The organism is Rhodococcus sp. MT28 (assembly GCF_058792695.1).
Genome location: NZ_JBXAFD010000011.1, coordinates 1 through 56,841, shown reverse-complemented (window position 1 = coordinate 56,841; position 56,841 = coordinate 1). Strand labels below are relative to the sequence as shown.

General features: G+C 60.1%; 55 protein-coding genes and 3 pseudogenes (1 of these 58 only partly in view). 24 read left to right on the top strand and 34 right to left on the bottom strand.

What is annotated here, in order from left to right:
- Window positions 1–1,366: the 5' portion of a SulP family inorganic anion transporter gene (locus AC1Q6C_RS28615; protein WP_011331654.1), read on the bottom strand. It extends 128 nt beyond the left edge of the window; the window shows 1,366 of its 1,494 coding nt (coding positions 1–1,366); its start codon is at window positions 1,364–1,366; its stop codon lies off the left edge, out of view.
- A gap of 351 nt (window positions 1,367–1,717) precedes the next feature.
- Here AC1Q6C_RS28615 and AC1Q6C_RS28610 point away from each other — a divergent pair, with 351 nt between their 5' ends.
- Window positions 1,718–2,128: a pyridoxamine 5'-phosphate oxidase family protein gene (locus AC1Q6C_RS28610; protein WP_492666926.1), complete on the top strand. Its 411-nt coding sequence runs from the start codon at window positions 1,718–1,720 to the stop codon at window positions 2,126–2,128.
- Window positions 2,129–2,278: 150 nt separating this feature from the next.
- On the opposite strand, the gene AC1Q6C_RS28605 is transcribed toward AC1Q6C_RS28610, so the two are convergent.
- Window positions 2,279–2,704 carry a MerR family transcriptional regulator gene (locus tag AC1Q6C_RS28605; protein WP_003944676.1) on the bottom strand — a complete coding sequence of 142 codons (426 nt, stop codon included), beginning with the start codon at window positions 2,702–2,704 and terminating at the stop codon, window positions 2,279–2,281.
- Between the two features lie 253 nt (window positions 2,705–2,957).
- Here AC1Q6C_RS28605 and AC1Q6C_RS28600 point away from each other — a divergent pair, with 253 nt between their 5' ends.
- A complete protein-coding gene (locus AC1Q6C_RS28600; protein ID WP_492666935.1) occupies window positions 2,958–4,139 on the top strand; it encodes a glycosyltransferase 87 family protein in 1,182 nt (393 codons plus the stop codon).
- A 41-nt stretch (window positions 4,140–4,180) separates the two neighbouring features.
- Here AC1Q6C_RS28600 and AC1Q6C_RS28595 read toward each other — a convergent pair whose 3' ends face one another.
- The 4 genes and pseudogenes from AC1Q6C_RS28595 to AC1Q6C_RS28580 form a co-directional block, all read right to left on the bottom strand.
- Window positions 4,181–5,722 (bottom strand): SulP family inorganic anion transporter, encoded by a 1,542-nt coding sequence (locus AC1Q6C_RS28595; protein WP_037131624.1) that lies wholly within the window; start codon window positions 5,720–5,722, stop codon window positions 4,181–4,183.
- A gap of 266 nt (window positions 5,723–5,988) precedes the next feature.
- A complete protein-coding gene (locus AC1Q6C_RS28590; protein WP_492666925.1) occupies window positions 5,989–8,466 on the bottom strand; it encodes a tyrosine-type recombinase/integrase in 2,478 nt (825 codons plus the stop codon).
- Complete coding sequence (locus AC1Q6C_RS28585) at window positions 8,466–9,254, bottom strand: tyrosine-type recombinase/integrase (RefSeq protein ID WP_492666934.1); 789 nt, start codon at window positions 9,252–9,254, stop codon at window positions 8,466–8,468. The genes AC1Q6C_RS28590 and AC1Q6C_RS28585 overlap by 1 nt, the downstream gene beginning before the upstream one ends.
- A gap of 204 nt (window positions 9,255–9,458) precedes the next feature.
- Window positions 9,459–9,737: pseudogene (locus AC1Q6C_RS28580) on the bottom strand (site-specific integrase); the annotation flags it as partial.
- A gap of 217 nt (window positions 9,738–9,954) precedes the next feature.
- Between AC1Q6C_RS28580 and AC1Q6C_RS28575 the strand changes: the two are divergent.
- Entirely contained in the window at window positions 9,955–10,119 is a 165-nt protein-coding gene (locus tag AC1Q6C_RS28575) for a hypothetical protein (protein WP_019749989.1), read from the top strand.
- A 178-nt stretch (window positions 10,120–10,297) separates the two neighbouring features.
- On the opposite strand, the gene AC1Q6C_RS28570 is transcribed toward AC1Q6C_RS28575, so the two are convergent.
- The 5 genes from AC1Q6C_RS28570 to AC1Q6C_RS28550 form a co-directional block, all read right to left on the bottom strand.
- Entirely contained in the window at window positions 10,298–10,525 is a 228-nt protein-coding gene (locus AC1Q6C_RS28570; protein WP_019749988.1) for a DUF2283 domain-containing protein, read from the bottom strand.
- 104 nt (window positions 10,526–10,629) lie between these two features.
- A complete protein-coding gene (locus tag AC1Q6C_RS28565) occupies window positions 10,630–11,364 on the bottom strand; it encodes a hypothetical protein (RefSeq protein ID WP_492666924.1) in 735 nt (244 codons plus the stop codon).
- Window positions 11,365–11,751: 387 nt separating this feature from the next.
- On the bottom strand, window positions 11,752–11,919 hold the full coding sequence (locus AC1Q6C_RS28560; protein WP_019749985.1) for a hypothetical protein: 168 nt from the start codon (window positions 11,917–11,919) through the stop codon (window positions 11,752–11,754).
- Window positions 11,920–12,471: 552 nt separating this feature from the next.
- Window positions 12,472–13,161, bottom strand: coding sequence for an SMI1/KNR4 family protein (locus AC1Q6C_RS28555; RefSeq protein WP_257207368.1), 690 nt, complete (start codon window positions 13,159–13,161; stop codon window positions 12,472–12,474).
- 60 nt (window positions 13,162–13,221) lie between these two features.
- Entirely contained in the window at window positions 13,222–13,743 is a 522-nt protein-coding gene (locus tag AC1Q6C_RS28550) for a hypothetical protein (RefSeq protein WP_125461309.1), read from the bottom strand.
- A gap of 169 nt (window positions 13,744–13,912) precedes the next feature.
- Between AC1Q6C_RS28550 and AC1Q6C_RS28545 the strand changes: the two genes are divergently transcribed.
- On the top strand, window positions 13,913–14,257 hold the full coding sequence (locus AC1Q6C_RS28545) for a histone-like nucleoid-structuring protein Lsr2 (RefSeq protein ID WP_019749981.1): 345 nt from the start codon (window positions 13,913–13,915) through the stop codon (window positions 14,255–14,257).
- Between the two features lie 541 nt (window positions 14,258–14,798).
- Here the strand turns inward: AC1Q6C_RS28545 and AC1Q6C_RS28540 are convergent.
- Entirely contained in the window at window positions 14,799–15,113 is a 315-nt protein-coding gene (locus AC1Q6C_RS28540; RefSeq protein WP_019749980.1) for a hypothetical protein, read from the bottom strand.
- A 103-nt stretch (window positions 15,114–15,216) separates the two neighbouring features.
- Window positions 15,217–15,651: a DUF6188 family protein gene (locus AC1Q6C_RS28535; protein ID WP_080572351.1), complete on the bottom strand. Its 435-nt coding sequence runs from the start codon at window positions 15,649–15,651 to the stop codon at window positions 15,217–15,219.
- On the opposite strand from AC1Q6C_RS28535, the gene AC1Q6C_RS28530 reads away from it, so the two are divergent.
- Window positions 15,562–16,089 (top strand): hypothetical protein, encoded by a 528-nt coding sequence (locus tag AC1Q6C_RS28530; RefSeq protein WP_019749978.1) that lies wholly within the window; start codon window positions 15,562–15,564, stop codon window positions 16,087–16,089. The two genes, AC1Q6C_RS28535 and AC1Q6C_RS28530, sit on opposite strands and share 90 nt — an antisense overlap.
- Here AC1Q6C_RS28530 and AC1Q6C_RS28525 read toward each other — a convergent pair.
- The 5 genes from AC1Q6C_RS28525 to AC1Q6C_RS28505 form a co-directional block, all read right to left on the bottom strand.
- Entirely contained in the window at window positions 16,067–16,504 is a 438-nt protein-coding gene (locus AC1Q6C_RS28525; RefSeq protein ID WP_019749977.1) for a hypothetical protein, read from the bottom strand. The two genes, AC1Q6C_RS28530 and AC1Q6C_RS28525, sit on opposite strands and share 23 nt — an antisense overlap.
- Before the next feature lie 66 nt (window positions 16,505–16,570).
- Complete coding sequence (locus AC1Q6C_RS28520; RefSeq protein ID WP_019749976.1) at window positions 16,571–16,921, bottom strand: hypothetical protein; 351 nt, start codon at window positions 16,919–16,921, stop codon at window positions 16,571–16,573.
- Window positions 16,922–17,037: 116 nt separating this feature from the next.
- Complete coding sequence (locus AC1Q6C_RS28515) at window positions 17,038–17,418, bottom strand: DUF6188 family protein (protein ID WP_256921966.1); 381 nt, start codon at window positions 17,416–17,418, stop codon at window positions 17,038–17,040.
- A 142-nt stretch (window positions 17,419–17,560) separates the two neighbouring features.
- On the bottom strand, window positions 17,561–17,794 hold the full coding sequence (locus AC1Q6C_RS28510) for a hypothetical protein (RefSeq protein ID WP_019749974.1): 234 nt from the start codon (window positions 17,792–17,794) through the stop codon (window positions 17,561–17,563).
- Between the two features lie 415 nt (window positions 17,795–18,209).
- Window positions 18,210–18,707, bottom strand: coding sequence for a hypothetical protein (locus AC1Q6C_RS28505; RefSeq protein ID WP_019749973.1), 498 nt, complete (start codon window positions 18,705–18,707; stop codon window positions 18,210–18,212).
- 180 nt (window positions 18,708–18,887) lie between these two features.
- Here AC1Q6C_RS28505 and AC1Q6C_RS28500 point away from each other — a divergent pair, with 180 nt between their 5' ends.
- Window positions 18,888–19,184 (top strand): hypothetical protein, encoded by a 297-nt coding sequence (locus AC1Q6C_RS28500; protein WP_019749972.1) that lies wholly within the window; start codon window positions 18,888–18,890, stop codon window positions 19,182–19,184.
- A 125-nt stretch (window positions 19,185–19,309) separates the two neighbouring features.
- Here AC1Q6C_RS28500 and AC1Q6C_RS28495 read toward each other — a convergent pair whose 3' ends face one another.
- Window positions 19,310–20,161, bottom strand: a complete 852-nt coding sequence (locus tag AC1Q6C_RS28495) for a TFIIB-type zinc ribbon-containing protein (protein WP_182263448.1) — start codon at window positions 20,159–20,161, stop codon at window positions 19,310–19,312.
- Window positions 20,162–20,315: 154 nt separating this feature from the next.
- The gene (locus AC1Q6C_RS28490; protein ID WP_125461312.1) at window positions 20,316–20,903 is read right to left on the bottom strand and encodes a hypothetical protein; all 588 of its coding nucleotides are present in this window, start codon (window positions 20,901–20,903) and stop codon (window positions 20,316–20,318) included.
- 474 nt (window positions 20,904–21,377) lie between these two features.
- Between AC1Q6C_RS28490 and AC1Q6C_RS28485 the strand changes: the two genes are divergently transcribed.
- Window positions 21,378–21,755: a hypothetical protein gene (locus AC1Q6C_RS28485; RefSeq protein ID WP_019749968.1), complete on the top strand. Its 378-nt coding sequence runs from the start codon at window positions 21,378–21,380 to the stop codon at window positions 21,753–21,755.
- A gap of 70 nt (window positions 21,756–21,825) precedes the next feature.
- On the opposite strand, the gene AC1Q6C_RS28480 is transcribed toward AC1Q6C_RS28485, so the two are convergent.
- Both AC1Q6C_RS28480 and AC1Q6C_RS28475 read right to left on the bottom strand, forming a co-directional pair.
- Window positions 21,826–23,241 (bottom strand): IS30 family transposase, encoded by a 1,416-nt coding sequence (locus AC1Q6C_RS28480; protein WP_492666933.1) that lies wholly within the window; start codon window positions 23,239–23,241, stop codon window positions 21,826–21,828.
- Window positions 23,242–23,256: 15 nt separating this feature from the next.
- Window positions 23,257–23,385: pseudogene (locus tag AC1Q6C_RS28475) on the bottom strand (transposase); the annotation flags it as partial.
- Between the two features lie 47 nt (window positions 23,386–23,432).
- Between AC1Q6C_RS28475 and AC1Q6C_RS28470 the strand changes: the two are divergent.
- Window positions 23,433–23,886 (top strand): annotated as a pseudogene (locus tag AC1Q6C_RS28470) (IS3 family transposase); the annotation flags it as partial.
- Window positions 23,887–24,713: 827 nt separating this feature from the next.
- Here AC1Q6C_RS28470 and AC1Q6C_RS28465 read toward each other — a convergent pair.
- Together AC1Q6C_RS28465 and AC1Q6C_RS28460 are read right to left on the bottom strand one after the other, a co-directional pair.
- Window positions 24,714–25,118 carry a helix-turn-helix domain-containing protein gene (locus tag AC1Q6C_RS28465; RefSeq protein ID WP_108912757.1) on the bottom strand — a complete coding sequence of 135 codons (405 nt, stop codon included), beginning with the start codon at window positions 25,116–25,118 and terminating at the stop codon, window positions 24,714–24,716.
- 160 nt (window positions 25,119–25,278) lie between these two features.
- Window positions 25,279–25,512, bottom strand: coding sequence for a hypothetical protein (locus AC1Q6C_RS28460; RefSeq protein ID WP_125461315.1), 234 nt, complete (start codon window positions 25,510–25,512; stop codon window positions 25,279–25,281).
- 44 nt (window positions 25,513–25,556) lie between these two features.
- Between AC1Q6C_RS28460 and AC1Q6C_RS28455 the strand changes: the two genes are divergently transcribed.
- The 6 genes from AC1Q6C_RS28455 to rffA all read left to right on the top strand — a co-directional run bounded on the left by AC1Q6C_RS28455 (window position 25,557) and on the right by rffA (window position 33,239).
- On the top strand, window positions 25,557–26,381 hold the full coding sequence (locus AC1Q6C_RS28455) for an acyl-[acyl-carrier-protein] thioesterase (protein ID WP_080911166.1): 825 nt from the start codon (window positions 25,557–25,559) through the stop codon (window positions 26,379–26,381).
- A 131-nt stretch (window positions 26,382–26,512) separates the two neighbouring features.
- On the top strand, window positions 26,513–28,600 hold the full coding sequence (locus AC1Q6C_RS28450) for a lipoxygenase family protein (protein ID WP_019749966.1): 2,088 nt from the start codon (window positions 26,513–26,515) through the stop codon (window positions 28,598–28,600).
- Between the two features lie 35 nt (window positions 28,601–28,635).
- The gene (locus tag AC1Q6C_RS28445) at window positions 28,636–29,790 is read left to right on the top strand and encodes a YncE family protein (RefSeq protein WP_080911164.1); all 1,155 of its coding nucleotides are present in this window, start codon (window positions 28,636–28,638) and stop codon (window positions 29,788–29,790) included.
- A 102-nt stretch (window positions 29,791–29,892) separates the two neighbouring features.
- Complete coding sequence (locus AC1Q6C_RS28440; protein ID WP_125461316.1) at window positions 29,893–31,032, top strand: beta-propeller fold lactonase family protein; 1,140 nt, start codon at window positions 29,893–29,895, stop codon at window positions 31,030–31,032.
- A 270-nt stretch (window positions 31,033–31,302) separates the two neighbouring features.
- Window positions 31,303–31,548 (top strand): helix-turn-helix domain-containing protein, encoded by a 246-nt coding sequence (locus AC1Q6C_RS28435; protein WP_051119249.1) that lies wholly within the window; start codon window positions 31,303–31,305, stop codon window positions 31,546–31,548.
- A gap of 548 nt (window positions 31,549–32,096) precedes the next feature.
- Window positions 32,097–33,239, top strand: coding sequence for a dTDP-4-amino-4,6-dideoxygalactose transaminase (gene rffA, locus AC1Q6C_RS28430; RefSeq protein ID WP_492666923.1), 1,143 nt, complete (start codon window positions 32,097–32,099; stop codon window positions 33,237–33,239).
- 375 nt (window positions 33,240–33,614) lie between these two features.
- Here the strand turns inward: rffA and AC1Q6C_RS28425 are convergent, their stop codons facing one another.
- The 3 genes from AC1Q6C_RS28425 to AC1Q6C_RS28415 form a co-directional block, all read right to left on the bottom strand.
- The gene (locus tag AC1Q6C_RS28425; protein ID WP_037134843.1) at window positions 33,615–33,944 is read right to left on the bottom strand and encodes a hypothetical protein; all 330 of its coding nucleotides are present in this window, start codon (window positions 33,942–33,944) and stop codon (window positions 33,615–33,617) included.
- Window positions 33,945–34,686: 742 nt separating this feature from the next.
- Window positions 34,687–35,685, bottom strand: coding sequence for a LysR family transcriptional regulator (locus tag AC1Q6C_RS28420; protein ID WP_019749958.1), 999 nt, complete (start codon window positions 35,683–35,685; stop codon window positions 34,687–34,689).
- A gap of 212 nt (window positions 35,686–35,897) precedes the next feature.
- Window positions 35,898–37,319 (bottom strand): serine hydrolase domain-containing protein, encoded by a 1,422-nt coding sequence (locus AC1Q6C_RS28415; RefSeq protein ID WP_019749957.1) that lies wholly within the window; start codon window positions 37,317–37,319, stop codon window positions 35,898–35,900.
- A gap of 90 nt (window positions 37,320–37,409) precedes the next feature.
- Here AC1Q6C_RS28415 and AC1Q6C_RS28410 point away from each other — a divergent pair, with 90 nt between their 5' ends.
- Complete coding sequence (locus AC1Q6C_RS28410; RefSeq protein ID WP_019749956.1) at window positions 37,410–38,054, top strand: TetR/AcrR family transcriptional regulator; 645 nt, start codon at window positions 37,410–37,412, stop codon at window positions 38,052–38,054.
- 116 nt (window positions 38,055–38,170) lie between these two features.
- Here the strand turns inward: AC1Q6C_RS28410 and AC1Q6C_RS28405 are convergent, their stop codons facing one another.
- Complete coding sequence (locus tag AC1Q6C_RS28405) at window positions 38,171–39,106, bottom strand: LysR family transcriptional regulator (protein ID WP_492666922.1); 936 nt, start codon at window positions 39,104–39,106, stop codon at window positions 38,171–38,173.
- Between the two features lie 275 nt (window positions 39,107–39,381).
- Between AC1Q6C_RS28405 and AC1Q6C_RS28400 the strand changes: the two genes are divergently transcribed.
- The 4 genes from AC1Q6C_RS28400 (at window position 39,382) to AC1Q6C_RS28385 (ending at window position 42,689) form a co-directional block, all read left to right on the top strand.
- On the top strand, window positions 39,382–40,134 hold the full coding sequence (locus AC1Q6C_RS28400; protein WP_019749954.1) for an SDR family oxidoreductase: 753 nt from the start codon (window positions 39,382–39,384) through the stop codon (window positions 40,132–40,134).
- Between the two features lie 54 nt (window positions 40,135–40,188).
- On the top strand, window positions 40,189–40,512 hold the full coding sequence (locus AC1Q6C_RS28395; protein WP_029538874.1) for a nuclear transport factor 2 family protein: 324 nt from the start codon (window positions 40,189–40,191) through the stop codon (window positions 40,510–40,512).
- A 248-nt stretch (window positions 40,513–40,760) separates the two neighbouring features.
- The gene (locus AC1Q6C_RS28390; protein WP_241896172.1) at window positions 40,761–41,003 is read left to right on the top strand and encodes a hypothetical protein; all 243 of its coding nucleotides are present in this window, start codon (window positions 40,761–40,763) and stop codon (window positions 41,001–41,003) included.
- Window positions 41,004–41,402: 399 nt separating this feature from the next.
- Window positions 41,403–42,689 carry a low temperature requirement protein A gene (locus AC1Q6C_RS28385; protein WP_241896171.1) on the top strand — a complete coding sequence of 429 codons (1,287 nt, stop codon included), beginning with the start codon at window positions 41,403–41,405 and terminating at the stop codon, window positions 42,687–42,689.
- Between the two features lie 395 nt (window positions 42,690–43,084).
- On the opposite strand, the gene AC1Q6C_RS28380 is transcribed toward AC1Q6C_RS28385, so the two are convergent.
- From AC1Q6C_RS28380 to AC1Q6C_RS28360, 5 genes are all read right to left on the bottom strand, one after another.
- A complete protein-coding gene (locus tag AC1Q6C_RS28380) occupies window positions 43,085–43,495 on the bottom strand; it encodes a nuclear transport factor 2 family protein (protein ID WP_019749950.1) in 411 nt (136 codons plus the stop codon).
- 126 nt (window positions 43,496–43,621) lie between these two features.
- Window positions 43,622–44,452 (bottom strand): enoyl-CoA hydratase-related protein, encoded by an 831-nt coding sequence (locus AC1Q6C_RS28375; RefSeq protein WP_019749949.1) that lies wholly within the window; start codon window positions 44,450–44,452, stop codon window positions 43,622–43,624.
- Between the two features lie 5 nt (window positions 44,453–44,457).
- The gene (locus tag AC1Q6C_RS28370; RefSeq protein ID WP_080910991.1) at window positions 44,458–46,269 is read right to left on the bottom strand and encodes an acyclic terpene utilization AtuA family protein; all 1,812 of its coding nucleotides are present in this window, start codon (window positions 46,267–46,269) and stop codon (window positions 44,458–44,460) included.
- Window positions 46,266–48,278, bottom strand: coding sequence for an acetyl/propionyl/methylcrotonyl-CoA carboxylase subunit alpha (locus tag AC1Q6C_RS28365; RefSeq protein WP_080910990.1), 2,013 nt, complete (start codon window positions 48,276–48,278; stop codon window positions 46,266–46,268). Before AC1Q6C_RS28365 ends, AC1Q6C_RS28370 begins: the two co-directional genes overlap by 4 nt.
- Window positions 48,279–48,285: 7 nt before the next feature.
- On the bottom strand, window positions 48,286–49,884 hold the full coding sequence (locus AC1Q6C_RS28360; RefSeq protein WP_019749947.1) for an acyl-CoA carboxylase subunit beta: 1,599 nt from the start codon (window positions 49,882–49,884) through the stop codon (window positions 48,286–48,288).
- A gap of 464 nt (window positions 49,885–50,348) precedes the next feature.
- Between AC1Q6C_RS28360 and AC1Q6C_RS28355 the strand changes: the two genes are divergently transcribed.
- From AC1Q6C_RS28355 to AC1Q6C_RS28335, 5 genes are all read left to right on the top strand, one after another.
- A complete protein-coding gene (locus AC1Q6C_RS28355; protein ID WP_019749946.1) occupies window positions 50,349–51,260 on the top strand; it encodes an alpha/beta hydrolase in 912 nt (303 codons plus the stop codon).
- Between the two features lie 71 nt (window positions 51,261–51,331).
- Window positions 51,332–52,984, top strand: coding sequence for a flavin-containing monooxygenase (locus AC1Q6C_RS28350; RefSeq protein WP_037134878.1), 1,653 nt, complete (start codon window positions 51,332–51,334; stop codon window positions 52,982–52,984).
- Between the two features lie 7 nt (window positions 52,985–52,991).
- Window positions 52,992–53,291, top strand: a complete 300-nt coding sequence (locus AC1Q6C_RS28345; protein ID WP_019749944.1) for a YciI family protein — start codon at window positions 52,992–52,994, stop codon at window positions 53,289–53,291.
- Window positions 53,292–53,427: 136 nt separating this feature from the next.
- Entirely contained in the window at window positions 53,428–55,032 is a 1,605-nt protein-coding gene (locus AC1Q6C_RS28340) for a class I adenylate-forming enzyme family protein (protein ID WP_019749943.1), read from the top strand.
- A 60-nt stretch (window positions 55,033–55,092) separates the two neighbouring features.
- On the top strand, window positions 55,093–55,779 hold the full coding sequence (locus AC1Q6C_RS28335) for a TetR/AcrR family transcriptional regulator (protein ID WP_019749942.1): 687 nt from the start codon (window positions 55,093–55,095) through the stop codon (window positions 55,777–55,779).
- A 222-nt stretch (window positions 55,780–56,001) separates the two neighbouring features.
- Here AC1Q6C_RS28335 and AC1Q6C_RS28330 read toward each other — a convergent pair.
- Window positions 56,002–56,841: cation:proton antiporter domain-containing protein (locus tag AC1Q6C_RS28330; RefSeq protein ID WP_492666921.1), on the bottom strand; the 840-nt coding region annotated here is incomplete at its 5' end.

The following is a 56,841-nucleotide window of genomic DNA, read 5'->3' as shown; positions in this document are numbered from 1 at the left end:
CCGTCGAGGCATCCCAGATGTCGGCACCGGTGAGGTCGATGATCACGTTCGCCGGATCGTCGACGTAGTCGAACTGATAGACCAGATCGTTGCTCGAAGCGAAGAACAGCTCCCCGGTCACCCGATAGACGCGGGTATCGACGAGTCCGTCCTCGTTGGTGTCCGCTTCGGACACCTTCTCCACATTCGTCAGATGCGCGACGCGGCGGGCGAACATCACCATCGCCGTCAGCACACCGACGATCACGCCGTAGGCGAGGTTGTGTGTGGTGACGGTGACGATCACGGTGGCGGCCATGACGAGGGTTTCGCTACGCGGCATGCGGCGCAGGGTCTTCGGGTGCACACTGTGCCAGTCCATGGTTCCGACGGAGACCATGATCATCACCGCTGCGAGCGCGGCCATCGGGATCAAGGCGACGACGTCACCGAGTCCGACGACGAGGATCAGCAAGAACACTCCGGCCAGGAACGTCGAGATGCGGGTGCGGGCGCCGGATGCTTTGACGTTGATCATGGTCTGGCCGACCATCGCGCAACCACCCATGCCACCGAAGAATCCGGTCAGGACGTTCGATACTCCCTGCGCCCACCCTTCGCGGGTCTTGTTCGAGTGCGTGTCGGTGATGTCGTCGACCAACTTCGCCGTCATCAGCGATTCGAGGAGGCCGACCAGCGCCATCGCCAGCGCGTAGGGAGCGATGATGGTGAAGGTGTCGACGGTGAGCGGCACATCAGGAAAGAACAGCGACGGCAGGCTCGACGGCAATTCGCCCTCGTCCCCGACGTCGGGGACGTTCAACGCGAAGACCACCGTCGCCGCGGTCAGCAGCACGATCGCCACCAGTGGTGCCGGTACTGCGGTGGTGAGTTTGGGGAGCAGGATCATCACCAGCAATCCGACTCCGACCATCGGATACACCATGGCGGGGACACCGATCAGGTGTGGGAATTGGGAGGTGAAGATCAAGATCGCCAGTGCGTTGACGAAACCGATCATCACGCTGCGCGGGATGAAACGCATCAACTTGGCAACACCGAGGACACCGAAGGCGATCTGAAAGATGCCGGCCAGGATGACGGTGGCGATGAAGTAATCCAGTCCGTATTCACGTGCAACCGGCGCAATGACCAGGGCTATCGCACCGGTAGCGGCGGAGATCATTGCCGGGCGGCCTCCGAGGAATGCGATGGAGACGGCCATGACGAAGGATGCGAACAGCCCCACACGGGGGTCTACGCCGGCGATGATGGAGAACGCGATTGCCTCGGGAATCAAGGCGAGGGCAACGACCAATCCGGCGAGGACCTCGGTTTTGAGTAGTCGCGGTGATCGCAAGGCGCTCATGACCGTCGGTGCGGTCATCTGTGCGTCCCGAATGGTCGAGGGTGGTGAGGCATGTGCTGCCACGATGCTCCGTTCACGTGTGAGCAGGAGAGTTCCTACTCGGCTGGGGTGGCGCGTCGTGCGCCGGGGATGCGTGCGGCAAACCTGGGAATCTCCTGGCCGCGGCCGCCTGGACAGGCGACGGGGTTGACCGAGAACGGCGAACCCTACTCTTACGGAATGGTAGAGTTTGGTTACCGGATAGGCAAAATAGTGTGACGCGCCCCACCGTGCCGTGAAGAAAGATCGGGGCATGTGGGTAACCCGCATCCACGTTCTTGCAGTACTGGGCGCAGCTGCTGCGCATGACCGTGACCGAAGGGGACAACGATGGCGGCGGAGAATGTGGAGAAACTTCACGCACTGTTGCGCACACTGGACACGGTGATGGTCACGACCGTCGACGATCAGAACCGGTTGATCAGCAGGCCGATGGCCTTGCGTATGGGCGATTTCGGCGGAACTTTGTTCTTCCTTGCTCCGACGAACTCGCGCATCATCTCCCACATCGCCGCGAGATCGGCGGTCAACATATCGTTCACATCGGCGAACAGTTCCGTATCCCTCACTGGTACTGCGGATTTCACCACCAACTACAACAGTGTGGCCGAGCACTGGCACAGCAGGCTTGCCCCGTGGCTCCCTCGCGGGACCACCGGGGCGGCGCTGATCGAGGTCACCATCGACGAGGCGAGATTCTGGAGCGTTCCCCACGGTTCGACAGGAGCTACCGGCGCCTAGCGCTCGCCTGTCACCGCAATTCAGCCGTGTCGAATCGCCGGAATATCAAGTGCGCAATAATAGTTCACAGACCGGAGGCCATCCGAATATCTGGACGGAGAGCCTCGACCCGCACTGGTGCGGGGCCTACTCCGCCGGCGCGCTCCCGGATCAGAGAGATGCCGGCGACGATGAACCCGAGGTCGCGCTTCGCGCTGCGAGCAGTTCGGTCAGTTCCTCGGCGTACGCCAATTGCCGCCGCAGCGTGGTGCAGCTCTCCGAGGCCTTGCCGTGGCATTCGTTGATGAAGTCCTCCGCCTCGGAGCGCTCTTTCTCGGTAGCCGAGTCGTCGTTGACGACGTCGAGCGCATCGAGTAGGCCTTTCATTTCGGCGAGGGTGAATCCGAGTGGCTTCATACGCCGAATAACCAGTAGGCGTTCGACATCGGCTTCGGTGTAGAGACGGAAACCGCCGACGCTTCTCTCCGAGGGAACGACCAATCCGACGTCGTCGTAATGCCGCACGGTGCGGATGGACAACTCGGTGCGGTGCGCGACCTGCCCAATCTGCATATGCATGCCGTCGTCGTCACCCATCGGTGCACCTCCACATCCATCTACCCGGCCTTGAATGACGGGCAGATGTTTGCGCCCGCGCTCGGTGACCACTCTAGCGAGCACCCGCATCGGACCAGACCTGCCGGACCGAACGCGAGGTGCGAGCCACCAAACTCTACTGTAACGTACGGGTAGAGTTGCCGTCCTGAGTTGATCGGCGAAAATCCGAGGAGACAGTTCGTTGCCTGTTCCATCGCTGACGTCACCCCGGTGGGCACCTGTCACCATTGCCATGGGTACCGCATTCTCGATTGCGGTGGTCGCCGCGTACTCGATCATCGCAGTCAACGGATATTTGATGGATCTGTCCGTCTTCCGTGACGCAGGACTGGCTTTCACATCAGGGTTGCCGCTGTATTCGGAAGATTTTCCGAGCTCGTCCGGGTTCCGGTTCATCTACTCGCCGTTCGCGGCGATAATTTTCGCGCCGATGGCGTGGAGTGATCCCGTTGTCCTGCAGGTGATATGGACATCGATCAATATCGCGCTGGTGTGGTGGATCCTGAAAGTCGTCCTGCGCCAATTGTCGATACCGCGGCCATCTCTTGTGGCTGCGGCGCTGACTGGTGTGGCGCTGGTCCTCGAGCCGGTGCGCTCGAACCTCGGGTTCGGGCAGGTCAACATCGCGTTGATGGCGTTGGTCGTCGCCGATTGCTGCGGCGCCCTGCCCCGCAGATTCAGAGGAATCGGCATCGGAATTGCCGCGGCCATCAAGATCACTCCCGCTGCCTTCGGGCTCGTCCTGCTCGTGCGGCGAGACCTACCCTCGATCGCCCGCGCCCTCGGCGCATTCTTGGTCACCGTCGGTATCGGTTTCGTATTTCTGCCCAAGGATTCGGTGTGGTTCTGGGCGACGGAATTCTTCCGCAGTGACCGCGGCGGTGCGCACGAGTTCTTCCGCAACCAAGCCGTCACCGGACTGTTGGCCCGACTCGGCGCCCAGGGCATGCTCAAAGATGCGATCTGGCTGCTGATCATCGCCATGATCATCGCCGCCGCAGCCTACGCAGGGCACCGCTTCACGCGCAGCGGGGAACCTGTCCTCGCCCTCGGGGTCGTCGCGCTGGCGTCGCTGCTCGCGGCACCGATCGCGGTCACTCACCACTGGGTGTACGTCATCATGCTGATCCCCCTCGGGGTGGCGCCGCAGTACCGATCGTGGAGGCCCCTCATCGCCGTTGCCGTCACAATTTTCGCCATCGGCCCCTATTTCGTCCTGAGATGGACGTTCCCGGGGGGATGGGCTGGTGAACTTGCGCAGCAGGTGATCGGAAACGCCCAACTCCTGACAGCGCTCGTCCTCTTCGTGTGCGCGGTGCGTGTCGCTGCGACCCGGGACCGCACCAGCTCCGATGCAGCCCCTGCTCCCGCATCCCGTCAGGATGCGGAAGAAGCCGTCCCTTCTCCCGTGTGAGCAGGTGAAGAAACGGCCCCTTCGGTGAGGATGAGCTGGCCTCAGTGACCGCCACCGAGCTTGCCGGAGAGCCGATCCAACCGCTCGAGGCTGGCGCCGTCGAGGCCGATGATCTCGACGTGCTTTCCCTTCGCTTCGTACTTGTGCTGAATGGCATCGAGAGTGGCGACCGTCGAGGCATCCCAGATATCGGCACCGGTGAGATCGATGATCACGTTCGCCGGATCGTCGACGTAATCGAACTGATAGACCAGATCGTTGCTCGAAGCGAAGAACAGCTCCCCGGTCACCCGATAGACGCGGGTATCGACCAGGCCGTCCTCGTTGGTGTCCGCTTCGGACACCTTCTCCACATTCGTCAGATGCGCGACGCGGCGGGCGAACATCACCATCGCCGTCAACACACCCAAGATCACGCCGATCGCCAAATTGTGGGTACCCACCGTCGCAGCGACCGTCACCACCATCACCAGTGTCTCACTCTTGGGCATCAGCTTCAGGGTGCGCGGATCGATACTGTGCCAATCCATGGTTCCGACAGACACCATGATCATCACCGCAACCAGAGCGCCCATCGGGATCAACGCGACGACGTCACCGAGTCCGACGACGAGGATCAGCAAGAACACACCGGCCAGGAATGTCGAGATGCGCGTGCGGGCACCGGAGACCTTCACGTTGATCATCGTCTGCCCGATCATCGCGCATCCGCCCATGCCGCCGAAGAACCCGGTGACCAGGTTCGCCACACCCTGCCCCCACCCTTCGCGGGTCTTGTTCGAGTGCGTGTCGGTGATGTCGTCGACCAACTTCGCCGTCATCAACGATTCGAGGAGGCCGACCAGCGCCATCGCCAGCGCATACGGCGCAATGATCGTCAGCGTCTCCATGTTCCACGGCACATCAGGAAAGAACAACGACGGCAAGCTCGACGGCAATTCGCCCTCGTCCCCGACGTCGGGAACGTTCAACGCGAAGACCACCGTCGCCGCAGTCAGCAGCACGATCGCCACGAGCGGCGCAGGCACCACCGAGGTCAACCGCGGCAGGAAAATCATCACCAACAAACCGACTCCGACCATCGGATACACCAAAGCCGGCACACCGATCAGATGCGGCAGCTGCGAAGTGAAGATCAAGATCGCCAGCGCGTTGACGAACCCGACCATCACGCTGCGCGGGATGAAACGCATCAACTTGGCGACACCGAGAACACTGAGCGCCACCTGGAAAATGCCGGCGAGGATGACAGTGGCGATGAAGTAATCCATCCCGTACTCACGCGCAACCGGCGCAATGACCAGGGCTATCGCACCGGTTGCGGCGGAGATCATCGCCGGGCGGCCCCCGACGATCGAGATGGTGACCGCCATCGTGAACGAGGCGAACAGCCCGATCCGCGGATCGACCCCGGCGATGATGGAAAAAGAAATTGCCTCGGGGATCAAGGCGAGCGCGACGACCAGTCCGGCAAGGACCTCGATCTTGAGCCGGCGAGGTGAACGCAACGCCGCACGCACAGACGTACCCGCCTCCCCCGCCTCTCGCACCTGCGGGGCCGTACCGCCCGTGTTCTGGGCCATCACATTGCTCCATCCGATTCCGCCCACGTTCGAGCGCGGAATCAATACGTAATTTTCGAGGCTGTCAACGCCTACGAATCGGATTTACCTGTGCACGCCACCTCGCTCGGCAGCGCACAAACACAGAGGCACTCTACCCTCACAAGAGAGTAGAGTGCCTACCGGAAATTCTCGGTCGCTACCACCTGCCATCCGTCTACCGGCTGCTGCACCCGGCACGGAAGGTTCCCGATCCGGCACGCTCATCCCAATCAGGTTCATGCTCGTCATGCAGGAGGTTGGACGATGTGCGCGACGATGTCCGGGAAGCTGGGCATGTTGAGTTGAACGGCACGACGGGCCCGTCGATCGATCTGATCGAGCTTTTCCTCGGTAGCCACGAGGCTTACGCGGAGACCTTCTGCTTCACCGATCCAGCCTTCGCTGTCCGCCTCGGCAATTCGGGCAGCAAGGTTGTCGCGTATCTCGACGAGCCGGAAACGTTGTGCGGGATCAACACGCAATACAGGGCACCGGATGCAACTGTGTTCATGCTGGCAGCTGGTGCCGTAGGCGCGGCCGCATTCGCCGAGGGCGAGTTTGCGGCGCTCGAAGTGTCCGAGAAACTCATCCCATTCGGTATCTGTCGGGGTGCGGTACTCCTCGCTCGGGCGGAGGGCACGTCGGCGCGAGATGAAGGCGCGGTGACCGTTGATCGCTTCCTCCGGGTAGATGGCTTTGTATCCCATGGTTGTGTTGATGTCCTTGTGCCCCAACAGAACTTGAGCGATATGCGGAGGCATGCCGTTCATGATGGCGTCGGTAGCGAAGATTCGGCGCAGATCATGGGGCTGGAAGTACAGCGGTTCGCCTGCTGCGTCCTTCACTCCTGCCGCATCGATGAGTTCGGTCAGTGCATTGCGGATCAAACCTGCGGATACCGCGCGGTGGTGACCACCGCATTTCCATTGGAACAAGAGTGGGGCCGGGGCCACCCAGATACGTTCGTTCCGGTCGTAAAGAGGCACAAGGGGTACTCCTCCGTCCGCGCCGCGTATTCGGGACACGATTGTCGACAGCATGTCGGCGAGGTCCGGGCTGACCACAAGTAGGCGTTCCTCGTCTGTCTTCGAGGGTGCTATCTGCAGTAGCGGGATGAGCTCTCCGGTGGCGGGTAATCGATATTGGGTGATGCTGTGATGGCTGATTTCGAGCATCTCTTCGATTCGAACGCCTGTGTGTCGCAGGACTTCCACAGTTGCCAGAGCCCAGAATGCTCGGTTCTCGGCTTCTCGGAGCCGGATGGTTCGTCCCTCGGAGTCGTAGATGACCGGAATGCCGTCAGCGCTTGCTTTCAACCATGGGTCCGACTTGGTGTAGGTCTTGCCGAGGACGGTGAATTTGGAGCCCGGCGATGCTGCAACAGCGGCCTCGAGGAGCATCCTGGCGTCATGGGCTCGTTGTTCTGCGATACGCACCAGTTCTGGCAGTCGAGGTAGTCGCTCTCGTGTGCGCTGATCCATGCGTGCTTTGCGTCGGCGTCCGATTTTCTTCGCGCTCGTCTCTCCTGGGCCGATCGGGCACGGCACTACCCACCTCGCCCACCGTGCGGGGTCGAGTGCTGCCCACGCCGCCAGGTCGAGATAGAACGCGCGCACAGCTGTCAGCATGTCGGTGTAGTTCATTCGTGGACTACGGGTCTCGGCGTACGTTCCGTCGGGGAGTCGGCGGCGGCTGACCTTCCAATGCATGCGTTCTTTCCATGCCTGGGCTACGCCGCGGTCGAGTTGCAGCGAGTTGATTCCGGGATGGGTGGTCTCCAGGTTTTTCCAGAAATGCAGCGCCAAATGTCGTGAGAGATTGTCGAGCGTCGTGTAATCCAGCGAAGGGTGACGTTCGGACAGATAGTCCACGAGGAGATTCCGGACGTCGGCGTTTGCGATGTCGAAGCGATCGACGAGTTCTGCGACGGTGCTCTGTCCTCGATACACCGTGACGAATCGTAAAGTCGGTGGCGCGTCTGGTGGGAAGATCCCGATGTCGTGGAGAAGTTTGTAGAAGAGGTAGCGCGTTTTACCTCTCGAACATACGGCGAGCTCCGCCTGGCGAAGTTCGACGCAGTCACCGACGGTGATGTCGGAGAGGCCGCCGCCTTTGGACAGGATCAACATGGAGATCTGCCATCGTGCAGTTCGACCTTGCATTGCTTGGGCAGTCTCTGCACCTGCCGCGGCCTCCAGTCGCTCGAATCCTCTCGGATCTCGGCTGATTGCCGCCCAGTCGCGCCAGTAGTGCGACCGGTGCAGTTGGACCACGAAACGTAAATCGGGGCGAATCAGATCCGCGACGAACAATCCGATCAGGGCATGCGTCAGGACCGTGGGCCGAACCGATGGCACTCCCTGTTCGTCCAGCCACGTTTCCGGTATCGAAACCCATCCGAGACCGTGTTCGGCGACGCCACTGCCGTTCCAGCGGCCTTGCCAGCTCTTTCCCGGAAACGAATTCAGCCACCGCAGAAGCAGCCCAGCACCTCGGACAGCATCGCGCTGAAAGCTCTCGCTACCCGGAGCCCGGATCATGAGTGCTTCCACCCGCTTCAGGGCGGCCGCTCGGCCGAGTTCAGTCGTCTTCCACGACGATGGCACCACACGCGGTGGATACCGATCGAGGAGTGTGTCGATGACACTGCGATTCGCACCTTCGCGGGCATCGACGTTCAGGCTCCAACTGGCAGGCACTTTGGAGACACGTGCAGAAACCATCAGCGTCGACCTCCGAAAAGTACGTCCAACACTGCCGGGTTGTAGCCCGGCGCTGGCGGTGCGGGCATCGATTGGGTGTTGCCGGTGTATCGAGCATGGTGGGCTCGGACGTGCGCGAAAACTTCGTCGCGGCTCGGGGTCAGATACAGCTGAGTGGTTGTCAGGTGCGCGTGGCCCAGGATCCATTGCACATCGGACAACGGCATGTCAGGATCGCTCGTCATCCGAAAGGCTGCGGTGTGGCGCAGGTCGTGAATGGTCCAATTGGATCCCAACATCGACTGCGCCCGTGAGAACATCGCGCGCGCACCCGAATACGACAGCTGCCGCCACGGCCTTCGCAACGTCATCCACAAGGGATGATCGCAGCCGCGAGGGGCATCCTTTCCCCATGCCTCTTCTTGATAGATCCGCAACCACACGAATGCATCTGGCGACGCCGGCAACTGTTGGACCTCCCGGGTCCCCTTCCTTATTACGGTGATCAATTGCTGGCCCGGATCCGCACACTGCTGGGACATCGACAGGAGCTCGTCGGCGCGGGCACCGGTCGAAACCCAGAAGGCCAACATTGCCCGATCTCGGTTAGACGACAACGCCGCGAATAGTTCGTTGAAACGATCATCGGGAATGCGCTTCGGTATCCGTTTCGGAACCTTGGGTCTGTATCGCCCCTTCCGCTCGTTACGAAACGGATCCTGCGGATCGTGATGCGCGTTCGACCGAAAAGCGCGGGGCGAGCGATCCACCGGGAACGGATTGACGACCGGCCCAGCACCGATGCTCATCTGAAAATCGTAGAACGCCCGCAACACCGTTTCCGCGTGCGCTCGAGTGGCCGGGGAGAATTTCTGTCCCTGCCGCGGCTTGCCGGTGACCTCGTTGACCACCCAATGACCACTCTTGGCCGCATTGCCCCCTACAGGTGTTGTGCCGGAGACTTTTTCGCCCCGCCTCCGCCAATGTTCACGCCTGGGTTTATCCGCAATCTTCATCCAACGCGCAAAATCACGGCCCTCCGCGGGACTGGCTCTCTCCCATCCCACGTCGACCGCTGCGAGAAATCTCCACCACCGCAACAAGTCATGCCCGTACGATCGGATCGTCGCCGACGACCGGTCACACGCGTGAAGTTCCTCGAAAAATAGTGTCGCAGCGTCGATTACCTCACCCGACGCATCGAGTAACCGGTAGGGCTCTGCTTCGGAACCTGTCGAAATCAGCCGCCCCACGTCGGGAACGACCAGCCCTGCAAGATCAGCCCGGCGCATCTCGCTGCACATACTGAGGAAAGTATCAGCACAGCCCCTGACCTGCAATGATGCAATTTTTTAGTTCAGTTAATACGCCAACGCTCCCCTGTCGGGGGCTGCCCGAGCGTGGCGAGCATCGGCGGCACTGGTTTTCCGGTGGTGGCGCTCATACCTTCCACTGTGCGCTGGTTTGTACTGGTTTCGGCCGATTTTCGGAGGTTGAAACAATAGTGAAATGAGCGAGACTACAGAACCGGATGAGACTCGAGGGTGGAGCCCGGCCCCGGACGAGGGCCAGGCCGGCACGGTGCTGACGAAGGACGGCCAGTGGGCGTACCGCTACAAGGACGGCGCGGAGCTGATCATGCTGAAGATGCCGGATCGTCCAGCCGCGAGGTAGCCGGCAGAATTCATAAGATCAGGTCGCCACATGTGACCGACCTGCAAGGATCTTGCAGGTCAGGACCTCAGCTTTCGCTGCGGTCTGGTCAGTGTGGCGACCTGATTCTCGTCGCAGGGTACAGAGTAGTACGCGGGTCCGACATCTTCGATGCAGAGATCTAGGGGCCGGTCTCCGGTTAGTCGATCGGGGAGAGCGCGGACGCGTGCAGGAGGGACAAGGCTCCGAGTAGTTCGATACCGAGAAGCCTGCCGTCTCTGTCGAAGTCGAGGACGATCTGGCCGTCAGAACCATCACAGTCGACGTGCTGCTGGCGCACCGCATCTCCGTTCGCCCGGTCGGAGGCCACATAGATGTATGAAGCGTCGGCGTCAGGGTCGTATGTTGCCGCGAATGTCAGATGCATATCGAGAGAATAGTTCTGGGCGAAGCGTGAGGCGACTTGACGCTGTCGCCGTGCCGATACTTCAACACGTGAAGTACCGGCACATATCCTCGTCGAACGCGGGTTCATCCAAATCCGTTGGGACCGTTGAAGAATTCCTCGGTGAGGATGTCCGCGTCTTTGAGTCCACTATCTCTCAGCTTCTTTTTCATCTTCAAGGATGCATACACGTAGGGCAGGGCGGATCGCGGATCGGTGTCGTAGTCCTCTTCGCTCCCGCCCAAGAACACGAAGACTCGCGGCGTGATGCATTGTCCGACGTCCAAGCTGGACAAACCGGCCCGCTGCAGCCAGAAGGCAAATCGGTCCAGTGCGCAGCCGTTCAAGATGGTTCCATCTGCGATTCTCAGCAGAAGAAGCCCGTACGGTAGCAGTTCCTCTGCGATGCCTCGGGCGGGATCGTAAATGTAAACCATTGTTTCAGGTTCGTTCTGAGTCAGCTTGTCGAGAATGAAGAACTGGATGCCACGCCAGTCCTGAGCGAAGCAGTACATACGAGGGTGATCGAAGTACTGGGATAGAAAGTCAGAAAGCCGATCCGAGATCGACTCGTCGTAGACCTGGAACGCCCCACTTCCCAAAGAGAGAGAAGTTCTTCCGCTGGGATTGCCACCGGAACCCATGGATGAGTCCTCACTGTTGCGGTCCTGTAGGGGCATTTCTTCGGCCTGTGGGGCGCTTGGAAACGCTGGGCCCTGCACCAGAGCTATCCACCTACAGGCCGAACACCACAGCTCATAGCTGATGTCCCCGTCCGCAGTGGAAAGGGGTTCATCGAAGGGAATCCACTCGACCGTCAAATCTCGCTGATTGCAGTTCGGGCACCGAATTCCTTCGAAGGATCCTTCCCGGATTCTGGCCGCAACGAACTCCGGCACCGGCACTGGCGTCGTACGGACCTCATGGCTTGAAGGCGAAGTGGGAAGCTGCGTATCGCCCACATGCGATCGATCGAGAGGCGGCGTGGGCGGGAGGTCGGGCCACCGATCAGGTATCGAGGGGCGATACGTGTCGCGGGAGCCTTTGCGGACGAGGTAGATGAGCAGAGCCACCGTCCCCGCGATGATGATCAGCACGGCTGTTTCTCCGTTCGCTGGGGGACCGGGGGAGGACTCGCTGTCACGGAGTCGTCGGCGGCGCGGCTGTTAGTCAGAGCCGGCACGTTGTTGGGCGCTCTCGCGTAGTGGTCAGATCAGTAAGCCGAGCGTCAGAAGCGTGAACGCGAGCACTGCGGTACTGGTGGCGGCGCCGGTGAGCGTCCGGTGTCCCGTGAAAGCCAGCGACGTGGCCTGCAGCGCCAAAGACACTAATCCGGTGCCGAAGGCGGTAAGCAGGACAAGTTGGGGCACGGCCACAGCGCGGTCCAATCATGTTCATTGTCAACGGAACAACGACCCGATGACACCGCCGATGACGTCGACGACGAAGTCCACGACTGTTTCGAGGACGCGTTCTGCGAAGCGCCGCAGTCGACCGGGTTGCGAGGGAGCCATGTCGTCGGTACCCGTAGGGATTCAGAGGCCGCGGGGGAGTGCGATGGGGGTGCAGCGTTGCCGCGCTCGGCTACGACGACTCGACCGGAATGTCACTCCGCCGGACGTGGCTGTTGCCATGCGGACGTGGGGTTCACACGACATGTGCGCGCTCCTTCTGTCGGCGATCGCCCGGTCAGCCGATTGAGGACCGCGGGGTCTCGTTACCGACAGTCAACGCTCTTGCGTGAATATTCAGCAATCATTTTGCGCGGTTCGAGAGTGAAATCACACAAGACTGAAAGCGTTCTTGTTCTTCAAGAATTTTCCAGCGCGCGACGGCCAGCGTAGGCCGTCGAGGTCAGGTGAGCACCGTCTGGGTTATGCCATGGTTACCCGTCGGGCGTCCCAGATTTGGCGGGGAGGGGTGTGTTTTCATGCGCCGAGTCCGACGTTGGTCCAGATGTCGAGGTAGGTGGAGTAGTCAACGAAGTACGGGGGCTCGTCTGACGACCACACCACCCCTCGGACGGCGTCCCCGTCGATGTACAGGCAGAGGTATCCGCCGCCGCCGGAGTGGAACGTGGCGACGCAGCGGGTGGGGTCGGGGTACTCGTCGGGGGAGAGACCGTCCAGGATTCCCCACTCGAAGGCGTCGATGCGAAACATCTCGCCCAGCGGCAGAGGCCCGACCGTTCTCCCAGCGATGTCGTACCAGCCGTTGTGAAGGTGAGTGTAGAACCGCGTGAGGCTTGCCGGAAAGTGGTGCCACACTGCCGGGACGTCGTCGTTCTCGGTGACCGGGCGCCCACCGAGGTAGTACATGTCGCCCCCGTCGGCCGCCGTCATCCGGTACAGGAGAAACCACTCACCCTGAGATGTCAGCAAGGCGACGTCGGCGAGACTGGCAGTGATCGTCGTGTAGGTGTCGGACATGATCGGTCGCCCGAAGTGGTTCCACCGCTTCAACACTTCCGCTACGCGCCACGTACGGTCCCCGGCGAGTGCGTGCAGCCAGTGCTCCGGTAGGTGTCGACGGCCCGGCATTGTGAGGTCGTCGATCTCGACCAGCTCCGGTGCGGCGACAAACCTCGCAACATGCATCAGATCCACTACGTCTCCCATCAAACCGACTGCAGGACTTGCCTTGCGTTGCACAGTGCGTTCGGTCTCTGACGTTCGGTGCTATCCGATGACCGGGACCGTTTCGCCCGTGCGACCCTTTCTGGACAACCACTCCTCGATGGAGATGACGTCCACCCCAGAGATTGACGCTTCGGCCAGGCATTTCTTCGTCAACTCAGCCGACTTCTCGTCGATCAAGACCCACACCAGGTTGACCGACTCTCGGTTGGTCCTCTCGTCGATCGAGGCAAGTTGGTGTCGTGCGATCCCCGGCCACATCTTCTGCCACACAGGGGTGAACCACTCCATCTCATGGCGTACGCCGGTGTCGAGATCGATCGCGTACTCCCACAATCGCCGGACGTCGACCAAGGTTTTCGTCTCGCGCTCCCATGTATCGAAAGGAAGTCGCAAGTTCGGTGCCGCAGAATAGGGCAACGAATATGCGTACCGGCTATCCACGAGAGTGACGAATTCTTGAAATGAGCGATGGGTGTCCCTTACTCGCACGCGGGCACCGTCCCTGGCGATACGCGCAACTGATTGAGCATGGTCACGATTAGCCGAAGAATCGCTGGGCATGAGAGCACGGTACCAGTTGACGACTCGGCGGCAGAGCCCGCGAGAAGCATCTCTCTGCGCCGAAATACTGTCGCTAGACGTCGTCTCGGTACCGACACAAGGGTTGCTAGGGTTACCCGGTCATTGGAGAGATTCCTATCGAATTGGAGACGATGCTGCATGGCTGAGAGTGATTCGCCAACTTATCGACGATCTCGACGGTAAGCCGATCGACGACGGATTCGGCGAACGCGTCCAATTCTCGTATCAGGGGTCGGACTACATGATCGATCTGCGGCCGACGAACGTCGACAAGTTCAACGCCGCCCTCGAGCCTTTCGTGAAGGTCGCCGAGAAAGTCGGAAAAGCACGCCGCGGCAGAAAAGCTGATGTGACGGCGAAGGATACCGGTTCAGGTCGCTCGAAAGAGCAGTTGCAGGCAGTGCGGGACTGGGCAGTCAAGAACGGCTACGACGTGGCACCGCGGGGACGGGTCAACGCGGAGATCCTCGACGCCTTCGACGCCGCGCACTGAATTCGATCCCTTTAAGGCGACACGACATTCAACACTGATACGAAAGCGGGTGTGAGGGGAAGCGTTTCTCACATACGCCCTTCGGCCTGGCCCTGTGTGGATTCCGCCACCTCTTTCATCGCTGGCGCGAACTGCAGGTGTTTCCAACCGAAAACACCCGAGAACCACGCGCCCTTCCTGAGTCGAAGTGTGTCGCCGTCTGCGCTCGGCCGCCGACTGCCACTGCGAACAGCAGAGATTAGACACAGTCATCTCCGGGTACAGTTCCGCAAGCAGCCTGCGGAGTGCGCGCATACACAATCCAGTCGGTCCACCGTCGACGTCTTGCGCTCATTCTGCAGGCTGCACCCGCAACTGTCAGTGCAGATCATTCCCCGAGTTCCCTTGCACGCGAGTAGGCCCGGCAACGGACGCATCGTCGACGGCAGTCCAAAGGTCACTCCTCGTTGAGTCAGACACCGTCCGTGGCTTGAATCTTGCGGATCATCGATGGGCCTCCGGTCTATCGAACCTGCTGATCGGCAGCACTATCGGCGACGGCTCAGGCGGAATGGAGCGACTGGAATGTAGTCACGAACCCATCGATGGTTTCGTACGCTTCGGCCTCGTCTTGCGGTGCGCGGCTCGGGTCATCGTGTCGTAGAGCGTTCATGATTTCGATCTGCCCCCATGCCCAGCGTAGGTCTTCGTGGCGATCGTGTTGTTCGTGCTCGTACTTGTCGACGATCGATTCGTAGACGGTTACCAAGGCGCGCAGGGAAGTTCGGCCGTGATCGTAGTCGTCGGCTACCTCGAGGATCAGAGGGTGAAGATCTGGTGATTCGGGTGAAGGATCGTGCGGGTTGTCCGAAGTCATGAGTCTTGTCCTCGCGATTGACGGTCAGGAAGTTTCCGGCGGGGATGAAGTGTGCGACAAATTTGTGGTCCCGGGAGTATCGCTCGGGCGTCGGTCCCGGTATTCATGGATAGCCATGTCCGTCGGTGCTGGGCCAGTTCCACGCTGCGATCGTGCCGCCAGGTGTCGAGACGACGAGCACGTTCCCGGGCGCGGAGACGTTCCAACTTTCGAAATCCGGCGACGGTGGCACCGACAGTACAGTCCCGGTGTCGAACAGTACGACGAGTGATCCGTCTGCGGTGCAGGTGCTGAGTTCGATTGTCGCGCCGGTCAGTTCCGCTGCGATGTCTGCCCCGGGTGCAGGTGCCGGAAGGCTGATGGCGACTTCGGTGTCGTCATGAAGGGTGAGGGCGGGGTTCTCCTCGACGAAGTATCGAACGTGCGCGTCAGTTTCGAACTGTAGGGCGTGACCGACCTCGGTACGGACAACCCGCTGTCCGACACCTACAAGACGATCACTGCCAGTCTCGCCGACGTCGCCTTGCTGACATCTCAGGGTGAGTGGTTTCTCCTGTACCGGATGACGGCGGCCGACGGGGGCGACATGTACTACCTCGGTGGGCGCCCGGTCACCGAGAACGACGACGTCCCGGCAGTGTGGCACCACTTTCCGGCAAGCCTCACGCGGTTCTACACTCACCTTCACAACGGCTGGTACGACATCGCTGGGAGAACGGTCGGGCCTCTGCCGCTGGGCGAGATGTTTCGCATCGACGCCTTCGAGTGGGGAATCCTGGACGGTCTCTCCCCCGACGAGTACCCCGACCCCACCCGCTGCGTCGCCACGTTCCACTCCGGCGGCGGCGGATACCTCTGCCTGTACATCGACGGGGACGCCGTCCGAGGGGTGGTGTGGTCGTCAGACGAGCCCCCGTACTTCGTTGACTATTCCACCTACCTCGACATCTGGACTAACGTCGGGCTCGGAGCGTAGTCCCCGCGGCAGCCCTGTCCCTCACGGCAATCAGCTGATGGGTCGCGGCGAGAACCAACGCAAGGAAGGCCGCCGGAACACTCCCCACCATCGCTATCAGAGACGGGTTTGTGGAGCTGAACGCGACGGCGAAGCCCCACACAGCAGTGGAGAGCATCGCACCGGCAACGATCCAAGACACCACAGGCCGCGGGATCACTGCCGGAACGATGCACAGCGCCACAGGAATAGCCAACACCAGGAACAGTTGGCGACCGAAGTACTCGTGAACTGTGCCGAGGCATACCGCCGAACTCAACGAATCGAAACCGATTTCGCAACTGGTGATTTCGTACACCGGCCACTGAGCGCTCGCAGATCCCAATACCCCCACCGCGATTGCCAACGCAAGCCACGCGATCCGAATGCCACTCATGAGGCATGATCATGGCATGTGCCGTCGAGTTGGGGCGCTGTCGTCAGCGCCACCCTCACCGAGCGATCAAACTTGCTGATTGCCAGCATCATCGGTGACGGCTGACGCGGAATAGAGCGACCGGAATGTGGTCACGAACTCATCGATGGTTTCGCACACTTCGGCCTCGTCTTGCGGTGCGCGACTGGGATCATCGTGTCGTAGAGCGTTCATGATTTCGATCTGCAGCCACGCCCAGCGTAGGACTTCATGCCGGTCGCGCTGTTCTTCCTCGTACTTGTCGACGATCGATTCGTAGAAGGTCACCAAGGAGTGCAGAGATCTTCGGCCGTGGACATAGTCGTCGGCTACCTCGAGGACCAGCGGATAGTGATCTGGCGAGTCGGCTGAAGAATCTTGCGGGGGATCGGAAGTCATCGCGATGTGTCCTCATGTTCGACGTTCAGGAAGGTTCGACAAGGCCTAATCATGCGGCCGAAGTGTCGCCGTGCGCGTGACGCCGGGCGGTGATGCTGGTCTCGGGGATGGTCACTTCAGTTGAGGTCCGGCCAGTTCCACGCTGCGATCGTCCCGCCAGGGGCCGAGACGACGAGCACGTTCCCGGGTGCGGAGACGTTCCAGCTTTCGAAGTCCGGCGACGGTGGCACCGACAACACGGCACCGGTGTCGAACAGTACGACGAGTGATCCGTCTGCGGGGCAGGTGCTGAGTTCGATTGTCGCGCCGACCAGTTCTGCCGCAATGTCTACCCCGGATGCAGGCGCGGGAAGGTCGATGGTGATCTCGGTGTCGTCGGGGCGGGTGAGCACGGGATTCTCCTCGACGAAGTATCGAACGCGCTCGTCAGTTTCGAACTGTAGGGCGTGACCGACCTCGGCGCGGGCAACCCGCTGTCCGGCGCCTGGAAGATTCATCGCGTTCACGTCAGAAGGATATGACGACCCCGGCTGCGCCCCGCATGGGTTGCAGGGGTGGGAGAACTTAGTGCCGGTGCACTGTCATGTGATCGTCAGTCGACCAGGGCGGCAATCGGGAACGACTTCGCGGCCCTCGACCTCAATCCACCGGCGGTGCCGTGGGTCTTCCTTCTGCGGAGGGAGCGCCGGAGGCGGCGAGGATGTCGATGTCGAATTTGCCGTCAGCCCGACTACGAAGAAGATCGACTGCGATCGAGGCGACGTCGTAGTCCATGAACGTCCCCTGCTCGGTTCGGCAGTGCAGCGAAATGTACACGATCCCGCCCACCACACGGTAAGCCTGGGCCTGGACGCGGAAGTCGGCACCCAACACCAGCCCAGCCCGGGTACAACGCCATCGGCCCTTCGGGAAGCCCCGGCAGCAGGGGGATTTCGTCGATACCGCCGTCGGGGAGCATCCCGTCCACGCCATAGACGATCGGATGTCCGTCCGATTCCTTCGACACCACTGCCAACGGCATCGACGCCACGTTGAACAAGATTCTGGGCGCACCACATAGAAGGGCATCGATGACAAGGGAATCACCTTCTGCGCCGAAGGAAACTCCGACAAGAGGGGTACTTCTGATGACTGTTTCCACGACACGAATCTCCTGCCCCGTGACCAGCCGAGGCGCGTGAATTTCCAGGTCGAGAGCTGGCAAACTCGGCCAGGGCTTGCTTTCGACCAACATCACAACAGTCCTTCAAAACGCGCGTCCCAGACAGGGTGGTCGGCCGGCGCCGGTTCAGTGTTCGACGGGCCACACACCGTCGGAGGCTTTGATCTCGCGGATCATCGACGGGCTGCCAGCGGGCCAAGTCTGGATGAGATAGTCCTCGGTGGCGGAGTCGACGTCCATGTCCCAGTGCTCGGCACGTCCTCGCGTGGCGATACGGAAGCAACGCGCGCCGGTGGGGGAGGTGAGTTCCCCGAACTCCTCGACGATTTCGTTCGCCAAGGTGATGAAGAGCATCGGTTGGCGGCACACTACGTGGACCTCTTCGATATTTTCCCAGGCGTCGAGGTCGATCGCGGGGCCACCGTTGAGAAACATGTCGTCGTCGCCGGAGAGCTGTTCGAGGGTGACGTGCACCGGCCCGTAAGCGATGCCGGTGCGAACAGAGATCAGGTTGTTGCCTGCGTCGAACACCTGCCCCTCTGAGTAGGTCTCGGTGGGATCGGTGTCGGCCGCGGAGATGAGGAATGTGTGGTGCTCGGCATCGACCAAGCCTCGTGTAATCATTATCCGATTGAATCAGCGCGGGCAAGGAATTCCGTCGAGGATCACGCGTGTTGCCCACGTGATCGTGTCCGTCGGTCGCGGTCGAACAGGGGCGCATCGGTAGTCTGAGTTCGTGCCGTATGAGCAGGGATTGAGCGATTGGCGGGTCTACACGGCCGAAGAGTCCGTGGGGGGGACAAGGTGCCGCTGACATTTGACGAGGCAGTCGCCTTCGTGCGGGAAGCGACGGCAAGTCGTTGGTGGGCAGAGGCATTCCCTCATGCCGTTCCCGTCGAGGTCGTGCTCGGCGGCGACGAAGTTTCCGATGCTGGGGGTCAAAGCTACGCGATGTCATATGCGTCCCAGGTGGGCCGTCCCGTTTCGCAGCGGTGGGTGATCTCGATGCATCCCTCCATGGTGGGCACCCGGATCCCCATCCATGAGCTGGCGCACTGTGCGTCCCCGCTCACCACCTCAGCGAACTCAACAGCTGACTGAACCGAGAATGCGTCATCTCGCCGCATGAGGCCTGGTCTACATGAGGTTGCGTGCGAGTTTCGCCAAGGATCCTCCTGCAAGTTCGTGGATTGTTCTGTGAGGCGTCGGATTTCGAGGTAGGACGATTACTTCGGTAGCGGCAGGATCCGTCCGGTTCCGGGGTCGAAGCAGACGAGGCCGAGGTTTTGGGCGGCCCGCACGAAGGTCGCGGCTATCAGGCTTGTCGCCCGGTCGTCGCCGCTGATGTAGATCGCGGCGAAGCTCACAGCGATGTGCCACGTCCACGCCCCTTCGCTGCCGGCATGCGGTCCCGCAGGTGCGATGTGAACCGTGAATTGTGCGGGACTGTCGGTGTCCGGTGCGTTTTTGCTGACCGTGATCGCAGCATCAGGATCGGTGCGCGGAAGTTGCTCTGCGAAGGTGGTCACAAGTTGGGCGATCGTGTCGGTGATCCAGCCGACGGGACGGGCGATCCGTTTTCGGTAGTAGGCGACCGCCGCGTGGTGACTGTCATGCTGTTCGGGCGAACCTTCCCACGCTGCGGCGTGAAATTGACGGATCGGGTCGAGCTCTGCCGGGGCGGTGTGTGGTTGTACGGGCAGGTCCGGTTCGTCTCCCGTCCGCGGTTCCGGCAACCGGTCCGAGTACGACGGGAACGTCGGCGACGCAGGAATTTCGCGATGAGGGTGGGCGGGGCGGTGTTCGAACGCTTCCTGGTTCTCGGTCGCGATCTGCGCGGCCAGTTGCGCGGCCGGGTCCCACCCTGGTGGGGGTCGGCGGCCGCGGCTGAACCACGGCATTTCGCTGTCGATCCAGTGCCGGCGCCACGCCGCGTGCGTGCGCCCCGAGGCGTGGTCGTCGTACCCGAATTGGAATCCGCAGCAGGGGCAGATTTCGTCGGAAGCCGAGGTATCGTCGTCGTTGTACGGGCGGCGGGTGAGGTTCGGGTTGCCGCAGATCGGGCAGGTGTAGATCATCGCAGTGCTCCGCGGTCACGGTCGAAGAAATGGTTACCCTCGGCGGGTTGTGTGGAAGGTGATGGTTTTGCGGCCTCTCGTATACCTACCGAGGGCGTTGGGGTCGGCAGCGTAGGCCCGAATCCTGTCTTGCGGTGGCGTCGTCCTCGACACGTCAGTGCACACGTGTGTAGGTGAGGGTGTTGCCACGTGGCAGGTGAATCAATCGGATTGTGTCGGTGGTGAGTTCGCCGATGCCCAAGTATTGATCGCGTGGGTGCTGGCCGTCGAAGGTCAGTTGGGTGTGCAACGCTGGTTCTGCGGACTGTGCTGCCGCATCGGCGATGTCGGGGACTTCAGCGGTCGGAATCAGCTCCCACGTGCCCGATCTTGTGGCATCCATTCCCTCATAGCAAGTGGTGAGTGTTCCGTCAGCAGCGAAGGTCATACGCGAACGAGAGTCTGCGGTGTCCTGCCAGGTGCCGACGAACAGTTCCGGTGCCGTCCCGGCCGTCGCCAGATTGCCGGGTACAGACGAGCACCGACTCGGCCGCTGGGCCGGTGTATTGGTGGCTGCCGCACCGGATCCGACGGACAGCAGCGACGACGTCGAGTCCTCATCGGCGACCGGGGCATGACTCTTGAGAAAGAGCAGCGCACCGACAAGCGCTACACAGACTGCCCCGAATACCGCGAAAATGACCAGGTCCCGCAACTTGCGGACCCGGTGTTTGCGCTCGGCTTGCACCTTCAAACGTCTCACCCCCGCATCCGGATGAGATCCTCACCTTGACACGGTTCGCGCAGGCGGCATAGATCCACCAGAGAGTTTCGCCTCTTCTTTGCAGTCCCACTTGTCGTTCGATCAGCGTGATTGTGCTGATTCATCAGATTAGCCAGGTCGTTGGTGCGCTCGGTGATCACGGCCTGCCGGGTTGCAGTGGCGATCAGCATCCGAGGAGGACCGAGCTTTCCTCGCCACGGAGATGCATTGTCCATGAGGTAACGAAGATGTAACGGCCTGAGGGTTGCTTCCAAAAAGATCCAAGGGTCTGGCCAGCCGTTTCGCTGAAACAATTTAGACTTCAACGGTTTAGCCACAGTGAGTTGCATCTCAAACCGAACAACTAGATTGCTCAATGTTTGCGAGATGGCGTTGACTGTGACGGGAAGAACCAGACAAACGTGGCCCATGGATGCTTACATCCGGAACGGGTCCTGATGAAGGAGAAGCTGAATGACGCGCCTACGCAAGACGATTACCGCAGCCGCTTTGATTCCCGCCGGTATTGCAGCCATCGCGCTCAGCGGCGCAGGCACAGCATCAGCTATCGCTCCGATCAACGACAACGGGCGCATCGGGGTTCAGCTGAACCAGGGCGAGACCGCGTTGTTCGGTCAGGTTAACGCCGGCGATGCGATCGAATCTGTCACCACGCCGAGTCAGGTCGGTGTGCGCGTGGCCCCAGGATCGATTTACGCAGGTACTGACGGCGTCCGAGGACACCTCGACCAGTTCGCTGACGAAGCCGCAGCGCGAGGCGGAGAAATTTCTCTCGGCGTGCTGAACCCGGCGCGGGGTTCGCAGCAGTTCTTCTTCATCCAGAGCTGGTAATCCTCTCCGCCGAAGAAGTGTTGCTTCCCTCCTCCGCCTTGTATTCCAGCAATCGTCGCAACACTCGTGGTTACGAGACTTCCAGTAAAGCACTCAGGCGCTCTGCAGGGGTGTCCCAGTCGAGTGATTTCCGGGGTCGATCGTTAAGCTCCTCCGCGACGGCCAAGAGTTTGTCGACGCTGTGCACTGCCAGGTCGGTTCCGCGCGGGAAGTATTGGCGCAGTAGACCGTTGGTGTTCTCGTTGCTGCCGCGCTGCCAGGGAGCGCCCGCGTCTGCGAAGTAGACGTCGAAGTTGGTCGCGGCGGTGAACGCGCGGTGTTCGGCCATCTCGGCGCCTTGGTCCCAGGTCAGTGTTCCCCGCAGTGATGTGGGCAGGTGACGGACGGTGGTGATGAGGGAGTCTCGGACGGCTTCGGCAGTCCGCTCGCGGCCGAGGTGGCCGAGCATCACGAAGCGGGAGGAGCGTTCGACTAGTGTCGCGATCGCCGATCCACCCAGCGCGCCGATGATGAGATCACCTTCCCAATGTCCTGGAACTTTTCGCGAGTCGACCTCCGCCGGCCGATTGCTGATGGAGTTCATCGGGTCGACGAACCGCGGCCGGCGGGCATCGGGCTGCTTGTGCGGTTTGCGTGCAATTCGACCGCGGCGCAGTTGCTTTCCGAGTTCCCGTGTGAGTTCGCCTCGGGCGTGGACGTAGATCGCTTGATAAATCGTCTCGGTGCTCGCACGCATCTGCGGAGTGGTCGGAAAGTCCTTGACCAATCGGTGACTGATCTGTTGCGGCGACCACCTTTTCGCCAGTTTCCCCTGGACGTAGGAACGAAGCTCGGCATTGGCAACCAGCTTCGCCTGCCGCAGCCGGGCCCGATGCTTCACGGACAGCCGATGCGCCGTATGAGGCATATATCCCCTCACCGAGACGGTGTTGCGCTTGAGTTCTCGGCTGATCGTCGACGGTGCGCGTCGCATTTCTGACGCGATCGCCCGGATCGACAACCCTGCGCGCCGTAGATCCTGCAACTGCTCGCGTTCGAGCAGGCTGAGGTATCGGGGATGGATGATCTTCTCGACGACGTTGAGGTCGACGCTTCCGCCGATCGCGCGGGTTCTTCGTTCTGGCACACCGTCATTGTTCTTTACCGGGTACCGCACCACCCGGCCGTCGGGATAGACCCGACCTCGGTTGATGATCGTGATGCCCTTGTCCCAGTCGGTCGCCGATCGGGCATCGGCCCCGACGCGAGCTCTGGCCTCTACGCGCGTGAGTCCCGCCGCTCGCAGACGCAGGAATTCTTCGCGCCGCGGGTTGACTTTGCGTGCCTCGCTGGTTGATATTCCTGCTTTCCGCGCCCATGCATAGGCTGTTGGCCGGTGAATCCCCAGCTCATGAGCGACGGTCGAGATGATTTCTCGCTCGCGAACGAGCCGCAAGAACTCAGCTTTGAGTTCCGCGGGGTAGGTGCGCGGCGCGGCCCGCGCCATGGTCAGCCCTGTTTTCCGTAACCAGTTGTAGCCGGCGTTTTCATGAACGCCGACTGCACGCGCTGCGGCGCGGACCGTGCCACCTCTGTCGAGTAATCGGAAGAATTCTTCCTTCTGCTGATCCGTGTACTTTTTGCCAGCCATTGCAACACCTTTCAGTAGGTGTTGCGACGATTGCTGGAATCCAAGCCGACACCGGAAAGCTGTACCTGTGTGCGATCAAGGACGTGTACTCGAACAAGATCGTCGGCTATTCGATCGACTCGCGAATGAAAGCGTCGCTGGCTGTGAATGCCCTGACCAATGCCGTCGCGCTCCGGGATCCGGCCGGAACGATCGTACATTCCGATCGGGGTAGCCAATTTCGATCACGAAAATTCATTCATGCATTGTCCGACAACGGTTTACAAGGTTCCATGGGTAGGGTCGGGGCGTGCGGCGACAATGCGGCGATGGAGTCTTTCTTCTCACTGTTGCAGAAGAACGTCCTCGACCGTCAACGGTGGTCAACTCAAGAACAGCTGCGGCTGGCGATCGTGACCTGGATCGAGAAAAACCTACCATCGCAAACGCCGGCAACGGCGCCTCGGGAAACTCACGCCGATCGAGTTTGAGACAATCAACCAGGCTGTATACGCGGCTTGAAGCTATCACCCCCACGCGTCAACCGAAGTGGGGGCAGTCCCCCTTGCATCTCCGGGTCGAATGGCCAGAAACCGTGCCTTGCAGCCTTTTTGGTCGCGGTTGGGCGCAATCATCCCACTACGATCCTCGTAGGTGCACGCCGTACTTGACGTGTGACTGTTTGGTTTAAGTGGGTCGGACGAAATCTGGTTGAGGTGACTGAGTTGTCGACGTAAATGGCCGCAGGTTGGCGATCCCTCGGCGTACGTTTGTTGCCAAAGAGAGAATCGGGCCGAGTGACCGCGTTTAAGGTAGATCCGGACTTTCTTTTCGAAACTCATTGCAGCGCAGTGCATTATGCCTCACCCTTTCGCGCTCTGATCCACCGTCATCCGACAATCCGGCTCGGCAGAACGAGGCCTGCCGCAGTCGGATTCGTGCAGGCCAAACGATCACGGATGCGGTCAAGAAGAATTCACTGATCGATGACTATTGCTGCGGTTTCGTTGTCACGACCTGAGGATCGTGGCGACCGCCCGTTCATGCGAGAATTCGTTAACTAATCGTGCAAAGTCAGTCGGCCCCTATAGTTTTCCACCTGGCTGGGAATTGGTTGGTAGCCTCGCCGTAATACCATTGAGTTTCACATTTATGTGGACCCATCTACGTTGAAAGATTATGCAAATGCATCGATGTTGATGGTGGTGAGGGTAGGGAATTTGAGGAATCTATTTTAAAATTATCCCCCAACCTCAGGGGTGAATCTGCTCGATTTTCATACGCGCGCAAGCGTGCTTCGCAGGTCCTAACGATTGGATCGATTCCGCAGTCGCAATTGCGCAATACTATTATTGTGGGGGCCGTCGGAGATGATCGGAAATCTCTACCAGTAGTTCCATCGACAGGTCGGAGAGCCCCACACACGCCGACAAAAGGCGACGCAAGCCCGGGCTGGCGAGCTTGCCGAGCACCTCGGATTCGTGAGTCCCGTTTGAACTGGCGGGGTCAGATCCGTGGGGGTCGAAGAAAAAATCGGGGGAGACGTTGAAGTAGTCAGCGAGCGCATCGACAACCAGGTTGGACGGGTTGGTGCGGACCCCCGTGCGTAATTGCGAGAGGTAGGGAGTAGATAACGGACATCCCCGCCGACGAACCTCCCTTGCTACATCCAGGTTGGTGAGTCCGACTTTGGATGAGGAGAAGAGAGCGTTGAGCTGTGTGCAAAAAACATGCTTTGCTGATGGGGATTCCATATGCGAGCCTTCGACTAGATTCGGTGTGAAACATTCATCTCAATAACATGTATAAGGCTAACCCGTGGCCCTGTCTTCAGGCGATCAGGACAGCGAAAGTTGACATTTCGTGCTGCTCAAATGACGCCCGGCTCTGCCGTCTAGGCGCCATAAAGGACCTTCACAAGGAATCATTACGAATCGACAAAATATTTTTGTGGAATTGTTTTTCTAGATGCAAATCGGTGCGGCAGAGCAGGCAATGTTCGATTTGGGCAGTGGCGTGAGAAACTGAAATCGTGGCGTTGGGGCCGAGCAGCATTGCGGTAGCTGGAACATTGCTATATGTTGCTGGAAGGCTGCCGCGTAAAGAAGGCTTGGCCGGAGGGCAGGAAACAGGCTTGGGTGACGTCACCCAGCTAATGGCGCTTCCGCATGGCGAGAGGGGGTAAACGCGAGATGCCAAGTACGGGAGGTCATTCGCGTGCTGCTAACGATTCAGCAATTGCACTGGCCGACAAAACCTCGGAGACTCCATCCTTTGGAGCGGAGTACCGGGTTCGTGGCGGTGATGTGTCCCCGGATTTAAGATTGCGACTCGACAGTGTGGCACGGTACCTACAGGATATCGCCACTGACGACCTTGCGGCTTCGAGTTTTGGATCGACCGATCCGTACTGGATTGTGCGCCGCACAATTATCGATGTGCTGAAACCGATGTCGTGGCCGGGAACGGTTTACCTAGAGCGGTGGTGCTCGGGACTGTCGACGCGGTGGGCAAACATGCGTGTGCGGATCGAGGAGGCACCTGATGTCAACTCCTTCAACCCTAAGTTCCGTCAAGCCGGAGTAATCGAGACGGAGTCTTTCTGGATCAATGTTAATGCTTCAGGGCTTCCTGCGAGGATCAGTGATGAGGGTTTCCGGCACCTCTCTGCGGGGACGTCCGAACGACGCGTGCAGTGGGTGTCGCTGAACGAAAAAGTTCCCCCGGACAAAAATTCCGACGACGTGTTCAGTGACCGAGTACATGTCTTGCGTGCCACAGACTTTGACCCATTCAGTCATGTGAATAACAGCGCCTACTGGGCCGTTGTCGAGGACGAGTTAATCGATCATCCGGACATCAAATTGGCGCCGCATCGTGCAGTGATCGAATACCTCAAGCCGATAGCGCCGCGTTCTTTGATCACTGTACGGCGAAGTCGTTTCGAGGGTCGGTTGAATTTGTGGCTACTCGTCCGTGGCACCGTCATGTCTACTGTCACTGTAACGAAATTATGATCAAGCTCGAAATGTAGGTGTCTCCATTATTCATGGGGCACAGAGTAATTCATCCCAAGTGTCCCTTTTGTGCGGTTCGTGAACGTGTGTGTGGACAACATCAGTGTGTGGATCGGCTAGGAGTTTGTCGTATGCAGCAACGAAGTTTGAATCGTCGGCGCCTGCTGGGCTTGTCAGCGCTCATCCCTGCGGCGTCGTTGGGCTTGACGGGAACAGCCGGGGCGACGCCGGCGCCGCCCGGGTTCCCGGTGCCGTTGCTGCCGCAGTTCGACCCCATTCCGTGGGCGCGTCAGGCTGCGCTCGTTCAGGCTCAATCGGCTTATACCTGGACGGAGGATCTGCCCTTTCTGACGGGAATCCCCGCGGCGTATTTCGTTCCGCTGGACTCTCTGCCGACCATCGAGTGGCTGATCGAGGGCATCGATACCGTGCTCGAATGGGCAGTGAACTTGGTCGCCTCGATTATCCCTCAGTTCAACGCCGGTGCGACAGGAACATTGGCCGATACTCAAAACGACCTGCGGGCGAAGCAACAACGGTCGGCGGAGTTGAACGCGAGGTTCACCTCGCTGGGCAACGGCAAATACAACATGCTGGGGGACCGCACCTCGGACGCGTACGTGACGGCGACTGCGGAAGAAGCCGCTCAAGCGACGATGCTTCAATCCGAGGCGATGGATCTGTTTCAACAGATTCTCATCCTGTTGGGAAACCTGCGGACCAATGTGCAGGCATTGCTCAAGACGAATCAGAGCATCGGCAGTTTCGGCACGCCCGACGGTTTGGCGAGGTACAACGCCATCTGGCAGACGATGCCGATACCGGGTGCCGCGGAGAATCTGCATGACGACAATTTCTTCGCGTACTTGCGGATCGCCGGTGCGAACACGAATGTCATCGAGCGTGTCGAGGGCATGTTGCCGGACAAGTTCCCTCTCAGCGACGAGCAGTACAGAGAAGGGTTGGGCGCAGATGATTCTCTCGACGCGGCGATCGGCGCCGGAAGATTGTTCATCACGGACTACGCCGAGTTGGGGAAACTGGCGCCGGAGCATGCCACCTACAAGATCCTGACCGGCGACGGATACAACTCGGCACCCGTAGCGGTCTTCGCTATCGCGCCCGGTGGCACCAAACTGCAACCGGTAGCCATTCAATGTGGTCAGGATCCGGCAACGGCTGCGATGTTCGTACGTCCCTCACCTGATGACCAGAAACACTATTGGGGCTGGCAGATGGCGAAGACGGTGGTGCAGACCGCCGACTTCAACCATCACGAGATGTTTGCTCATCTCGGTCGTGCCCATTTGGTCTCGGAAGCATTCGCACTCGCGACGAACCGGACGCTGGCACCGAATCACCCGTTGTCAGTTCTTCTCAAACCACACTACGAGGGCGACCTTTTCGTCAACTTCCTGGCAGCGACCATCATCTTGCCCCCGAATCTTTTCGCCGACATGATCCTCGCAGCTCCGCTTCCCGACATCTTGGATTCTGTCGGGCAGGACCGGCTCGACTGGCATTTCTACGAGCGTATGCCGCATCGTGATTTCGCGCGTCGCGGCGTCGACGATGCCAACGTGTTGTCCGAGTTCCCCTATCGTGATGACGCCCTATTGGTGTGGAGTGCCATCGAGGACTGGGTCGAGGACTACGTTCGGATCTATTACGAATCCGACAGCGACGTCCTCGGAGACACGGAGTTGACAGCGTGGGTGCATGAAGTCTCCTCGATAGGCAAAATAAACGGGTTTCGGCCGGTCACGTCCGTCGATCAGTTGATCGAGGTCATCACCATGGCCATCTACACCGCGAGCGCGTATCACGCGTCGGTGAACTACCCACAGGCCCATCTGATGACGTACGCCCCTGCCTCTGCCGGGATGATGTCGACTCCACCGCCGGCAACCGTCGAGGGCCACACCGAAGCGGACTGGATCAAGATGCTGCCCAACTTACTGACCTCGTTGGCGCAGTTCTATTTTCTCAACACTCTGGGAACGCTCTATTATCGGCCGCTGGGTGACTACCGGACGAATATTTTCCCATTTCCGCCGTCCTTCGGCGATCCGCGGGTCGCAGACAAAGACGGTCCGTTGCAACGCTTCCGAAGTTCGCTTCAGGATATCGAGGCCGAGATCCATCGACGAAATCAGTCCCGATGGCAACCGTACGAGTACCTGTTGCCCAGCAATATCCCGTCCAGCACCAATGTCTGAGTTCGTTTCTCGATCCAACTTTGAGGATGTATGACATGCCGGTAGTGTCCCGTCGTTTCACGTGCGCTGCAGTTGTCAGTGTTGCCGTTGCACTCGTGGTGGCGACGCCTTCGACTGCGACAGCGCAAGGTTCGCTCGATACGAGTTCCTCTCCTGCGCTCGACGAACCGTATGTCGGCGGCCCGGAAGGCGAACTGTTCATTCCGGAGGTCGACAATGACACGGTCGCGGTCATGGACACGGCGACGAACACCATCACAGAGCGAATTCCGCTGGATGTTCCTGTAGGACCGTCACATCCGGCTGTCTTGGCGAAGACGCCGGACGGCAGCAAGATCTACACCGACAATTTCGGATTGTTGTCACCGTCGATATCGATCATCGATCGCACGAACGACACCACAGTCACCATGCCGGTCGAGTCGGTCCCGTTGGGAATCTTCACATCTGGCGACGGGAAAGAGATCTACATTCCCGAGATGGGATTTGTGGTAGAGGTTCTCGACGTCGCCACCGATACGATTGTCCGGCGGTTGCGTTTCGATGATATTCCGGCAGGCGCTATGGCAGGTCCCGACGGGCTGATGTACGTCGGGTTCGTGAGCGGGTTGATCGGTGCCTACGATCCCGTCACCGGAGCGACGGTCAAGCCGCCGATCTGGGCGGGCGGACTGGCAACGTTCTGGTACAGCTTCACCCAGGACGGGAAGAAACTGTATACGGACACGGTCAATTCGATCGGCGTCATCGACGTCGAGAAATGGGAGTTGACAAAAACGATAGCGAGCGAGGAGAACGGAGTCGGAGGGTTGATGAACCCGGGCGCCTTCACGTCCGAAATTTCCCCTGACGGGCGAAAGCTGTACGTGACACGTTTCGGTAAGAACGGTGTGATGGTCTTCGACACCACCGACGACAAACTCCTCGGCGTCATTCCCACAACCGGGGATGTGATCGGACTGACGTTCAGTGCCGATGGGTCACGTGGATACATCTCCGATTCGGGCCCGACGTCCCGTAATGTTCCCGGCCCGATTGGCGAGGCAATCACGTTCATGAATCTGATCACGATTGGTTTCCTCGGCCCCGGCACGCTGATCACGTTCGATCCGGACACTGATCACATCCTCGACACCACCGCCACTGCCCCCGGCCCCGGCATTCCAGCGTGGGTGCCGCACCTTGACTGAACCCCGAAATTCCGCAGATCTCGCTTGCGAAACTCCGTGATCGGCACGCCCCCACGCCGGATCACGCACACCAATCCGCACTACCCATAGAAACGACACCCCATGCCATCGAAGAAGACCCAACGATCGACGGTGACCCGTCTGTTGGCGGCCGCCGTGACGGTCGGTGCAATCCTGACTTTTCCTGTTGCCGCACAAGCCAACCCGTCGATATCAGGAAGCACGAGCGGTCCGGACGGACTGATCTGGATGCCGAACTACGGCGCGAATTCGGTAGTCGGGTTCGATCCGGACACCCTCGACAAGGTCAAGGAGATCCCTTCCGTCGGTGATCACCCGCTGGTGATCAAGATGTTGCCGGATCAGTCCAGAATGTTCGTGGGAAACTTCGGGCCGTTGAGTTGGAACGTGTCGGTGATCGACATGAAAACGGAATCGGTGATCAGCCGCATCCCAACTCTCGGACCGGCATACGCCGTCTCGATTCTCTCGCACGACGGGCGATACCTGTTCGTACCGACCGGGGCATCGGTAGTGCACGTGATCGACACCCAGTCGCTGCAGATCGTGCGGACGTTGCCCATCGCGTTGCCGCCTGCGCCGGCGCACCTCGAGTTGTCTCCCGACGATTCGACGATGTACGCGTTCTCCACCGCAGGAACCATCACGAAGTACGACGCCGTCACCGGGGCACCGTTGGCGCCGCCACTTTTTTTGGGTGGGTTTGTGCCAGGTTGGGGGGCAGTCAGCGCCGACGGCAACACCATCTATGCAGTCAACTTCTTCTCTGGCTTGACCACCATCGACGCACGGAGCTGGACCGTGAGAAAGGTGCTGCCGATGGAGCTGACCGACGGCCCCCTCTCGGCGACATTGAGTCCGGACGGGAAAGAACTGTGGCTGTGCAACTACTTCGGCAAAGAAATCATCGTCATCGACACCGAGACGGGAGAGCCGAACCGGACGATCCCAACCGAGAACACGCCCGTGTACGTGGGGTTCTCGGCGGAGGGCGACAAGACTTACGTCAGTTCCGTTGACGGGACCTCAGGAGTTTTGGGCAATGTACCCGAACTTCCTTTCCTCCATGACGCCGTCGACGCATACGGATTGTTGAACGCGTACGCGGCGGCGCCGTTGAATCTCGACACGGTCTTGACCGCCTACGACACTGATACCTTCACCGAGATCGATTCGACCACGCTCAAGGGAGCACTAGTGGCCGGCGTTTATCCCGGCTGACCTCGCGAGCCATGCGACTGACAGCCGTCCGGCCACCACATTCCCACCGATGTGCTGATGAGGGCTGTTGCTGCGAGCGGGCTTCGGTGAACAAATGCAGGGTGGTGCGGGCCTGGCCGAGCAGAGAACTCAATGCCGAACGGATTCGACCACTGCCCGCGCATGGTCGACGAGCCGAACTGCCAAGCGGGTGAGCCTGACTCGCACGAGGTGCACGCCAGGTATCCCATTTTTTGCACGCCGGAGACTGTTGTCAGGAAGCTGAGAGTCATGGAGTCATTTGAGAGGCCCATTGTCGAGCAGAGGCTGACGTCCGGCCAGGTTGCGGCGATGTTCGGTGTCAATTCGGGCACTGTCGTGCGATGGGCACGCGCCGGCAAGATCGGCACGATGACGACGTCGGGCGGGCATCGGCGCTACCGGTTGAGCGAGGTTCGGGAGCTTCTGCGCGAGTTGGAGAGTAGCGGTTCCGACAGTGTGATCGGAGTCGGCCGTGTTGTGCCACGATCGGCTTGAGATCCCGCCAGCGCAATGGTTTCACGTTGTCGGTTACTTCGGGAGAGCTTTCGGCTAGCGGTGACCGAAAGCGCGTGAACCGCGTGTTTGCGTGCTCGGAGGCGAGGCGCGGCGCTCATGTTCACAGGGCCCGGCATGTATGCGAGAAATTCGTGGTCAACGAGAAGGAAGGGATAGACAGGGGTAAGTGAGCAGTACCATTATCTGGGGCGGAACTCCTGAACGCGTCGGTGATCATGTTGACCTTGTTGAGCACTTGACTGTTTGTCGGATGCGTGACGAATTCCCCATTCCTCCCCCCGGGAGGATCAATAATTGCAATCGAATGGGCGCCAGTAGTGGTACCCGGACAAGGAGTCTCGCGTGTCGAGCACAGAAGTTTTTCAGGCTGTTGTTGTCAAACCGTTGTTCACCCTGCCGGTGGAAATGTTGCGAATCGTCCAGCAAGTGGTCGGAGTCGTTCATTTCTAGCTCACTCAACACGCCGAAGGCTTCGGCTGGGATGCATGGCTTTCCGCGCGATCGTATCCTTTCCTTGGTAGGTTGTTGTGAGCACTGATCGCATCATCTTCTCCCGCCCCTATCGGGCATCGAACGAATTGTCGAATCTGGCAACGGTTCTGGAGTCCGATCACATTCACGGTGACGGACGTTTCACCAAGTCCGCGACTGCAGCACTCAAAGCGATCACCGGATCCACGCATGCTCTGCTGACCACCTCGTGCACGCACGCACTCGAATTGGGTGCGCTGCTACTCGAATTGGGCCCGGGCGACGAGGTAATCGTTCCGAGCTTCGCGTTCAGTTCGGCGGCAACCGCCGTCGCGTTGCGCGGTGCCATTGTTGTTTTCGTCGACATCGATCCGAGTACCGGCAATATCGATCCCGACTGCGTCGCAGCGGCGATCACGGAACGCACGAAAGCTGTACTGGTCATGCATTACGGCGGAGTCGCCGCCGACATGGAACCTCTCCTCGACCTCGCGGAACTCCACGGTGTCGCGTTGATCGAAGACAACGCTCACGGGCTCGGCGGAAAGTGGCGCGGGCGGGCGCTCGGCACCATCGGAACTATCGGTACGCAGAGTTTTCACGACACCAAGAACGTTCACTGCGGTGAGGGTGGCGCGCTGTTGCTCTCCGACGATCAGTTGATGACCCGCGCCGAAATCATCCGTGAGAAGGGGACCGACCGTGCGCGTTTCCTGCGCGGCCAGGTCGACAAGTATTCGTGGCAGGACATCGGGTCGAGTTATCTGCCCAGTGAACTCAATGCCGCTGTCCTCGACGCACAACTCTCGGAGTTCGACGCGATTCAGGCGGCCAGGCATCGCGTCTGGGATGCCTACAGCGTGAGTCTGGGCGAGTGGGCGTCCGAGAACGGTGTCGTTCCCATGGCGGTTCCCGATGATCGCGAGCACACCGCGCACCTGTTCTATCTCAAGATGCCTACCGAAGAGAGCCGCGACGGCTTGATTCGGCATCTTGCCGCCGACGGAATCGTGGCGCCGTTCCACTACATTCCGCTCGATACGAGTGCGGCCGGTGTGCGCTACGGACGAACACCGCAGCCGTGTGTGCGTAGCGCCGAGTTCTCCGCGTCGATCCTTCGACTGCCGCTGTGGCCCATGCTCACGTCCGAACAACAGGAACGGGTCATCGGTTCGGTCCTCGAGTACAAGGGCATCTGAACAAAGAACCGCTAGAATAGGCGAGGGAATCTTTCCGAACGATCATTGTCTGCGGGAATGCCGCAGTGGTTCTTCTCCTCGACGTCGCTAGAGTTCGTGAGACCGCGACGGGCGCAAAGGGAAAAGTCCTTTGCTGTTCTAGTGTCGGGGAGGGCTGAAGTCCCGATATTCGGGTGGGCGAACTCAGTTACCGCGTACGGAAGGTAGGCGGGGGCTCCTCGGAGCCGGCTTACGCGAAGCTTGTGCACGCGGCGCGTGAACTGTCCGGTTCCTCTGAGTGCGTGGGAGCACGGGCGGCGCCGTCAACTTCGTCCCACCTAGTGGCCGCCGGGTCTGGAGGACCCACCGAGAGCTGCGGGCGGTCCTCCGCAGCGATCACTTGCCACCCGATGGTTCCGTTTTCCCTTTGCGTTTCGCCTGGTGCATAACAGCGTCTGCGATCTCAAGCAGCGTCTCCATACCGTGATCCGGAGCGTCGGGTGTACCGCCGAACGGTGCTAAGGCATTCACCGACTCGCGCGGCTGCACCGTCTGTGCTCGGACTGTCACGAACGCGTCGCCGAAGATTGGACTATTTCTTGGAGCACAGGCAACGGTTGTGGAGTTGATTTCGGTGAACTGCGTGCGGAGTTCCGGGGCTGGCGCACTTTTGTCGCGCGCCGTAAACCGCTCAGCGTCAACCGGATTCTGTGCGAGCGAGACCATGCAGGTCCTCAGTCTCGGATCGCCCTTCCTCGTGGCCGGTAGGTAAAGGGCGATCACCAATGGCGTTGTAAAGAGTGAAGGTCAATTCTTTCGCGTTAATCAGCCGCGGACGACTCGGAGGAGGGCCGCTTCGATCTCGGTTGGCGGTCTTCCGGCGTATTCGCGGTAAACGGCACGAGTGCAGGTTGCAGCGTGGTACGGCCCGATGGTCGGGGTCGGGGTCGGGGTCGGAGCCATCGACCCGAACTTTCACATACGCGACCAGCGTATTCCACTCCTCGGGAATTTTGGAAGCGATTATCGGGGTCCCGATTGGCGTACGCAGAGAGCAATACTAGCGCTCAAGTTACGGTGACTCTGGTCGTTAGAAGAGCCTGTCGTCGTTTGAGAAGGCTCAGTCGCCAGCCCCACAGAGTTCGGATCCATCGCCATGTTCGCATATTCTTCGATTACGACCGCTTCGTGGCGCTGGTTCTCACACCCGCGGAAGTCATTGGAGTCCAAGGCAAGTCGCACTCGGGTTCCGACGGCGATCATAGGCGGGGCTGTGGTGTCCTTATCGGTCATATCTGATTCGCGCAGAGCAATTATGTCGCAATCGCGTCGCGGCGTGACTCTCTCAGCGGCGCCCCGATCACGGCGCCCATAGGAGGGGGCATCGCATGCAGCGACCGACGACGTCTGGGCGATGAAATCAGACCAAGCGATCATCGACCCATGTGGTGCTTCTCGTTCACAGTGCTCATCGGGAGGGGATGGTCGAGCCGAAAGATTCGGCGTTGTTGTGGCGGGCACGGTGAGCGTCGAGGAGTGTGCGTCGTAGTGGATTGTGTGTGTGGGGAAGCCAGTGTGCCTGCAGTGGCGCGAGCGGTGCCGGAGAAGCGGTGATGACTGCGACTTGTCCGCGATGATAGAGGCCGGGGGCGGCCGTGACGAGTGCGTAGTAAGGGGTTCCGATGACCGCAGCGGTCGGAGTGATGCCTTGGAAGTTTGCTGTCGCGGTGGAAGGTTCGAGCCCCGCTTGGTGACAGATCGCGACTAGGAAATGCGCATGGGGGCTGTTGACGTCGCGGGGAAGTATGAGGGTGTCGTTGGCGAGTTCGCTGAAAGCGATGCCGTCGCAGTCGGCAAGGCGGTGCTCGCGGGCAAGTGCGACGGTGATGGGAGTTCGTGCGATGACCGTCGACGCCAGATGGTCGTCGTCGGCTCTGCTTCGGGTCAGTGCGATGTCGGCTCGGCCGCTGCGCAGTTCGGTGTGGAGTTCTTCGAATGCGATCTGCCGCAGGACGATCGCTGTTTCAGGTAGAACCTCCACTGCGGTGATGCTGAGGTCGGCGAGGTCATCGGCGATGACCTCGGAGGTGAACGCTACTGTCAGCGGCTGCTTTTGTGATGTCTGGGCGGCGTGGATTCGTCGAGTGAGCGCGGATGCTGCATCCAGAAGGGGTGCGGCTCCCTCGCGGAGGACGATACCCGACGAGGTGAGTTCGAGGCGTTTTCCTGCTCTCGTGAACAGGTTAACCCCGAGGTCCCGTTCGAGGGATTTGATCGACGCACTCACCGCTTGCTGTGTGAGGTAGAGCTCGCTCGCCGCCCTGGTGATGTTCAGATGCTTGGCAACTGTCGCGAACTGCGTGACTCGATGCAGGTCAAGCGGTGAGCGCGATGCCGGCCCAGGAGCGAGCAGTGCTGCCGATTCGGCAACTGGACGCCGTTCTGTTGTCGAGTCCAACGCTGTCACCGCCCTGTCTTTTTGTCGCATGAGAGGTGGCTAACTGCAAGGTAACTAGCGAGATATAGATAGAAGGTCTGGGCGTTCAAATGCGTTCGACGTCATCATGGGTGACCACCTACGACACGGACTGTCGTCGTTCCGGTCGTGGGTGACGTCGATGGGCATTGAATACAGAAACTTGCCGCCAGAACGGGATGCACAGCGAAAGGTTGTTTGGGCTATTGTCCGATTCGATGGGGCGTCTGCGGGCTGATGGGGGCGCACACGAGCAGCACGCAGCCAGGAGGCGCTGCGGACAGCGGCGAGCGTGCCGCTTCGTCGGAGTTCGGACCGAGCCCGAGTGCATGGGAGGAGATGTCGATGTCGAACAGACCGTCCGGGTCGAGGTCGAGATTCATCTGCGGGACGTACGGCGGAACCATAAGGCCCTCCTGGGGCAGCGCCGCGCTCAACGCATTGAAAAAATTCGAGTACAGCTCGCTGGCGAGTGAGGCGCTCAATACAGTGCTGGGATCCGGCGAAACGTCACCGAGAAGACCTGTCCATGTGACCTGGAGTCCTAAGCTCGGGATGATGAAGTTGTTCTGCTGCAGGAAGCCGACCATGGCGTATCCGTCGTCGGGAAGGCCCGCCATCGGTGCGACGTCTGTTGTCTTCGTCGATGGAACGCTGGGGCCCGTGCAGGGTGTCTTGTTCAGCCAGAACAGAAATCCGTAACACGGGTTGGAGGCGGAAGGTTCGCGCAGCGCGGCGATGTAGTCCGCTGAGATCACCTCACGTCCATTCCAGGACCCGTTGTTCGCCATCAGCATTCCCAGCCGCGCGAAATCGTTGGGCGGCAAGAACAACAGCGCGAATCCGTAGGTGTGCCCAGTTCGATCGCGGGCCCAGTAATAGTCGTTCGGAGCAATCCCGATCGGATCGAACAATTCTCTTTGTGCGAAGCTCTGCAAGTCCTCTCCGACCGCATTTTGCAGTACGTACCCGAGCAGGTCTGGACCGAGTTGTGAGTATTGGAATCTTTCGCCTTGAGGATGAAGGATCGGCGCGTCGAGCGCAGTCTTCGGCGCATTGACCGTCATATCAAGGAGGCTGGGAAACGCCTCTGACAGGATTGCTTGGTCGAGACCCGAGCTTTGCGTCAGCAGGCTTCGAACCGTGATCGCGCGGTGCGCAGTGTCACCTTCGTCCTCGGGCAAGTAGTTGCCGATGGGTGCTTCGACGTCGAGAAGCCCGTGGGTCACCGCAACACCGGCGATCATCGAAACGACGCTTTTGGTGCCACTCATCAGGTTTCCTGGGATGTTTCCGGATATGTCGTTGAACGGGCCCTCGCCGACGAGGCAGTTGTACCGAAAAACCTGGATGTTGGTGCGCATACGCGAGGTGGCGAAGTCGATTGCGCGTTGTAATGCAGCTCCGTCCATCTCCACTTGCTCTGGGCGGGCATGCTCGAACCCGTCGGGCGCCGACGGGGGCGCCGAACATTCATGTCTGGTCGCAGTCGAGGGTTCGCTATCGGCGGTGGCGAGCGCCGGCGCCACGCCCGTCCCGAACACTGCGCCCGCGAGGAAAAGAGCTCCTACTGTCTGCCGAAGATATGACAAGCCGAACACCGCTTCCTTGATGACGTGAATCACACTCGCTGACGGGAGTACTGTCTACCACAGATATACCGAACGGTAAATCCGATATTGAGGATCGGCAGAAAGTCAGTAGAGTCGCGAGTGATGAACGCCACCACCAACGAGCGGAGTCCGGCGCCCCGTCGCCATGGACGCACTCAGATTGCCGTCGTCGACATACTTGTCGCTGCCACTACCGTCTTCGCGAACGAGGGGTTCGATGCTGCAACGGTAAATAGGCTCGCCGCTGTCGCGGGCACCACCAAACCCACGCTCTACAAGCACTTCACCGACAAGCAAGGACTCTTCAACGCCTGTCTCGACCGTGAACTCCGTCATGCGGAGACCTTTCTTTTTCGAGCCTACGATTCGGCGACGGATCTCTCCAACCGCAGCGAGATTCGCGCTCATGTGCAAGCGTTCTTCGACTACGCCGACCAACGCCCCGACGGCTTTCGGCTGATGTTCGATACCGGCGGCCCGCTCGGACGGCACACCGAATTTATCGATACCGTCGTCGAACGTAATGCCATCCGGATCTGCCAAACGCTCGTCGCTGCAGGACATCACGATGCGAACGCTCGCGCCCGTGAGATTGCCGCATACTCCGTCGGCGCATGCATCTACGGAGCCCGGCAATCGATACTCACCGAGGAGCCAGGCAACGACATCAGAGGTCAACTGGCATCAGAATTCGTCTTCAGTGGGATCGTGGGAGCGATAGCACATTTGCTGGAGCCGAAGCCTTAGCTCGGGACGTAGTCAGGGTTGAGCCTTGCCCTCTTGGGCCAACGACGCCTGTGACGGGTATGAGCGTCACAACGGTGAAACTTTGCGCCAGGGTTCGCCGAGCGAACCGTCGTGGGTCAAATCGGCTGAGTGAACGGTCCGGGCCGAGTCTCCAGAAGTGCATTGCGGGGTTGGGAGATGGTGTGCGGCAGCCAGATTGCTTGCATCGGTACCTTGGGGGCGTCGGTCAAGCTCTTTACGACGACCCTTCCTTCGAGTGCTGGGCCGGGCGTGGCGGTGACCAGGGCTACGTAGTCGTTTCCCGCGACGGCTGTGACCGGTGGTGTTCCTTGAATGGGGTTCACGGTGTGTGTGGGTTCGAATCCTGCCCGACGGCACGATGAAATGAGGAAGTCGGTATAGAAGGAATGCATGGGCGGTGCCCAGACGATCAAGGTGTAATCCGCGATGTCCGCAAGCGCGAGGTCCGGACGTTCTGCGAGCGGATGTGATGCGTCGACAGCAATGCGGAGTTCGTTGTATCCGAGGACAGCGGCAGCAAGATCGGACGGTGTACTCACGCCCCGGCGCAGTCCGACGTCCACTGTGTGATCGAACAATCCTCGTTCGATGTCATCGAGGAACATTTGTCGCACCGTGATGGAAACTTTCGGCGAGGCAAGGCGAACCGGTGTGATCAGATGGAAGGCTTCTTCGGCGGTGATAGCGGGAGTATGCGCTACGACGAACGCTGGTACCCGCTCGTGTGCGGCTTGGCGCGTAGCTGTGGCGAGCGCTTCCGCTGCGGCGAGCAAAGTGGGTGCTCCTTCTCGAAGCTTGTGTCCGGCGGGGGTGAGGACGAGGCTGCGGCCGTGAGGGGCGAAAAGTGCTGTGCCGATCTGCTTCTCGAGTTGACGCATCGCCGCACTCATCGCTTGTTGTGTCATGAACAACGAATGTGCTGCCCGGGTGAGGCTTCCGCTGTCGGCAACGGCGACGAATTGCGAGAGACGACGAAAATCGATCGAACTTGCGGCACGGGCAGTTTCTGATGGATCGTCGATGTCACTCACGTACCACTCCTTCGATTCCAGGTAAGCACAAGCAATAGTTGTCGAAACACCAATAAGCGATGCTTTTGGCTTGTGCGTACTCACTGTAGCGTGAACTGGACTCGACGCCTGGAGTCATGACCCAGCGCGGTTGGGTCGGCCTGCATCGCGACATCTCGTGACGGCGACTGTAGGTATTCAGTAAATTATCAGCGATCTTACTTTGAAGTAAGATAGCGTGTGGCGGTCAGGATGATCTCTTCGCGTACACACGACCTCGAAGGACGGGACCAGATATGTCGAATTCGTTGCAGGGCAAGTCCGCGATTGTGGCCGGAGGTGCCAAGAACCTCGGCGGCTTGATCAGTACGACGTTGGCCGGGCAGGGTGTCAATGTTGCAGTGCACTACAACAGTGGCAGCAGTGAAGCGGACGCCGACAGGACTATCGCCGCAGTCGAGGCCGCAGGCGCCAAAGCGGTCAAGGTTCAGGCGGATCTGACACAGGTGTCGAACGTGGAGAAGTTGTTCGACACCGCGATCGATGCTTTCGGCAGCGTTGACATCGCGGTGAACACCGCAGGTAAGGTTCTGCGCAAGCCGATCCTGGAAACCTCTGAAGCAGAGTATGACTCGATGCTCGATATCAACGCGAAAGCTGCCTATTTCTTCATCAAGGAGGCTGGCAAACGGCTCAACGACGACGGTAAGATCATCACGATCGTAACCGCGTTGTTGGCGGCGTTCACCGACGGCTACTCGACGTACGCAGGTGGTAAGAGCCCGGTCGAGCACTTCACCCGTGCTGCGTCCAAAGAGTTCGGCGCCCGCGGAATCTCGGTGAACAGCATTGCCCCCGGCCCGATGGACACCCCCTTCTTCTACGGTCAGGAAACGCCGGAGCGAGTGGAGTTCCACAAGTCACAGGCAATGAAGAATCAGCTCACGCAGATCGAAGACATCGCGCCGATCGTCCGGTTCCTCGCTGACGAGGGATGGTGGATCACCGGTCAGACTCTCTTCGCCAACGGCGGCTACACCACCCGCTGACTTGGATCCGAATATCCAACAGGCCCAGGACAGGGCCAGGGAAGGCGTAATCCGATGACCGAGACAGTGTCCGCTCCTATTGCTCGCTTGATCGATGCCACCAACGCGGGTGATGTCGAGTGTTTTCTCGATGCCTTCACTTTCGACGGCATAGTCGACGACTGGGGCCGCGAATTTACCGGGCGAGACGAGATCCGGGCATGGAGTGATGCCGAGTTCCTTGGCAAGCAAGTCACTTTGGAGGTCCGAGATGTCGCTGTCACGGGCTCCGGGGTGGTCCTCGTCGCGCAAGTGGGCGGCAATGGATTTAACGGACCGAGCACCTTCACCTTCACTGCCGATGCAAACAAGGTGTTGAAGATGAGCATTCGGGCCTGAGGGCGCACACGACATATTCGGGGACGGATGTTCCACTGTGTGACAGTTCGCCCTGCACCTCTCGATGCGTGCACGTAGACGCTCACCGAAAGGGCCGTTGCGTTAGTGTCCTGGCCACCCAAAGGGCGGCCAGGACACTAACGTTTCATTCGTGTTGATGACCGTAACATGCTGTAGTTAAAGGATTTTCGGCGATCTCGCGCAATGTGTGTCACAGTGTGACCATGCGAACTATGGTGATAATTTCTGTGGGCATTCTACTAGCTTTGGTCTTCCTGGCGGCCGGAGCACGAAGCCCCGCAATTGGCGTGCGCCGGGCAGCAGGTGCATTTGTGGGTATGTGGGCGATCACGACGATCGCAAACATGGCATGGGGCGTACACGAGGGTTACTCCGCGGCTGAGGAACTTCCGATCCTGGTGGCCAACTTCCTTCCCGCATCTGTCGTCGCGGCCGTAGGTGGCCTCGTGCTCGGCCGCGCCGACCGATAGCTGCCCAAGCTGGAATCGGCGCGCACGCTCAGCTCAGCGGATGCGAATCACAACGCCTACCTTCACTTCCCACAGTTCCCCGCGGGCGTCTGATGGTCATACTGAAACCCGGGTCGCGATCGAGATAGTAGCGGTACGGCGGTGTCGGGCTCGCATTCGGAGAGGACCCGACCACATTCCAGTTTTCACAGATATATGCGCAATTCCCGGAACTGCAACAATTTTGGGGCGAGCGTCTGGCATCAACGGTGTCGAGAACGCGGGACGGCCCGAACACAAATGAACGGACCCCCGGATTACGCCTTGACCCGTTGCGCCCTCGAGTCGGCCGCCGATCAGGAATACCGACGAGGGCGGGCGTACTTCTCCGCAGAAGACGAACGACGGAATAGGACAACAATGAGTACCGACGATTTATGCAGTGGGCAGGCGGAGGGTATGCGGTCGCGTCTGATCGCTATGACCGGCCGCGACCCGAGTGAGCAAGGGCGTGCTTCGTCTCCGTTGGAGTTGTTGTTCGACTTGACGTTCGTGGTCGCGGTCGGCACTGCCGCGTCGCAATTCGCCGAGATGCTCTCGGCAGGACATGTGTTCTCGGCGACGGCGGCCTTTGTTCTGGCGATGTTTGCAATCTGCGTGGCCTGGATCAGCTTCAGTTGGTTCGGATCAGCATTCGACACCGATGACTGGCTGTACCGCACTCTGACGATGATTCAGATGATCGGCGTTGTGGTGTTCGCGTTGGGAATCCCGCCGATGTTCCACTCCGTCGAGGTCGGAGAACACCTCGAAATGCGTCTCATGGTCGTGGGTTACGTGGTGATGCGGTTGGCGATGGTGCTCCAATGGTGGCGTGCTGCTCGCTCGTCAACCGAGTACAGAGTCACTGCATGGGCAAACATCCGGTGGATAGTGATTGCTCAGGTTGGTTGGGTGGTTGTCGCCTTCACCGGACTGCCGAACGGTGTCCTCATTCCTCTGCTTTTCGTGATCGGTTCCCTGGAACTCTTGTTGCCCGTAATCGCTCAAGGTGCTGCGGGCGGCACGCCCTGGCATCCGCATCATGTCGCGGAAAGGTACGGACTGTTTGCCATCATCACTCTCGGCGAGGGCGTCGTCGGCACTGTCGCGTCGTCGGCGGGATTGCTGGGGGGATCGGACGGGATGACATGGACCGTAAATACCATCGCCGTTGTGGTGGCGGGGGTCGGCCTTACCTTCGGCTTGTGGTGGGCGTATTTCATCACACCGTTCGGAGAGATGCTCGAGCGTCGACGCGGGCGCGGTTATCTGTTCGGATACGGCCACATCCCGCTGTTCATCGGGACGGCGGGGGCTGGGGCGGGCCTGCACGTTGCTGGCTTGTACCTCGAGCATCACAGCGTTCTCGGCGGGGTGGCGGTGGTGCTTTCGCTGGCGGTGCCCGTTGCCTTGTACCTGGCGATCGTGTACTCGTTGCACGCGGCGTTGATGTCGTCGGGGGATCGTCTCCACCTCATATTGATTGCGACTACGGCGGTAGTTCTCGTCTCGGCGGTCGCAGTTGCGGTGATCGGAGCGCCGTTTGCGATGTCACTGATGTTGATAATGCTGGCGCCATTTGTGACGGTGATCGGGTATGAGACTGTTGGGCGCGAGCGTCAGGTCGAGATGCTCGCTGCCCTCCGTGTTAAGGACGTTGCTTAGTAGATAGGGTGCGAAAAGTGGGCTACGTCCTGTAAGTAGTTCTGTCGCAAGCAAGTTGATCACACAGGGTTTCGATGTGGGTTGAGTGGGTTTCCGGCGTGTGGTGGACGATCCGGTACTGTTGAGCAACTCGCTGTTGAACAGAAGGCTGGTCTAGGCAAAAGTTCGGTTGCAACCGATGCACGGTAGAAGTTCTACCGCATCAACAGGGTCAGAGAAGTCGACCCCCGGGGTGCGAGTCCCCATCTGGGGTGACAATGGCTGCGGGATGATCTGCCGTGGAATAGATTTGATCGAGGACGGCGCGAGCGTGGTGGGGGAGACAACGAGCGCTGGCTCCCCCACCCGGTGGAGGATTTCCGTCGGTGCAGCCTTGTTGGTTCGCCTGGGGCGGACTAGGAGGCAGGAAGCTGTTCGACGTATGCAAGGACTTGGAACGGGTCCAGTGATTCTGTCACTTCCACCAATTTTCCGTTCCGAAGTTTGAACATGATGAGGTAGTTGTTGTTATACGTTGCTTTTCCCGGCCCTGTGCCGTGGGTGGTGGCTTCGACGACTACTCGGTCGTCTTCCGCGGTGATGGTGAGTACGTCGAATCGGAAGTCGGTGAACGGCTTGAGGAATCCTTCGAGGAGTGCTTTGGTTCCGGCCTTGTCGTTTCGGCCGCCGTACTGGAAGCGGTCTGGCCGGTTCGGTAGCGTCCACGATCCTTCATCGTCGATGAGATCGAAGAGGGCGGGAAAGTTGCGTTCGCTGATGTAGGCGCATGCGTTCAAAACGATTTCTTTGTTCTTGTCGGTGGACACGGGAATACCTCCTGGATTGGACGAGTCGGTAGTAGCGATTGGAGTCTTGGCCGAATGGCTGAATAGGTCGCCTCGAATCGGTGGCGCTATTGTTTGAGGGAGATCAGGCGGATCTAGGTATCTCGGTCAGATCTCCGTTGATTCCATTCTTTGGCAGAATGTTTCGCTAAATGTGAGTGTGGCGGACGGGGTCACGTTGGAGGGCGTTTCGGCAAAGGCGCGGATCCTTTCTCGTGCTTCTGGTGAGGCAAAATAGCGGGCGGTGAGGGCCTGCATCTGCTCGAACTGGTCTGACAAGATTTCCGCCGGCGGGGATAGAAGTTGTTTGACGCCGGTGAGGGCCTGGGGCGCGCCGAGTTGGAGGGAATCGGTGAGCTCGGTGACTGTGCTGTCGAGATGTGTTTCCGAGACCACCGCACTGACCAGGCCGATGTTTGCTGCATAGCGCGCGTCGAATGTTTCTCCGGTCAAGAACAGCCGGTGCAGTGCTGAGGGCTGTACACGCAGCCGCAGCGGTATTGAGATCATCGACGGGATTACTCCGATCCGTACCTCAGGGAATGCGAAGGTGACGGTGTCTGCTGCGATCGCGAAGTCGCAGGCGGCGATGAGTCCGATGCCTCCGGCGCGGGCGGGGCCAGTGAGGCGAGCAACCACTGGTTTCTCCGACGTCATCAGATTGTGGAGGAGTGCGGCGAGTTCCTCAGCGGATCTGGTGGTGTCCGCATTGCGGGCCTCTTTCAGGTCGGCGCCGGCGCAGAACGTCGGTCCGGTGTGGGCCAATACGATCGCGCGTGTCGATTTGTCGGCGAGCGCTTTCTCGAGAAGTTGAAGCAACTGTGTTCGGAGCGGTGCGGACAGTGCGTTGCGGTTGTGTGGTGAGTCGAGTGTGATTGTGGAGACTCCGCGATCGACGGTGAGGTGCGCTAGGCGGGTGGTGGTGTGGAGAGTGTGCATACCCTTCACACCGCTTCGGTGGCAATGAGGTTGGCCGGTGTCTGTGCCTCGAGCGGCGGCAACAACGCGGTGGGGATGTCGAGGTGTTTGGCGCGCAGGTACTCTCCAAGCCCTTTGCCCTGGGAGTCGAGGTCGAGGTTGGCGGCCACCCCGCGCCCGAGCAGCCCCACGATGGTCACTCCGCAGGCACGTAGATGCGGCAGCTCCCACATTCGCAGGTTGCAGTCCGCTGCCTCAGGGATCATGTCGCGCAGGGTGTCTTCGGTCCACCACGAGCGAAGCCATCGGTGGGCGTCGTCGCTGCGGGCCCACACACCCAGTGTCGCGTTGCCTGCCTTGTCTCCGGATCGGGCACCGAGAACAGTGCCCAGCGGAAGTCGGGCTGTCGGGCCGGGGATGGGCTCTACTGGTGTCGAGGTCGGCGGAGCGATGGGTGAAGCGTCGGGTGAGGTCGGGGCCGGAGGCACTTCGATGATGTTCCCCGACAGGGTAATCCGCTGGGGAAAGATCTCAGCGGCCATCAAGGTGGGCCAGAATACAGTAATTTCGCTTCCGGGCGTGGGAGGTGCGGTGAAGTACAGGCCGGGGTAGCTGGCCAGGCCGGTCTCGATAGCAGCGCGAGGAAAAGCGTGGACCTTTTCCCGAGAAGGATCGGTCACAGCGATCGTCAACAGGGCGACGGCTTCGGTCATCGTTGAAGGATCGGGCCGGTCAGCACGCAAGACGCGCGTGACGACATGTCGGAAGGAATGCTGTCCTCCTGGGATCGTCGCCCACAACGCGCGCTGGGCGAGATCGGCCTTGGCGTCGATGTTCGTTCCGGTGAGCACGAAGGTCACCTCGTTACGCCAGCCACCGGAAACCAATGCGCCGACCTTGACAGTAGCCGGGGCGGGTTCTCCTCGTACACTTGATATCTGGACGCGATCGGTGCCGAGTTGTTCGAGTCGGATGGTATCGAGACGAGCGATCACGTCAGGATTGGCGTACTGGGGCCCGTCGATTTCGTAGAGCAACTGCGCAGTCACTGTCTCGACGGTGACTTGTCCGCCGGTGCCCTGGTGTTTGGTGATGACCGAGGAGCCGTCAGCGGAGATCTCGGCGATGGGAAAGCCGACGTGATCCATTTCGGCAACCTCGCCGAAGAAGGAGAAGTTCCCGCCAGTGGCTTGGGCGCCGCACTCGATCACATGCCCGGCGGCGACAGCACCGGCGAGCGGGTCCCAGTCCGTGCGGGACCAGCCGAAATGCCATGCAGCGGGGCCGAGGATGATCGCGGCGTCGGTCACCCGGCCGGTGATCACCACATCGGCACCGGCGTCGAGGGCTTCCTTGATTCCCCAGCCCCCCAAGTATGCGTTCACGACCTCGGGGTCCTGACCCAACTCGGAGAACGATTGACCGGTATCGAGATGGGGAGCGTCCCAACCACTTCGGCGGGCGTCGCTGAATGCCTGGGTGGCATCGTCACCGTCAACCACGGCAATTCGGACAGTCCGACCGATGCGTTCGGCGATGTCGACGATCTGCGCGGCGCAGGCGTGCGGGTTGAGACCGCCCGCGTTCGAGATGATCTTGATATCCCGGTCCAGGCAGGTAGCGAGTACCTCGTCGAGCTGGTGAACGAATGTCCGAGCGAAGCCGGCATCGCGGGCACGATTGCGTTGTTTGACCAGGACTCCCATGGTGAGCTCTGCGAGCCAGTCTCCGGTCAGGACGTCGATGGCTCCTCCGTCGACCATTTCGTGTGCGGCAGCGAGGCGGTCGCCGAAGAAACCGGAACAGTTGGCGATTCGTAGTGAATGGGGGGTGCTCACGGTTGTTCTCCCGCCGCCAAGGTGATCAGGATGCTATGCGCAGTGACGTACTGTCCGACTGTGACGTGAATCTGCTCGACCGTTCCGTCGATGGCTGCGGTGGCCGGGTGCTCCATCTTCATGGCCTCGATGACAACCAGCTTCTGGCCGGCGGTCACCCTGTCACCGACGTTGACGGCGATGTCGACGACTGTTCCTGGGATCTCGTTGATCGGACCGCGTGCCGCTGCGGTCGCCTTACCTGGATCTGGCAGCCGCGACTGCGGTAGCCACCCGGACTGGCTGCGGGCGTCGTTGACCCATACAGAGCCGTCCGGGTGCGTCCGCACGGTACAGGGATAGTCCACCCCTGCGTAGTGGATCCGCACAGAGTGGTCGTCGAGGTCGCGGAGGGCGAAATCGTGAAGCTCGCCGTCGACGTCGAGTAACAGGTCGGTGTCCCCGCCCCAGGACCCGAGTCTGTACCCGATCTGAAGCGCATCTTCGGTGGTCGCCCGGTACCAGGTTGCACGGGTCAACAGTTTGGCGGCGAGGGGTCGGAATCCGGGACGGGCATGTCCACGGACGGGATCGGTATCGGCACGCCGAGCGGTCGAGACGGCTATCGCGGCGGCCAGGTGAACGGGCCAGGCAGTTGCCATCGGCGGATCGAGCAGGTGCCGGCGGTGTTCGAGGAAGTCGGTGCGAGTTTTTCCGGCTAGATAATCGGGATCGCGTAGCAAGGAGGACAGGAAATCACGGTTCGTCTTCACTCCGTGGATCTGTGTGGCATCGATCGCGGAGGCCAGCGCGGAGGCCGCGTCAGCGCGGTTGTCGGCGTAGGAGATGATCTTCGCGATCATCGGGTCGTAGAAGGGTGAGATTTCGGCAGGCGCGGAGACACCGTCCTCGTATCGGATACCTGGTCTCACAGGGTGTGTGTAGTGGTGCAAAGTTCCGGGGGTGGGCACGTAGCCGTTGGCGGGGTCTTCTGCGTAGAGGCGAACCTCGATCGCGTGCCCGGCGATGCGGACCTCGCTCTGCCTGAATCCGAGAGGTTCGCCGCGGGCGACCCGCAGCTGTAGTGCCACGAGATCCCGGCCTGTAACTTCCTCGGTAACTGGATGTTCGACCTGAAGTCGGGTGTTCATTTCGAGGAAGTAGAAGCCTCCCGTTTCGTCGTCGAAGAGAAATTCGACGGTGCCGGCACCGACATATCCGAGTTCACGGACCAAGGACACCGCTGTCGAGCCCATCTTCTCGCGCATCTCGTCGGTGACGACGGATGAAGGTGCTTCCTCGAGGACTTTTTGATGGCGGCGCTGGATGGAGCACTCCCGTTCCCCCAGATGTACTGCGCTGCCGTGGTGGTCGCCGAAAACCTGAATTTCGATGTGTCGAGAGAACTTCAGATATCGCTCGAGGAATACCGTGGAATTGCCGAACAGGTTGGCGCCTTCGCGGCGGGCCGAGGCTATCGATTCGACCACGTCGTCGGCGCATTCGATCAAGCGCATGCCCTTGCCACCGCCGCCCGCAACGGCCTTGACCAAGAGCGGGAAACCGACACCGGCAGCAGCGATTTGCCATGCCTCGGTGTCGTCTCCGGTGATGACTGCGTCCGGGAGGACTGGGACGTCCGCTTTGCGTGCCCACTGCTTCGCCCGGTCCTTGAGGCCCATTTCGCGAATCGAGTCAGGGCTAGGCCCGACGAAGAGAATGCCGGCGGACTCACATGCTTCGGCGAATTCGGCGTTCTCGGAGAGAAATCCGTACCCGGGATGGATGGCATCCGCGCCCGTCCGGCGGGCAGCCTCGAGGATCTTCTCCCACACCAGATACGACTCGGCGCTGCTTGCGCCGCCGATCGGGACAGCGAAGTCGGCATCGAATACGTGCGGTGACCGGGAGTCGGGATCGGAGTACACCGCAACTGTGCGGATTCCCAGCACGCGGGCCGTCCGGATGACGCGTCGTGCGATTTCCCCGCGATTGGCTATGAGCAGTGTGTTGATCGAACGGTGATTCACGAGCTTCTCACATTCGGAAGGTGGCGAACCGGGACGTGCCGGTCACGGGTGCGGAATGAGTAGCGGAGAGGGCCAAGCCGAGAACGGTGCGCGTGTCGCGGGGATCAATTACCCCGTCGTCCCACACCCGACCGGTTGCGTATACCGCCCCCGACTGGCGGTCGATCATCTTTTCGATGTCGCGGCGTACCTGGACGTCGTCGGCATCGCTGAACGTCGAGCCGGAGCGTTGCGCCGCGACTTTTCTGATAATCGACATGACACCTCCGAGCTGGGTGCCACCCATGACGGCAATGTGGTGATTTGGCCAGGTGAAGACAAAACGCGGGTCATATGCACGACCGGACATCGCGTAATTTCCGGCGCCGTACGAGGCGCCGATCATGAGGGTCAGATGTGGGACGGTCGAATTCGAGACGGCGTTGATCAGTTTGGCGCCGTCCTTGATGATGCCGCCCCGTTCGGCGGCGGAGCCGACCATGAATCCGGTGATGTTTTGCACGAAAAGGAGAGGGATATTACGGGTGTTGGCGAGCTGAATGAAATGGGCGCCCTTGTTCGCTTCGTCGGAGAACAGAATGCCGTTGTTGGCTAGAACGCCGATGGGATAGCCGGCGATCGAACCCCATCCGGTCACGAGTTGGGTGCCGAAGAGAGGTTTGAACTCGTCGAAACGGGAGCCGTCCAGTGTCCGAGCAAGGATTTCACGGACCTCGACGGGGCGTTTGGTGTCGGCGGCCGCGCAGCCCAGTAATTCTTCCTGGTCGTAGAGGGGGGCATCGGCTGGTACGGACGGGCCCGGGCCGGCTTTGGTCCACTGCAGAGCCGATACGATCTGCCGGCCCAGCCGCAGGGCATCGCGTTCGTCGTGGGCGAGGTAATCGGCCAGGCCCGAGACCCGTGCATGCATCTCTGCGCCGCCGAGTGATTCGTCGTCGATGTCTTCGTTGATAGCCATCTTCACCAGAGGCGGGCCGCCGAGGTACACCGAGGCGGCCTCCTTGACGAGCACGGTGTATTGACTCATTCCCGGCAGGTAGGCGCCGCCGGCGGTCGAACTACCGAAAACTAGAGATATTGTGGGGATTCCGGCTGCGGTGAGGCGGGTGAGCTCCCGAAACGTCTGGCCGCCGGGAACGAAGATGTCGGCTTGGCGGGGGAGGTCAGCGCCGCCGGATTCGACCAGGGTGATTACGGGCAGGCGATTCCGTTCGGCAATTTCGAGTGCCCGAAGCTGTTTGGTGACCGCGTCGGGGTTGAGTGAGCCGCCTTTGACCGTTGATTGGTTGGCGATGATCATGCATTCCGCTCCGGAGACAGGGCCGATGCCGGTGATGAGCCGCCCGCCGGGCTGCTCGTCAGGGTCATGGGCGCCTGCGTAACAGGAGAGTTCGAGGAACGGGGCGTCTTCGTCGAGTAGGAGATCGACCCTTTCGCGCGGGAGCATCTTCCCTCGGGACCGATGGCGTTCGACGGTTTTGGCTCCGCCGGCTTCGAGTACGCGGTTCGCCAGGGACTCAAGTGGTTTCAGGGCGTCGAGCATCGTCTGGCGATCGAGCAGAAACTGCTCGGACCCGGAATCGAGTCGTGTGGAAATGGTCGTCATTGGTGCACCTCGATCAGACTCGTGGAGAACGTGTGGTGATGCCGCGAGAGGTTGGCAATTGGAAACGCATCCGATGTCTCCGACGGACGTAACTGCGCACCCATGAGCAGGGCATGGTCCGGCGAGTTCGTGGGGCGGTTGTCTGGTCCGACGCGGAGCCCAGACTCGACTCATTTGGTACGTGATTGTCGGTATCGCCTTCGATGAAACACTAATCTGATTCGTCAGTCAAGTATGGATTTAGGGTGTTCAACCTGTAAAAATCGAAATATTTGACAATCTGAATAGCCGTTTGACATTGACAGTTGACTCACCAATCAAGATGTGACTACCATCACGTTGGGTCAGGTAATGGACTGGAACTCAGGTCCCTGGCTTCGGAAGATGCACCGCTCTGGCGGCAATCGGTTTTCCCACCACGCCCCGAGGTCGGATCGCTCACACACGCGTCAAGGAGGACTCAGATGTCCAGTGCTGAATCGGAAGTGTTGAAAGCGCACTTCCAGTCGATCACCGAGAGGCTGGCCGCTAATCCGGAAATGAGCCTGACCGCGATGCGATCGATATTCGAAGAACTCGCCGTCAACGCGAAGGAACCGGAGGACGTCACATACGCCGAGGTGGAGGCCGGGGAAGTGCATGGGCTGTGGGCTCTTCCCGTCGGAGCTCCGACAGACCGAGCCATCCTCTATACCCACGGCGGAGGATTCATCGGCAACACCGCGGCCAGCCATCGCAAAATGGCAGCACATCTGGCGAAGGCCGCCGGTGTCCGTACACTGATCCTCGACTATCGGCTGGCTCCGGAGCACCCGTTTCCCGCGCAGATCGATGACGCAATCGCCGCGTACAGGTGGCTACGTACACAAGGATTCCCCTCCGAGGGCCTGGCAACAGCCGGGGACTCCGCCGGCGGCAACATGGCGATCACCACCGTGCTCAAACTGCGCGACCTCGGGGAGGCGCTTCCCGCCGCGATCATCACATTCTCCCCGTGGCTGGACATGGAACATCGTGGGAAGACCCTCGAGTCCAACGCCGCCACCGACGCACTCATCAGCAGGGACGTCGTGACAATGATGTCGCAGATGTTCCTGGGCGCCAGTGGCTCAGCCACCGACCCACTGGCAAACCCTTTGTACGCAAACTTCACCGGCCTGCCGCCGCTCTTCGTCACCGCTGGCGACGCGGAAGCCCTGCTCAGCGATGCCGAGCGGCTCGCCGAACGAGCTGAACGGGCAGGCGTCAGCGTCGACTTCAGCATCGCCCCCGACCAGCAACACGTTTTCACCTTTATGGCCGGTCGTGCTCCCGAAGCCGACCACTCCATCAATGCTGCGGGCACATGGCTTCGTCGGCGTCTCGGATTGAATTGAGGCCTCGCGGCCTGTCAACCCACAGCACTGTCATGTACGAACGAAACGATACGAGTCGAGGAGTGAACTGGATGTCCAGTCAAGAACAGGCACCGGCGGCCACCGAGTACAACCACACCGACGCATTGGTCATCGGCGCTGGTTTCGCTGGAGTCCGAATGCTGATCGAACTGCGCAAACTCGGAATGTCCGCGATCGCGCTCGAAGCAGGAACCGACATCGGAGGAACCTGGTACTGGAACCGGTATCCGGGCGCACGAACCGACAGCGAAAGCTGGTCGTACTGCTTCCCGTTCCCCGAAGTTGAACAGGAATGGAACTGGTCCGAGCGCTACCCCGGCCAGGAAGAAGTGCAGAGCTACATAAAATTCGTCGCCGACCGCTTCGACATCCGCCGAGATATCCGCTTCGGTCAACGTGTCATAGCTGCCACCTACGACGAGGCTGACAACAAATGGACGATTGCCACTGGCGATGGCAAACACTTCACCTGCACCTACTTCTTCACAGGCCTCGGTCACCTGTCCGTTCCCCAAGAACCCCCGTACGAAGGGGTGGACGGCTTCAACGGCGAGGTCTACCTGACCTCCCGATGGCCGAAGGAGAAAGTGGACTTCACCGGCAAGCGGGTTGCTGTAGTGGGAACGGGCGCCTCTGGAATCCAGACCATCCCGCATGTCGCCGCCGCCGCCGACCACTTGACCGTTTTCCAGCGCACTCCGAATTATGTGATGCCAGCACAAAATCACGATCTCGATGAGGAGTTCCGGCGCAGGATCAAGTCGGACTACGCCAAGGTCTGGGCCAAAGCGCGAAGCCATGTCTTCGGCTTCCCCATGGATCCTGCCGGCCGGATGTTCGACGATGTCGATACCGATGCCGAACGCGATCGTATCTTCGAAGAAGGATGGCAGAACGGTGGCTTCCATTTTGTATTCGAGACTTTCGACGACCTCATCCTTGACCAGCGATCGAACGATGCGGCGGCGGAATTCATCCGAAAGAAGATCCACGAGACCGTCGAAGACCCCCGCACTGCAGAACTACTCACCCCCCGCGGGTACCCCTATGTCTCCAAACGGCCGCCCTCGGGTACGAACTACTACGAGACCTTCAACCGTGAGAACGTCAATCTCGTCGACATCCGCAGCAATCCGATCGAGTCCGTCATTTCTACCGGGTTGCGCACCCGCGATCACGACTACGAGTTCGACGTCATCATTTTCGCTACCGGATTCGACGCTGTCACCGGAGCCCTGAACAACATCGACATCCGAGGCGAACAGGGAATCAAGCTCTCCGAATGCTGGGCCGCCGGACCGGAAACCTACCTGGGCATCGGCGCCCCCGGATTCCCCAACATGTTCATGATCTGCGGCCCACAGAGCGCATACGCAAATATCCCGGTCGTCATCGAAAAAGTCGTCGAGTGGCTCGGGTTGGCCCTGACGCACATGAAGGAACGCGGATACGACCGCATGCAGCCGAGCGCCGATGCCACCCAGAAGTGGACCTCGCATGTGGAGGAAATCTTCAACATGACATTGCTGCCCAGCGGGGCATCCGTCAACAGTTGGTATCTCGGCGCCAACATCCCAGGTAAACCACGGCGCGTTCTTTTTTACTTCGGTGGAGCCGCCGGGTACTTCCAGGAAATCCAGAAGAGCGCCAGTGACGACTTCGAGGGTTTCGAGTTCGCGCATATCCAGGCCGCGGCCCGCTGATATCGCTATGGGGAGAGAAGAGTCCATGTTCATTATTTCGAGCACTTATACACGGACCGTCGACCTTAGCGAAGCGGTAGTCACCGAACACCTGGCTTTCGTCGATCATTGCTATAACCAGGGGCGATTCGTCGCATCCGGTCCTCGACAACCCTTCACCGGAGGGTTGATCATCGCCCACGGCGACAGCGAGGAGGAAATCCGTGCCCTGATGCAGAACGACCCTTTCGCTCGCGATGGGGTGGCAACTTACGAGTTCACGCGATTTCGGCCCTCCAGGGCCATCTACCCCGATCTCGTTCCATGATCTTGACGCTGAGAATTGTCCGGCTGAACGGACAGCTACGAATCCGAGAACTCTGAGTTTCGTCTGCGCAGACACACCCATCCGGAGACACATACAGCGGCTGCATCGACCCCAACATGGAAGAGGAAGAACCCTCATGGACAACGACGACCAACCTGGCTGCGCGATCGCCCCACAGATCGCAACTCTTCCCGGACTCCTCAAGGATGCATCGTCGGGTCCTGACGCATCCTATCTTCTGTGCCCGGACAGGGACTGGACGTACAGCGAGTTTTCCCACGCAGTCGATGAGCTCGCTATGGGACTGGTAGCCACAGGAATTCGACAAGGTGACCGAATCGCCATAGCCGCGCCGAACTCGGCCCAGTGGCTCATCACTTGGTTCGCCGTCACGAAGATCGGTGCAATCCTGGTCACCCTGAACGTCGCGTATCGCGAGCGCGAATTCGACTACATGCTCAACCAGTCCGGAGCTGTCATGCTCGTCTGCTCGAAGCAGGACGGCGAGTTCGACTTCGTCGATTTCGTCCAGAACCTACGCCAGCGGATCCCCACAGTCCGTCACTACGTCTTTCTCGGTGAGGGAGGATTCGCCGGTAGTCATCGGTGGGAAGACCTCCTGTTGCCCGGCGCAGTTGCGGATCTCGCGGACTTCGAAGCAGTGGTGGAGCCGGATGATCCGGCAGTCATCTTGTACACCTCCGGGACCACCGGCGACCCGAAAGGTGCCACCCTCACTCACGCGAGCATTCTCGCCTCCGCCAGCGCTCAGGCTGAACACCTCAGCCTGAGCTGTGACGACGTCGCAATCGGCCACATGCCCTTCAACCACGTCGGAGGAATGACCTGTACCGTCGCCGCCACCATGCTCACACACGGTCGAATCGTCGTCCTGCCCCGATACAGTCCCAAACTTGCGTTGGAAGCCGTTGACCTCCGGAAGGTCACGATCTTCATCGGCGTGCCGACCATGTACACGATGATGATGGACTTGCCGGAATTTCCCGCGGCGGATATCACTTCTGTCCGTACCTGCATCATCGGCGGCTCCAACGTCGAGCCGGCAATGGGCAGAAGAATTCTCGACACCTTCCAAGGCGCCCGCTTGTCGAACCTGTACGGCCTTTCCGAAACCTCTGGCGGATGTATCATTTCCGCAGCCAATGACGACCTGGACACTCTTGTCGAGACACTCGGAGTCGCAATTGGCGATTTCGAGATCCGGATAGCCGGCGACGCCCACCAACCACTCCCGTTCGGGCAGCAGGGAGAGCTACACATCCGCGGCGGATGCGTTGCCAGCGGCTATTGGGAAAACCCCATGGAATCCGAGCGCGCCTTCCTACCAGGCGGATGGCTGGTATCTGGCGACATGGCGGTTCAACGTCCTGATGGTCGAATTGAACTGTGCGGGCGGAGAAAAGAAATGTACGTCCGAAGCGGATACAACGTCTACCCCGTTGAAATCGAAAACGTCATTGCCGCAGACCCTGCGGTGGCGATGTGCGCTGTGGTGGGGGTTCCCGACGCAATCTACGGAGAAGTAGGTCACGCCTACATCGTCGCGACCCAAAATGGCGATGTCAATATCGAAGCAGTACGCGCCCGATGTGGGGAAAAACTCGCGCGATACAAGATCCCCGCTCAATTTCACGTCGTGGACTCGCTCCCCCTCACCCCGTCCGGGAAGATCAAGAAGGTCGCACTACTGGATGCGGTGCGCGGAAAAATAGCCCTGTAATATGGATGTGAAATGCGTGATACTTGATCCGATACGGACCTTCCTGGAGGGTTGCACCAAATGACGCCTCACAGCGACAACAAGCTGACCATCGAGGCGGTCACCTCACCGCCTCCGAGTCGGCCTGTCGTGCAAGAAACACCAACCACTCAACGAGGGCGTCGGACGCGGGGGGCTTTAGTGGCCGCTTCCCGTGAGCTTTTTGAGGAACGAGGGTTTCGTGAAACCCGGATTTCGGATATCGCGGAGCGGTCCGGCACATCTTATGGAACCTTTTATCACTATTTTGAAACGAAAGAGGCAGTGCTGCACGAATTGTTTACTACAGTGGCGGGGGAGATGTTCAGCGCCTCGCAAATGGGGCGAGATGTCCCCGACGATCCAATTGCACGGATTGAGGCAGCAAATAGGCAATATTTTTCAGCTGCCGGACGCAATGCCTGGCTGATTGCCGTGATAGACGAAATGGCGATCCGGGACCCGACCTTTCGTGATTTGAAATTACAACTCCGCGATCTCTTCGTACGGCGCAATGAAATGGGAATTCGTCGGCTGCAAGAGTCAGGCATCATCGGCTCCGAACTCGATGCCAAAATTGCGGCGTCCGCACTCGGCGGCATGGTCGAACATTTCACCCAGATGTGGTACATCCACGGTGTCGACTTCGACGAGGACGTGGCGATCTCCACGCTAACACGGCTCTGGGCGCACGCAATTGGGCTCGATGTTGCCCAGAAAACTGGCTAAAACCGCACCACCAAATTCGAGACAGGACCATCTCGTCGGCACAAGAACATGGTGAATCGACACGTCAAGGCTCCTGGGCTCCAGCATTCCCATACCAATTTCCACGAGATCGGTTCGACAACCGCACCCTCAAACAGACCGCACGTGCAGCCACTCGCAAAATATTGGGTGTGGTGTGCGTCGCCTAGATAGGAATCGCGGGGCCAGAAGTAGGATCCGCTACTATTTCTTCTCTGCATCTCTTGCGTGGCGAGCGTAGCGTGCACCAAACCGTTCGGCGGTAAACCCGTGCACAAGAACACTTCCCAGTACGGTCGCAACCATCACGTAGAGGACAAGTGATCCTGCGTCTAGTTCGACGTCGGAGGCGTCGGTGGTGGTGACCCTGCGCCATGCGAGTAGACCGAAGACTATGGAAGCTGTGCCGCGCGGCCCTAGAAGGGCAATGGTCTGACGGTCTGGTCTCGGCAGATCTGAACCGATCAGCGACAGGGCCACAGGAACTACCCTGATGATCGTCAATGCTGCGAGTACGAAGACGAACTCCTGCCAGCCCGGTAAACCGATTGCTACCAAGTAGGACACTGTCGCTCCGAAAAGAAACCACATCGCCATACTGCTCAGCGTTGCCACGTCCTCGGCCAACTCGAGTTCAGAGGCATCGATCGTCTTGGCATTGCGTGCGGCGTGGAAAGTGACGCCGCAGACAAAAGCGGCGATGAAGCCGTTGGCCGAGGAGACGGTGGCACCGCTGTAGGCGAGTACCGGAAGCAGGACGACAGCGATCCGCATACCTTGGGAAGTTGTCAGAGCACGGTCTTGTGCCCACCGAGCCAGCCGTGCGCCACCGACACCGACAGCGGTCCCGACTGCGCCGGCGATCAACGTCGATTCGACGCCGTCGGCGATCGCGTTCCACACACCGTCCTCGGAGTAATTGTGGTCGACCAAGGCCAACGCTACGACGAAAATCGGTGCGACTATTCCGTCGTTGTAACCACTTTCGACGTTGAGGATACGTCGTACGCGTGCAGGAATTCGACGATCGTGCAGCAACTGCGC

Bases quoted from the DNA above. Each gene is read 5' to 3' on its own strand.
- AC1Q6C_RS28410 (WP_019749956.1), top strand. From the start codon at position 37,410: ATGAACGCCACCACCAACGAGCGGAGTCCGGCGCCCCGTCGCCATGGA.
- AC1Q6C_RS28400 (WP_019749954.1), top strand. From the start codon at position 39,382: ATGTCGAATTCGTTGCAGGGCAAGTCCGCGATTGTGGCCGGAGGTGCC.
- AC1Q6C_RS28485 (WP_019749968.1), top strand. From the start codon at position 21,378: ATGACGCGCCTACGCAAGACGATTACCGCAGCCGCTTTGATTCCCGCC.
- AC1Q6C_RS28590 (WP_492666925.1), bottom strand. From the start codon at position 8,466: ATGGTTTCTGCACGTGTCTCCAAAGTGCCTGCCAGTTGGAGCCTGAAC.
- AC1Q6C_RS28520 (WP_019749976.1), bottom strand. From the start codon at position 16,921: ATGACTTCCGATCCCCCGCAAGATTCTTCAGCCGACTCGCCAGATCAC.
- AC1Q6C_RS28570 (WP_019749988.1), bottom strand. From the start codon at position 10,525: ATGCATCTGACATTCGCGGCAACATACGACCCTGACGCCGACGCTTCA.
- AC1Q6C_RS28605 (WP_003944676.1), bottom strand. From the start codon at position 2,704: ATGGGTGACGACGACGGCATGCATATGCAGATTGGGCAGGTCGCGCAC.
- AC1Q6C_RS28445 (WP_080911164.1), top strand. From the start codon at position 28,636: ATGCCGGTAGTGTCCCGTCGTTTCACGTGCGCTGCAGTTGTCAGTGTT.
- AC1Q6C_RS28540 (WP_019749980.1), bottom strand. From the start codon at position 15,113: ATGACTTCGGACAACCCGCACGATCCTTCACCCGAATCACCAGATCTT.
- AC1Q6C_RS28360 (WP_019749947.1), bottom strand. From the start codon at position 49,884: ATGACGACCATTTCCACACGACTCGATTCCGGGTCCGAGCAGTTTCTG.
- AC1Q6C_RS28505 (WP_019749973.1), bottom strand. From the start codon at position 18,707: ATGATTACACGAGGCTTGGTCGATGCCGAGCACCACACATTCCTCATC.
- AC1Q6C_RS28480 (WP_492666933.1), bottom strand. From the start codon at position 23,241: ATGGCGCGGGCCGCGCCGCGCACCTACCCCGCGGAACTCAAAGCTGAG.
- AC1Q6C_RS28435 (WP_051119249.1), top strand. From the start codon at position 31,303: ATGGAGTCATTTGAGAGGCCCATTGTCGAGCAGAGGCTGACGTCCGGC.
- AC1Q6C_RS28350 (WP_037134878.1), top strand. From the start codon at position 51,332: ATGTCCAGTCAAGAACAGGCACCGGCGGCCACCGAGTACAACCACACC.
- AC1Q6C_RS28465 (WP_108912757.1), bottom strand. From the start codon at position 25,118: ATGGAATCCCCATCAGCAAAGCATGTTTTTTGCACACAGCTCAACGCT.
- AC1Q6C_RS28345 (WP_019749944.1), top strand. From the start codon at position 52,992: ATGGGGAGAGAAGAGTCCATGTTCATTATTTCGAGCACTTATACACGG.
- AC1Q6C_RS28610 (WP_492666926.1), top strand. From the start codon at position 1,718: ATGGCGGCGGAGAATGTGGAGAAACTTCACGCACTGTTGCGCACACTG.
- AC1Q6C_RS28425 (WP_037134843.1), bottom strand. From the start codon at position 33,944: ATGGTCTCGCTCGCACAGAATCCGGTTGACGCTGAGCGGTTTACGGCG.
- AC1Q6C_RS28595 (WP_037131624.1), bottom strand. From the start codon at position 5,722: ATGGCCCAGAACACGGGCGGTACGGCCCCGCAGGTGCGAGAGGCGGGG.
- AC1Q6C_RS28395 (WP_029538874.1), top strand. From the start codon at position 40,189: ATGACCGAGACAGTGTCCGCTCCTATTGCTCGCTTGATCGATGCCACC.
- AC1Q6C_RS28525 (WP_019749977.1), bottom strand. From the start codon at position 16,504: ATGAGTGGCATTCGGATCGCGTGGCTTGCGTTGGCAATCGCGGTGGGG.
- AC1Q6C_RS28575 (WP_019749989.1), top strand. From the start codon at position 9,955: ATGAGCGAGACTACAGAACCGGATGAGACTCGAGGGTGGAGCCCGGCC.
- AC1Q6C_RS28335 (WP_019749942.1), top strand. From the start codon at position 55,093: ATGACGCCTCACAGCGACAACAAGCTGACCATCGAGGCGGTCACCTCA.
- AC1Q6C_RS28355 (WP_019749946.1), top strand. From the start codon at position 50,349: ATGTCCAGTGCTGAATCGGAAGTGTTGAAAGCGCACTTCCAGTCGATC.
- AC1Q6C_RS28375 (WP_019749949.1), bottom strand. From the start codon at position 44,452: ATGCACACTCTCCACACCACCACCCGCCTAGCGCACCTCACCGTCGAT.
- AC1Q6C_RS28385 (WP_241896171.1), top strand. From the start codon at position 41,403: ATGAGTACCGACGATTTATGCAGTGGGCAGGCGGAGGGTATGCGGTCG.
- AC1Q6C_RS28585 (WP_492666934.1), bottom strand. From the start codon at position 9,254: ATGAGCATCGGTGCTGGGCCGGTCGTCAATCCGTTCCCGGTGGATCGC.
- AC1Q6C_RS28600 (WP_492666935.1), top strand. From the start codon at position 2,958: ATGGGTACCGCATTCTCGATTGCGGTGGTCGCCGCGTACTCGATCATC.
- AC1Q6C_RS28455 (WP_080911166.1), top strand. From the start codon at position 25,557: ATGCCAAGTACGGGAGGTCATTCGCGTGCTGCTAACGATTCAGCAATT.
- AC1Q6C_RS28340 (WP_019749943.1), top strand. From the start codon at position 53,428: ATGGACAACGACGACCAACCTGGCTGCGCGATCGCCCCACAGATCGCA.
- AC1Q6C_RS28555 (WP_257207368.1), bottom strand. From the start codon at position 13,161: ATGGGAGACGTAGTGGATCTGATGCATGTTGCGAGGTTTGTCGCCGCA.
- AC1Q6C_RS28550 (WP_125461309.1), bottom strand. From the start codon at position 13,743: ATGCCCAGCGATTCTTCGGCTAATCGTGACCATGCTCAATCAGTTGCG.
- AC1Q6C_RS28515 (WP_256921966.1), bottom strand. From the start codon at position 17,418: ATGAATCTTCCAGGCGCCGGACAGCGGGTTGCCCGCGCCGAGGTCGGT.
- AC1Q6C_RS28450 (WP_019749966.1), top strand. From the start codon at position 26,513: ATGCAGCAACGAAGTTTGAATCGTCGGCGCCTGCTGGGCTTGTCAGCG.
- AC1Q6C_RS28495 (WP_182263448.1), bottom strand. From the start codon at position 20,161: ATGATCTACACCTGCCCGATCTGCGGCAACCCGAACCTCACCCGCCGC.
- AC1Q6C_RS28440 (WP_125461316.1), top strand. From the start codon at position 29,893: ATGCCATCGAAGAAGACCCAACGATCGACGGTGACCCGTCTGTTGGCG.